The sequence below is a fragment of the Streptomyces sp. NPDC050528 genome, assembly GCF_044457795.1.
Lineage (GTDB): Bacteria > Actinomycetota > Actinomycetes > Streptomycetales > Streptomycetaceae > Streptomyces.
Map to the genome: position 1 here is coordinate 1 of NZ_JBITHH010000011.1, position 55,639 is coordinate 55,639.

Annotated in this window: 50 protein-coding genes, 2 rRNA genes and 1 pseudogene; 36 read left to right on the plus strand and 17 right to left on the minus strand. The window is 70.8% G+C overall.

Translation table 11 applies throughout. The features are described 5' to 3' along the window. From ACIBK4_RS33415 to ACIBK4_RS33430, 4 genes and pseudogenes are all read left to right on the plus strand, one after another. Positions 1-73 (plus strand): 23S ribosomal RNA (locus tag ACIBK4_RS33415); the annotation flags it as partial. A 106-nt stretch (positions 74-179) separates the two neighbouring features. Continuing rightward, positions 180-296: ribosomal RNA gene (gene rrf, locus ACIBK4_RS33420) — 5S ribosomal RNA — on the plus strand. 147 nt (positions 297-443) lie between these two features. After that, positions 444-1,499 (plus strand): annotated as a pseudogene (locus tag ACIBK4_RS33425) (hypothetical protein); the annotation flags it as partial. 480 nt (positions 1,500-1,979) lie between these two features. Further along, positions 1,980-2,834: a hypothetical protein gene (locus tag ACIBK4_RS33430; RefSeq protein WP_399001471.1), complete on the plus strand. Its 855-nt coding sequence runs from the start codon at positions 1,980-1,982 to the stop codon at positions 2,832-2,834. Between the two features lie 89 nt (positions 2,835-2,923). Here the strand turns inward: ACIBK4_RS33430 and ACIBK4_RS33435 are convergent, their stop codons facing one another. Continuing rightward, positions 2,924-4,216: a DUF1015 domain-containing protein gene (locus tag ACIBK4_RS33435; RefSeq protein WP_399000811.1), complete on the minus strand. Its 1,293-nt coding sequence runs from the start codon at positions 4,214-4,216 to the stop codon at positions 2,924-2,926. A gap of 72 nt (positions 4,217-4,288) precedes the next feature. Between ACIBK4_RS33435 and ACIBK4_RS33440 the strand changes: the two genes are divergently transcribed. The 4 genes from ACIBK4_RS33440 (at position 4,289) to ACIBK4_RS33455 (ending at position 8,487) form a co-directional block, all read left to right on the plus strand. Beyond that, positions 4,289-5,317, plus strand: a complete 1,029-nt coding sequence (locus tag ACIBK4_RS33440) for an HAD hydrolase-like protein (protein WP_399000813.1) — start codon at positions 4,289-4,291, stop codon at positions 5,315-5,317. Between the two features lie 88 nt (positions 5,318-5,405). Beyond that, the gene (locus ACIBK4_RS33445) at positions 5,406-6,449 is read left to right on the plus strand and encodes a FecCD family ABC transporter permease (protein WP_399000815.1); all 1,044 of its coding nucleotides are present in this window, start codon (positions 5,406-5,408) and stop codon (positions 6,447-6,449) included. Continuing rightward, complete coding sequence (locus ACIBK4_RS33450) at positions 6,446-7,552, plus strand: FecCD family ABC transporter permease (RefSeq protein ID WP_399000817.1); 1,107 nt, start codon at positions 6,446-6,448, stop codon at positions 7,550-7,552. Before ACIBK4_RS33445 ends, ACIBK4_RS33450 begins: the two co-directional genes overlap by 4 nt. After that, on the plus strand, positions 7,513-8,487 hold the full coding sequence (locus tag ACIBK4_RS33455; protein WP_399000819.1) for an ABC transporter ATP-binding protein: 975 nt from the start codon (positions 7,513-7,515) through the stop codon (positions 8,485-8,487). Before ACIBK4_RS33450 ends, ACIBK4_RS33455 begins: the two co-directional genes overlap by 40 nt. Here ACIBK4_RS33455 and ACIBK4_RS33460 read toward each other — a convergent pair. Then, positions 8,471-8,818, minus strand: a complete 348-nt coding sequence (locus ACIBK4_RS33460) for an SCP2 sterol-binding domain-containing protein (protein ID WP_262058278.1) — start codon at positions 8,816-8,818, stop codon at positions 8,471-8,473. The genes ACIBK4_RS33455 and ACIBK4_RS33460 overlap by 17 nt on opposite strands. A gap of 42 nt (positions 8,819-8,860) precedes the next feature. On the opposite strand from ACIBK4_RS33460, the gene ACIBK4_RS33465 reads away from it, so the two are divergent. The 5 genes from ACIBK4_RS33465 to ACIBK4_RS33485 all read left to right on the plus strand — a co-directional run bounded on the left by ACIBK4_RS33465 (position 8,861) and on the right by ACIBK4_RS33485 (position 14,245). After that, positions 8,861-9,190, plus strand: coding sequence for a hypothetical protein (locus tag ACIBK4_RS33465; protein WP_399000822.1), 330 nt, complete (start codon positions 8,861-8,863; stop codon positions 9,188-9,190). A gap of 7 nt (positions 9,191-9,197) precedes the next feature. Next, the gene (locus tag ACIBK4_RS33470; protein ID WP_399000824.1) at positions 9,198-10,013 is read left to right on the plus strand and encodes a TlyA family RNA methyltransferase; all 816 of its coding nucleotides are present in this window, start codon (positions 9,198-9,200) and stop codon (positions 10,011-10,013) included. Then, entirely contained in the window at positions 10,010-10,915 is a 906-nt protein-coding gene (locus ACIBK4_RS33475) for an NAD kinase (protein WP_026179466.1), read from the plus strand. The genes ACIBK4_RS33470 and ACIBK4_RS33475 overlap by 4 nt, the downstream gene beginning before the upstream one ends. A gap of 131 nt (positions 10,916-11,046) precedes the next feature. Next, on the plus strand, positions 11,047-12,765 hold the full coding sequence (gene recN, locus ACIBK4_RS33480; protein WP_399001473.1) for a DNA repair protein RecN: 1,719 nt from the start codon (positions 11,047-11,049) through the stop codon (positions 12,763-12,765). A gap of 340 nt (positions 12,766-13,105) precedes the next feature. Further along, the gene (locus ACIBK4_RS33485; RefSeq protein WP_399000826.1) at positions 13,106-14,245 is read left to right on the plus strand and encodes a glycosyltransferase family 4 protein; all 1,140 of its coding nucleotides are present in this window, start codon (positions 13,106-13,108) and stop codon (positions 14,243-14,245) included. Positions 14,246-14,255: 10 nt separating this feature from the next. Here the strand turns inward: ACIBK4_RS33485 and ACIBK4_RS33490 are convergent, their stop codons facing one another. The 4 genes from ACIBK4_RS33490 to ACIBK4_RS33505 form a co-directional block, all read right to left on the minus strand. Beyond that, complete coding sequence (locus ACIBK4_RS33490) at positions 14,256-15,902, minus strand: PucR family transcriptional regulator (RefSeq protein WP_399000828.1); 1,647 nt, start codon at positions 15,900-15,902, stop codon at positions 14,256-14,258. A 44-nt stretch (positions 15,903-15,946) separates the two neighbouring features. Beyond that, a complete protein-coding gene (locus ACIBK4_RS33495; protein WP_399000830.1) occupies positions 15,947-17,329 on the minus strand; it encodes an FAD-binding protein in 1,383 nt (460 codons plus the stop codon). A 118-nt stretch (positions 17,330-17,447) separates the two neighbouring features. Further along, positions 17,448-17,663 carry a DUF6243 family protein gene (locus ACIBK4_RS33500; protein WP_399000832.1) on the minus strand — a complete coding sequence of 72 codons (216 nt, stop codon included), beginning with the start codon at positions 17,661-17,663 and terminating at the stop codon, positions 17,448-17,450. Positions 17,664-17,719: 56 nt separating this feature from the next. Beyond that, complete coding sequence (locus ACIBK4_RS33505; protein WP_033286235.1) at positions 17,720-19,522, minus strand: glycoside hydrolase family 15 protein; 1,803 nt, start codon at positions 19,520-19,522, stop codon at positions 17,720-17,722. 533 nt (positions 19,523-20,055) lie between these two features. Between ACIBK4_RS33505 and ACIBK4_RS33510 the strand changes: the two genes are divergently transcribed. The 11 genes from ACIBK4_RS33510 to ACIBK4_RS33560 all read left to right on the plus strand — a co-directional run bounded on the left by ACIBK4_RS33510 (position 20,056) and on the right by ACIBK4_RS33560 (position 32,819). Continuing rightward, a complete protein-coding gene (locus ACIBK4_RS33510; protein WP_399000834.1) occupies positions 20,056-21,723 on the plus strand; it encodes a CTP synthase in 1,668 nt (555 codons plus the stop codon). A 122-nt stretch (positions 21,724-21,845) separates the two neighbouring features. Then, positions 21,846-22,472: an NUDIX domain-containing protein gene (locus ACIBK4_RS33515; protein WP_399000837.1), complete on the plus strand. Its 627-nt coding sequence runs from the start codon at positions 21,846-21,848 to the stop codon at positions 22,470-22,472. 168 nt (positions 22,473-22,640) lie between these two features. Continuing rightward, the gene (locus ACIBK4_RS33520; RefSeq protein ID WP_399000839.1) at positions 22,641-24,728 is read left to right on the plus strand and encodes a tetratricopeptide repeat protein; all 2,088 of its coding nucleotides are present in this window, start codon (positions 22,641-22,643) and stop codon (positions 24,726-24,728) included. A 142-nt stretch (positions 24,729-24,870) separates the two neighbouring features. Beyond that, positions 24,871-25,986: an alanine dehydrogenase gene (gene ald / locus ACIBK4_RS33525; RefSeq protein ID WP_399001475.1), complete on the plus strand. Its 1,116-nt coding sequence runs from the start codon at positions 24,871-24,873 to the stop codon at positions 25,984-25,986. 402 nt (positions 25,987-26,388) lie between these two features. Beyond that, complete coding sequence (locus ACIBK4_RS33530; RefSeq protein ID WP_078532803.1) at positions 26,389-27,525, plus strand: ParA family protein; 1,137 nt, start codon at positions 26,389-26,391, stop codon at positions 27,523-27,525. Then, positions 27,510-28,058, plus strand: coding sequence for a hypothetical protein (locus tag ACIBK4_RS33535; RefSeq protein ID WP_399000841.1), 549 nt, complete (start codon positions 27,510-27,512; stop codon positions 28,056-28,058). Before ACIBK4_RS33530 ends, ACIBK4_RS33535 begins: the two co-directional genes overlap by 16 nt. 18 nt (positions 28,059-28,076) lie before the next feature. Beyond that, a complete protein-coding gene (locus tag ACIBK4_RS33540; protein WP_399000844.1) occupies positions 28,077-29,081 on the plus strand; it encodes a segregation and condensation protein A in 1,005 nt (334 codons plus the stop codon). Further along, positions 29,078-29,734 carry an SMC-Scp complex subunit ScpB gene (gene scpB / locus ACIBK4_RS33545; protein ID WP_019074925.1) on the plus strand — a complete coding sequence of 219 codons (657 nt, stop codon included), beginning with the start codon at positions 29,078-29,080 and terminating at the stop codon, positions 29,732-29,734. Before ACIBK4_RS33540 ends, scpB begins: the two co-directional genes overlap by 4 nt. Next, positions 29,734-30,918 (plus strand): pseudouridine synthase, encoded by a 1,185-nt coding sequence (locus tag ACIBK4_RS33550; protein ID WP_033286241.1) that lies wholly within the window; start codon positions 29,734-29,736, stop codon positions 30,916-30,918. The genes scpB and ACIBK4_RS33550 overlap by 1 nt, the downstream gene beginning before the upstream one ends. A 153-nt stretch (positions 30,919-31,071) precedes the next feature. Continuing rightward, positions 31,072-31,800 carry an NUDIX hydrolase gene (locus ACIBK4_RS33555; protein ID WP_399000847.1) on the plus strand — a complete coding sequence of 243 codons (729 nt, stop codon included), beginning with the start codon at positions 31,072-31,074 and terminating at the stop codon, positions 31,798-31,800. Beyond that, positions 31,797-32,819: an ADP-ribosylglycohydrolase family protein gene (locus ACIBK4_RS33560; protein WP_399000849.1), complete on the plus strand. Its 1,023-nt coding sequence runs from the start codon at positions 31,797-31,799 to the stop codon at positions 32,817-32,819. The genes ACIBK4_RS33555 and ACIBK4_RS33560 overlap by 4 nt, the downstream gene beginning before the upstream one ends. Positions 32,820-32,868: 49 nt before the next feature. Here the strand turns inward: ACIBK4_RS33560 and ACIBK4_RS33565 are convergent, their stop codons facing one another. Genes ACIBK4_RS33565 through ACIBK4_RS33580 form a run of 4 tightly spaced genes read right to left on the minus strand, consistent with a single transcriptional unit; the run spans position 32,869 to position 35,322 of the window. Beyond that, the gene (locus ACIBK4_RS33565) at positions 32,869-33,561 is read right to left on the minus strand and encodes a DNA polymerase beta superfamily protein (RefSeq protein ID WP_399000851.1); all 693 of its coding nucleotides are present in this window, start codon (positions 33,559-33,561) and stop codon (positions 32,869-32,871) included. A gap of 21 nt (positions 33,562-33,582) precedes the next feature. Beyond that, positions 33,583-33,996: a Rieske (2Fe-2S) protein gene (locus ACIBK4_RS33570; RefSeq protein ID WP_399000853.1), complete on the minus strand. Its 414-nt coding sequence runs from the start codon at positions 33,994-33,996 to the stop codon at positions 33,583-33,585. Between the two features lie 45 nt (positions 33,997-34,041). After that, positions 34,042-34,626 (minus strand): DUF6529 family protein, encoded by a 585-nt coding sequence (locus ACIBK4_RS33575; protein WP_399000855.1) that lies wholly within the window; start codon positions 34,624-34,626, stop codon positions 34,042-34,044. A gap of 27 nt (positions 34,627-34,653) precedes the next feature. Then, complete coding sequence (locus tag ACIBK4_RS33580) at positions 34,654-35,322, minus strand: hypothetical protein (protein ID WP_399000858.1); 669 nt, start codon at positions 35,320-35,322, stop codon at positions 34,654-34,656. 177 nt (positions 35,323-35,499) lie between these two features. On the opposite strand from ACIBK4_RS33580, the gene ACIBK4_RS33585 reads away from it, so the two are divergent. The 6 genes from ACIBK4_RS33585 (at position 35,500) to der (ending at position 40,641) form a co-directional block, all read left to right on the plus strand. Beyond that, a complete protein-coding gene (locus ACIBK4_RS33585; protein WP_399000860.1) occupies positions 35,500-35,925 on the plus strand; it encodes a YidB family protein in 426 nt (141 codons plus the stop codon). Positions 35,926-36,016: 91 nt separating this feature from the next. Next, positions 36,017-36,385: a chorismate mutase gene (gene aroH, locus ACIBK4_RS33590; RefSeq protein WP_399000862.1), complete on the plus strand. Its 369-nt coding sequence runs from the start codon at positions 36,017-36,019 to the stop codon at positions 36,383-36,385. Further along, positions 36,382-37,467: a prephenate dehydrogenase gene (locus ACIBK4_RS33595; RefSeq protein WP_399000864.1), complete on the plus strand. Its 1,086-nt coding sequence runs from the start codon at positions 36,382-36,384 to the stop codon at positions 37,465-37,467. The genes aroH and ACIBK4_RS33595 overlap by 4 nt, the downstream gene beginning before the upstream one ends. Positions 37,468-37,753: 286 nt before the next feature. Beyond that, the gene (gene cmk, locus ACIBK4_RS33600) at positions 37,754-38,449 is read left to right on the plus strand and encodes a (d)CMP kinase (protein ID WP_399000867.1); all 696 of its coding nucleotides are present in this window, start codon (positions 37,754-37,756) and stop codon (positions 38,447-38,449) included. After that, positions 38,407-39,090 (plus strand): lysophospholipid acyltransferase family protein, encoded by a 684-nt coding sequence (locus ACIBK4_RS33605; RefSeq protein ID WP_399000869.1) that lies wholly within the window; start codon positions 38,407-38,409, stop codon positions 39,088-39,090. Before cmk ends, ACIBK4_RS33605 begins: the two co-directional genes overlap by 43 nt. Before the next feature lie 75 nt (positions 39,091-39,165). Next, positions 39,166-40,641: a ribosome biogenesis GTPase Der gene (gene der, locus ACIBK4_RS33610; RefSeq protein ID WP_399001477.1), complete on the plus strand. Its 1,476-nt coding sequence runs from the start codon at positions 39,166-39,168 to the stop codon at positions 40,639-40,641. 94 nt (positions 40,642-40,735) lie between these two features. Here der and ACIBK4_RS33615 read toward each other — a convergent pair whose 3' ends face one another. Then, positions 40,736-41,155, minus strand: a complete 420-nt coding sequence (locus tag ACIBK4_RS33615; RefSeq protein ID WP_399000871.1) for a hypothetical protein — start codon at positions 41,153-41,155, stop codon at positions 40,736-40,738. 37 nt (positions 41,156-41,192) lie between these two features. Further along, a complete protein-coding gene (locus ACIBK4_RS33620; protein WP_399000873.1) occupies positions 41,193-41,981 on the minus strand; it encodes a hypothetical protein in 789 nt (262 codons plus the stop codon). Between the two features lie 504 nt (positions 41,982-42,485). On the opposite strand from ACIBK4_RS33620, the gene ACIBK4_RS33625 reads away from it, so the two are divergent. Further along, positions 42,486-43,208, plus strand: coding sequence for a transglycosylase family protein (locus tag ACIBK4_RS33625; RefSeq protein WP_399000875.1), 723 nt, complete (start codon positions 42,486-42,488; stop codon positions 43,206-43,208). A 106-nt stretch (positions 43,209-43,314) separates the two neighbouring features. On the opposite strand, the gene ACIBK4_RS33630 is transcribed toward ACIBK4_RS33625, so the two are convergent. The 3 genes from ACIBK4_RS33630 to ACIBK4_RS33640 are packed head-to-tail and all read right to left on the minus strand — an operon-like array spanning position 43,315 to position 47,572. Further along, positions 43,315-43,950, minus strand: coding sequence for an ATP-binding cassette domain-containing protein (locus ACIBK4_RS33630; RefSeq protein ID WP_399000877.1), 636 nt, complete (start codon positions 43,948-43,950; stop codon positions 43,315-43,317). Continuing rightward, positions 43,947-47,087, minus strand: a complete 3,141-nt coding sequence (locus ACIBK4_RS33635) for a branched-chain amino acid ABC transporter permease/ATP-binding protein (protein ID WP_399000879.1) — start codon at positions 47,085-47,087, stop codon at positions 43,947-43,949. Before ACIBK4_RS33635 ends, ACIBK4_RS33630 begins: the two co-directional genes overlap by 4 nt. A gap of 8 nt (positions 47,088-47,095) precedes the next feature. After that, positions 47,096-47,572 (minus strand): hypothetical protein, encoded by a 477-nt coding sequence (locus tag ACIBK4_RS33640; protein ID WP_399000882.1) that lies wholly within the window; start codon positions 47,570-47,572, stop codon positions 47,096-47,098. A gap of 122 nt (positions 47,573-47,694) precedes the next feature. Between ACIBK4_RS33640 and ACIBK4_RS33645 the strand changes: the two genes are divergently transcribed. From ACIBK4_RS33645 to ACIBK4_RS33660, 4 genes are all read left to right on the plus strand, one after another. After that, entirely contained in the window at positions 47,695-48,252 is a 558-nt protein-coding gene (locus ACIBK4_RS33645) for a hypothetical protein (RefSeq protein ID WP_399000884.1), read from the plus strand. Beyond that, a complete protein-coding gene (locus ACIBK4_RS33650) occupies positions 48,221-49,522 on the plus strand; it encodes an ABC transporter substrate-binding protein (RefSeq protein WP_399000886.1) in 1,302 nt (433 codons plus the stop codon). Before ACIBK4_RS33645 ends, ACIBK4_RS33650 begins: the two co-directional genes overlap by 32 nt. Positions 49,523-49,571: 49 nt before the next feature. Beyond that, positions 49,572-50,573, plus strand: a complete 1,002-nt coding sequence (locus ACIBK4_RS33655; RefSeq protein ID WP_399000888.1) for a helix-turn-helix transcriptional regulator — start codon at positions 49,572-49,574, stop codon at positions 50,571-50,573. A gap of 262 nt (positions 50,574-50,835) precedes the next feature. After that, positions 50,836-51,051, plus strand: a complete 216-nt coding sequence (locus ACIBK4_RS33660; RefSeq protein WP_266767229.1) for an I78 family peptidase inhibitor — start codon at positions 50,836-50,838, stop codon at positions 51,049-51,051. A 100-nt stretch (positions 51,052-51,151) separates the two neighbouring features. Here ACIBK4_RS33660 and ACIBK4_RS33665 read toward each other — a convergent pair whose 3' ends face one another. Together ACIBK4_RS33665 and ACIBK4_RS33670 are read right to left on the minus strand one after the other, a co-directional pair. Further along, positions 51,152-52,195: a phosphatase PAP2 family protein gene (locus ACIBK4_RS33665; RefSeq protein WP_399000890.1), complete on the minus strand. Its 1,044-nt coding sequence runs from the start codon at positions 52,193-52,195 to the stop codon at positions 51,152-51,154. Between the two features lie 259 nt (positions 52,196-52,454). Continuing rightward, entirely contained in the window at positions 52,455-53,630 is a 1,176-nt protein-coding gene (locus ACIBK4_RS33670) for a hypothetical protein (RefSeq protein WP_399000892.1), read from the minus strand. Positions 53,631-53,889: 259 nt separating this feature from the next. On the opposite strand from ACIBK4_RS33670, the gene ACIBK4_RS33675 reads away from it, so the two are divergent. Beyond that, entirely contained in the window at positions 53,890-55,491 is a 1,602-nt protein-coding gene (locus ACIBK4_RS33675) for an MFS transporter (RefSeq protein WP_399000894.1), read from the plus strand. Positions 55,492-55,639 lie beyond the last annotated feature (148 nt).

Here is a 55,639-nt window from a genome sequence, read left to right on the forward strand (position 1 = left end):
GTTGATAGGCCGGATCTGGAAGCCCAGTAATGGGTGGAGGTGACCGGTACTAATAGGCCGAGGGCTTGTCCTCAGTTGCTCGCGTCCACTGTGTTAGTTCTGAGACAACGAACAGTTGTCGGCTAGAGCTTGAACCACACAAAAGAAAAGTGTGCTTGTTCGCTCGAAACCATTAGGGTTTCGGTGGTCATAGCGTGAGGGAAACGCCCGGTTACATTTCGAACCCGGAAGCTAAGCCTTACAGCGCCGATGGTACTGCAGGGGGGACCCTGTGGGAGAGTAGGACGCCGCCGAACAATATTTGGAGGACCCCTGGTCCCAGCGTTCACGCTGGGACCAGGGGTCCTTTTGTTTTTCCAGAAACTTTCAGAAACACAGTCCGGAGCGCGCCGAGTACCTGGTTGCGCGAGAATGACTTGCGGTACCGAAGACAGGAGTCACCGATGTCCACCAACTCTCCCGAGGACCGACCCGAGCGCGAGGAGCGGCGACGGGACAGTGGTGACCGCGGCGACCGTGGCGGGTACCGCGGAGGTCCGAGCCGTAGCAACGACCGCGATCGTGGAAACGACCGCGGCGGCAGCAGTGATCGCGGTGGCTACGGCCGTCGCGACGACAACCGTGGCGGCGCCCCTCGCCGCGACGACCGTGGTGGCGCCGGCAGCGGGGGCGGTGGCGATCGCGGTGGTTACCGTGGTCGTGACGACCGTTCCGCCGGCCCGCGTCGGGATGACCGTCCCGCGGGTCCGCGCCGTGACGACAGGCCGGCCGGTCCCCGTCGCGACGACCGTGGCGGCGAGCGCGGAGGGCGTCCCGGTGGTTTCCGCCGGGACGACAACCGTGGTGAGCGGCCCGCGTTCCGCCGTGACGACCGCAGCGACAACCGTGGCGGCGAGCGGCGCGACGACAACCGTGGTGATCGCGGTGGCTTCCGGCGCGATGACAGCCGGGGCGAGCGTCCGCCGTTCCGACGGGACGACAACCGCGGTGGCGGTGGTGGTTTCCGGCGTGACGACAATCGTGGTGAGCGGCCTCCGTTCCGTCGTGATGACCGCGGCGACAACCGTGGCGAGCGTCCTGCCTTCCGGCGTGACGACGACCGCGGTGACCGTGGCAGTTACCCCCGCCGTGACGACCGGCGCGATGACCGCCGTAGCGACGACCGTGGCAGTGGCGATCGCGGTGGCTACCGTGGGCGTGACGACCGTTCCGCGGCTCCTCGTCGTGATGACCGTCCGTCCGGGCCGCGTCGCGATGATCGCGGTGGGGATCGTCCGGCCTTCCGGCGTGACGACAATCGTGGTGAGCGGCCTCCGTTCCGTCGTGACGACCGCGGCGACAACCGCAGCGACAACCGGGGTGGCGAGCGTCCGCCCTTCCGTCGTGATGACCGTAGGGACGACCGCCGTGACGGTGACCGTCCTGCCTTCCGTCGTGACGACAACCGTGGCGACCGTGGCAGCTACCCCCGTCGTGATGACCGTCCGTCCGGGCCGCGTCGTGATGACCGTGGTGGGGATCGTCCGGCCTTCCGTCGGGATGACAGCCGTGGTGAGCGGCCTCCGTTCCGTCGTGACGACCGCGGCGACAACCGGGGCGAGCGTCCTGCCTTCCGGCGTGACGACGACCGCGGTGACCGTGGCAGCTACCCCCGCCGCGACGACCGTTCCGCCGGCCCGCGCCGCGATGACCGGCCCGCCGGACCGCGTCGTGACGACCGTCCTTCCGGTCCCCGTCGTGACGACCGCGGTGGCGATCGTGGAGGGTTCCGTCGGGATGACAGCCGCGGTGAGCGGCCGGCGTTCCGGCGTGACGACCGCCGCGATGACCGGCGTGACGACCGTCGGGGCGACGACCGCCGTGGTGGCGGGAGCCGTTTCCGTGACGAGCGGGACCGCGACCGTGAGCCGATCAAGCGGCTGCCGATCCCCGAGGACGTCACCGGCGAGGAGATCGACAAGGACGTACGGCAGGAGCTGATGAGCCTGCCGAAGGGGCTCGCGGAGGACGTCTCGAAGAACCTGGTGATGGTCGCCCGGCTCATCGACGAGGACCCCGAGGGCGCCTACGCCTACTCCAAGATCGCCCTGCGGCTGGCGTCGCGCGTCGCCGCCGTGCGTGAGGCGGCCGGGTTCGCCGCGTACGCGAACCAGAAGTACAGCGAGGCGCTGGCCGAGTTCCGGGCCGCGCGGCGGATGACCGGCAGCGTGGACCTGTGGCCCGTGATGGCCGACTGCGAGCGTGGGCTCGGGCGGCCCGAGAAGGCGCTGGAGATGGCCGGCGCCGCCGAGGTGCACAAGCTCGACAAGGCCGGGCAGGTCGAGATGCGGCTCGTCGCGGCCGGTGCCCGGCGTGACATGGACCAGCTCGACGCGGCCATCGTCACCTTGCAGAGCCCGGAGTTGGCCTCGAACACTGTGCAGCCGTGGACCGCGCGCCTGCGGTACGCCTATGCCGACGCCCTGCTCGCCGCCGGGCGTGAGGGTGAGGCGCGGGAGTGGTTCGCCAAGGCCGTGGAGTCCGACAAGGACGGCAGCACGGACGCGTCGGACCGGCTCGCCGAGATGGACGGGGTCGAGTTCGTCGACGCGTTCGTCGAGGACGATGACGAGGTCGACAGCGACGCCGATCCCGCGATCGACGACGAGGCCGAGCCTCAGAACGACGTCTCCGTAGTCGACGAGTTGGACGACGAGGACGAAGACGACGACATCGAGGACGAGGACGACGACAAGGTCGAAGCCGCCGTCGAGACCAAGGAGGACGTCGCCAAGGATGACGTCCTTCTTAAAGAAGAAGACGACGAAGACGACGAGAACGACGACAAGAACTGACCTGCGTCAGTGACGTGACAAGGGCGGGACCCCAGCACCAGGGGTCCCGCCCTTTCGCGTTTCCGGCTTCCGGAGTCGATGGCCGCGTCTCAGACGTCCAGTGCCCGCAGCACCAGCCCCGACGCCGGTTTCGGGCCGAAGGACGTCGACTTGCGGGGCATCGTGACGCCCTGGCGGGCCAGGTCGCGGACGACCTCCTCGCGGACGGGGTGCATCAACACGGCCGTGCCGCCGTCGCGTTCGGCCTTGCGGACGGTGGCGGCGGTGTCGTGGATGTAGGCGATACGGGCCGGGTCGTCCTCAGGGATGAGCCAGACGTGGTCCAGGAGGGTGGCGTGCAGGACCGTCGCGTCCAGGGTGCGCCAGGCAGCGGGGCGGTCGGCCGGGATCGTACAGGCCAGGAGGTCCGGGTCCGGGCGGTCGACCAGGTGGAAGGCACCGTCGCCGGCGAGGAGGAACGCGTTGCCCTCGCAGGCCGCGTCGGCGAGGACGTCCAGGGCTTCCGCGAGGGGCATCTCCAGGTGCCGTACGCGGAACAGGCCGTCCAGGGCGGCGAGCGCGTCGGCGACCGGGACGCCGTGCAGGAGGCGGTGGATCGCGCGGACGCGGAGCGGGTAGCGGGCCGTGTCGACGAGGAGGACCAGGCCGTAGTCCCAGGGGCTGGGGGAGGGATGCTCCGCGCGTAGACGTCGATAGGTCGCCCAGCGGTGGTGGCCGTCGGCGATCAGGGCCTGGTGGTGGGACAGGTCCTGCTGGATGCGGGCCAGGTCGGCGGGGTCGGTGACCGACCACAGGCGGTGGCTGTAGCCGTCCTCCGTAGTCGTCGACAGGAGTGCGGGGTCCTCGGCGATGCGCTCGACCACCGTCGTCGTGTCGGACGGCGTGCCGTTGCCCCGGTACGTCAGGAGCAGGGGTTCGAAGTTCGCCGAGGTGGCGCGCATGAGGGCCGCGCGGTCGGCGACCACGTGCGGCATGACGTCCTCGTGCGGCAGGACCACGCCCTCCGAGGGATCCGACAGACGCAGGGCGCCGATGACACCGCGTTGCAACAGGCCGTTGCCGTCGTGCTGTTCGTAGACGTACAGGCCGGGCTCGGGGTCCGTGGTGAGGACCCCCTCGGAGAGCCAGCGGTGCAGGGTGTCGGCGGCCTGTTCGTTGCGGGCGCCGGCGGTGGTGGCCTGCGGGAGGATCAGGCGGACGATGTTGTGCGGGTCGGAGTCCTGGAGATGGTGCAGGCCGTCGGGGCGTACGACCACGTCGTACGGTGGGGACGTCACGGCGGCCAGGCTGCCGACCAGGTCGGGGTCGTAGCGAAGGCCTCGGAACGGGGTGAGTTCCAGGCCTCGGCGCTCCGTTGCTTCCGAGTGACCTGCGGTGTTCATCCCGGCATCGTACGTGTGTCAGTGGCATGCGGGATGATCGGGTGAAAGCGATCGAACGAGGAGCGATGTGGAATGAGCCAGAGCGTCAGGACGAGCCCCGACGGCAGTGCCCGGGCCCTGAGCGAGGCGTACGACACGGCGCTGCTCGACCTCGACGGGGTGGTGTACGCGGGGGGCAACGCGATCGCCCACGCGGTCGACTCGCTCGCCACCGCCCGCGCGGGCGGGATGCGGCTCGCGTACGTCACGAACAACGCGCTGCGGACGCCTGACGCGGTGGCCGACCACCTCACCGAGCTGGGCATACCGACCGGCGCCGACGACGTCATCACCTCCGCGCAAGCCGTCGCCCGGCTGATCAGCGAGCAGGTGCCGGCGGGCTCCCGCGTGCTGGTCATCGGCGGCGAGGGGCTGCGGGTCGCGCTGCGCGAGCGAGGCCTTGAGCCCGTCGACTCGGCGGACGACGAGCCGGTGGCCGTCGTGCAGGGCTACGGCGGCCCCGACCTGGCCTGGGGGCGGTTCGCGGAGGCCTGTTACGCCATCGCGCGCGGGGTGCCGTGGTTCGCGTCCAACACCGACCTGACGATCCCGAGCGCGCGCGGCATCGCCCCGGGCAACGGCGCGGCGGTCGAGGTCGTACGGATCGCGACCGGGGCCGAGCCGCAGGTGGCGGGGAAGCCGTTGCCGCCCATGCACAAGGAGACGATCCTGCGGACGGGCGCCGAGCGGCCGTTGGTGGTGGGGGACCGGCTGGACACGGACATCGAGGGGGCGTTCAACGGGGAGGTCGATTCGCTGCTCGTGCTCACCGGTGTGACCGACGGCGCGCAGCTCCTCGCCGCGCCGCCGCAGCACAGGCCGACCTACGTCGACGCCGATCTGCGGGGCATGCTCACCGGGCAGCCCGAGGTCACCGGGGCGGGAGACGGCTTCCGGTGCGGCGGTTGGACGGCGACGGCGGGCCGTGACCGGCTGGAACTCGACGGTGAGGGCGAGCCGTTGGACGGGCTTCGGGCGCTTTGCGCGGCGGCCTGGACGGCGGCGGGGGACGGCTCCTGCACGCTGGACGGGGAGAAGGCGCTGGCGCGGCTGGGGTTGTGACATGAGGGGGCGGCATCAAGGGCGCTGATCGGCGGTGAGGCGGGACGCGGCCTTCGGCTCGAATGCGAGGGTAGGCTAACCTAACCTCGTGTTGGTCGACAGTCCCCCAGAACAGCGCGCGGAGACCGCCCCCGCGCCCCCAACCCGCCGGGCGATACGTGTCCTTGGGCTCTTCGCCTCCGTGGCGCTCCTGGTCCTCGTGGCCCTGGCGAGCATCGCGATCGGCGCGAAATCGCTGCCGTTGGGGGATGTGTGGCACGGCCTGTTCCATGACACGGGGACGTACGCGGACATCGTGGTCGACGACCGGATCTCCCGTACCGTCCTCGGGCTGCTCGCCGGTGCCGCGCTCGGTCTGTCCGGCGCGGTCCTCCAGGCGCTGACCCGCAATCCGCTCGCGGACCCCGGCCTGCTCGGCATCAACGCCGGCGCCTCGGCCGCGGTCGTCACCGCGATCACGTACTTCGGTGTCACCAGCCTGAACGGCTACGTCTGGTTCGCCTTCGCGGGCGCGGCCGTGGTCGGCGCGCTGGTCTGGTTCCTCGGCGGCAGCCGGGGCGCCACCCCCGTGCGCCTCGCCCTCGCCGGCACCGCGATCAGCGCCGCGCTCTACGGCTATCTCCAGGCCGTCATGATCATGGACGACGCGGCGCTCTCCAGGATGCGCTTCTGGACGGTCGGTTCACTGGCCTCGGCCACCGGCTCGACCATCACGCAGGTCGCGCCGTTTCTCGCGGTCGGCACCGTCGTCTCCCTGCTGCTCGCCCGGCCGCTGAACGCGGTCGCGATGGGCGACGACACCGCCCGCGCCCTCGGCGCCAACCTCAACCGCACCCGCGCGCTCGCCATGCTCTCCGCGACCGTGCTGTGCGGAGCGGCGACCGCCGCCTGCGGCCCGATCGTCTTCGTCGGCCTGATGGTCCCGCACGTGGTGCGCTCCTTCACCGGCCCCGACCTGCGCTGGATCCTTCCGTACGCCACGATCCTGTCGCCCGTGCTGCTGCTCGGTGCGGACGTCCTGGGCCGGTTGATCGCGCGGCCCGCGGAGCTCCAGGTGGGCATCGTCACCGCGGTCATCGGCGGGCCGGTCTTCATCTATCTCGTGCGGCGCCGAAGGACGACTCAGCTGTGAATCCCTCTTCTACGACCGCTTCTACGACCGCGCAGGACAGCCCAGTTGAGAAGGCCGCCCCGACTCGGGCGCTCCGTACGCGGGCCGTCCGGACCGGCGGCCTCTCCCTCCGCCTTGATCTCCGCGCCTTCACGGTCGTCGTCCTTCTCCTGCTCTGCGCGCTCGCCGCGAGTGTCGTGCTGATCGGTACCGGGGACTTCCCGATCCCGGCCGGTGACGTCCTCAAGACGCTGTTCGGCGGCGGGAACGCGGGACAGGAGTTCATCGTCAACGAGCTGCGGCTGCCGCGCGTCCTTGTCGGCCTCCTCGTCGGTGCCTCGCTCGGGCTCGGCGGGGCGCTGTTCCAGTCCATCTCCCGTAATCCGCTGGGCAGTCCGGACGTGCTCGGCCTCTCGCAAGGGTCGACGGCCGGGGCGCTCGTCATGATCGTGCTGTTCTCCGGCAGCGCGACCGCCGTCACCCTCGGGGCGCTCGTCGGCGGTCTGGTGACCGGGCTCGCGATCTATCTGCTGGCCTGGAAGCAGGGGGTGCACGGATACCGGCTCGTCCTCGTCGGCATCGGCGTCTCCGCCGTCGTCACCGCCGTCAACGGCTATCTGCTCACCAAGGCCGACCTCGTCGACGCGGCCCGCGCGGTCGTCTGGATGACCGGTTCCCTCAACGGCCGTGACTGGACCCAGGTTTGGCCGTTGCTCGCGCTGTGCGCCGTCCTGGTGCCGCTCGTCCTCGCCAACGGGCGCGGGCTGAGGATGATGGAGATGGGCGACGACGTGTCGTACGCCCTGGGCGTGCGCGTCGAGCGCGTACGGCTGCTGCTGATGGTGGCCGCCGTGCTGCTCACCGCGGCCGCGACCGCCGCAGCCGGACCCGTCGGCTTCGTCGCCCTCACGGCACCGCAGCTCGCCCGGCGCCTGACCCGCTCGCCCGGTCCGAACCTCGTGCCCTCGCTGTGCATGGGCGCCACCCTGCTGGTCACCGCCGACTGGGCCTCCCAACGGGCGTTCGGCGCCGACCAGTTGCCGGTGGGCGTGGTCACCGGAGTCCTCGGCGGGGTCTACCTGCTGTGGCTCCTGGTCACGGAGCGGAAGGCGGGGCGGATATGAGCGCCGCTACGAGCAACGCGACCGACCTCGCTACGCACATCCCAGTGAGCACGTCCAGCACCTCTACGAACGCCTCGGCGAGCGAGAACCACCGAAGGAGCACCGTGAACCGTCTGTCCGCCGAGAACGTCACCCTCGCCTACGACCAGCGCGTCATCGCACGCGAGTTGTCCGTGGAGATACCCGACAACTCCTTCACGGTGATCGTCGGCCCGAACGCGTGCGGCAAGTCCACGCTGCTGCGCGCCCTGTCCCGGATGCTCAAGCCGAACGAGGGCCGGGTGCTGCTCGACGGGCAGGTCATCCAGTCGATGCCGGCGAAGAAGGTCGCGCGGACGCTCGGTCTGCTCCCGCAGTCGTCCATCGCGCCCGACGGCATCACCGTCGGCGACCTCGTGGGCCGCGGCCGGTACCCGCACCAGGGCATCCTGCGCCAGTGGTCGCAGGAGGACGAGCGGGTCGTACAGGAGTCGATGGCGCAGACCGGGGTCGCCGAGCTCGCCGATCGCTATGTCGACGAATTGTCCGGCGGGCAGCGGCAGCGCGTGTGGATCGCGATGGCGCTGGCCCAGCAGACGCCCCTGTTGCTGCTCGACGAGCCGACCACCTACCTGGACATCCAGCACCAGATCGACGTCCTGGACCTGTGCGCCGAGCTGCACGAGGAGCAGGGCCGCACGCTGGTCGCGGTGCTGCACGACCTCAACCACGCCGCCCGGTATGCCACCCACCTCATCGCGCTGAAGGAGGGCGCGGTCATCGCCGAGGGCGCCCCGGGCGACATCGTCACGGCCGAACTGGTCGAGGAGGTCTTCGGGCTGCGCTGCCAGGTCATCGACGACCCGGAGACGGGGACACCGCTGGTGGTGCCGGCGGCGCGGAAGGCACGCGCGCGTGCCGAGCACCAGAAGGTGGCCGCTACAGAAGCTTCCTGAGGCGGAACAGGTCGAACACGTTGGCCTCCAGCTTCACCCGGCCCGAGCCCCAGGCCTTCGCGAAGTTCAGCCCGCCGTTGACCATGGCGACCAGGTCGTCACCGGCCATGGTCAGCCTGATCTGGGCCTTCTCCGGGGGAAGGCCCTCCACGGTCTCGTCCACCACGATCCGGCCGCCGGTCAGCCGCCCGACGAAGGTGACGTCGAGATCGGTGATCCGGCAGCTGACCGAACGGTCCATGGCCGCGGCGGCGCGGACATTCCCATCGGCCTTCTGCATGTTGTCCGAGAGCTTCTCGAGTGCGGCGCGGCACTCTTCGATCGTTGCCATCGTGATCGACGGTACCCCAGGCCTTCGGGGTAGCGTCTGGGCATGAGCGACTCATTGCCCGAGGCCGAGGTCGGGGCCGTAGCAGAGGGTGTTCCGGCGGGTGTTCCGGAAGCCGTCGTGGAGGCTGTCGTGGAGGCGGAGCCCGCGTACGATCCGGCCGCTCCCGCGCCCCTGGACGTGGACCGTGCCCCGAGCGGCAACGCCGACGTCGACGCCCAGCTCGGGCGGCTTGCCGACACCGACCACCTCGCCACGGACGGACATGTCGAGGTGTACGAGGATGTACACCGGGGGCTGCGCGACGCGCTCACCGCGCTCGATGCCCGCCCGGGACCTCCGGTGCCCCCAAGGCCGTACGACAACAGGAGCTGAACCGAACGTGGCAGGAGTGGCACGCCGACGTCTCGACGCCGAGCTGGTCCGACGGAAGCTCGCGCGCTCGCGGGAGCACGCGAGCCAGTTGATCGCCGCCGGCCGGGTCACCGTGGGCAAGACGGTCGCGACCAAGCCCGCCACCCAGGTGGAGACCGCGGCCGCCATCGTCGTCGTAGCGGACGACGACGATCCCGACTACGTGTCGCGCGGTGGCCACAAGCTCGCGGGCGCGCTGGAGGTCTTCGTACCGCAGGGGCTCGTCGTCGAGGGACGACGGGCCCTGGACGCCGGCGCGTCCACCGGAGGCTTCACCGATGTGCTGCTCCGCGCGGGTGCCACGCAGGTCGTGGCGGTCGACGTCGGGTACGGACAACTCGCGTGGTCTCTTCAGAGCGATGAACGCGTCACCGTCAAGGACCGTACGAACGTACGCGAGTTGACGCTTGAAGCGATCGATGGGGAGCCTGTGGATCTAGTCGTGGGGGATCTGTCCTTCATCCCGCTCGGGCTGGTGCTGCCCGCCCTGGCGCGGTGCACGAAGCCGGACGCGGACCTGGTGATGATGGTCAAGCCGCAGTTCGAGGTGGGGAAGGAACGGTTGGGGAGCGGCGGTGTCGTACGCAGCCCGGAACTCCGGGCCGAGGCCGTGCGCGGAGTCGCCCGGCGGGCGGCCGAGTTGGGGCTCGGGGTGCGGGGGGTCACCGCCAGCCCGCTGCCCGGGCCCTCCGGGAATGTCGAGTACTTTCTGTGGCTGCGGGCCGGCGCACCCGAACTGGACCCGGCCGATGTTGACCGTGCAGTGGCGGAGGGGCCGCGTTGACACAGAACCGAGCTCGTACTGTTTTCCTGCTCGCGCACACGGGTCGCCCTGCGGCCATCCGGAGCGCGGAGCTGGTCGTCAAGGGGCTGCTCCAGTCCGGCATCGGGGTGCGCGTCCTGGAGTACGAGGCACGCGACCTGCCGCTCCCGGACGAGGTGGAGACGGTCACCGAGGCGACCCCGCAGTGCCTTGAGGGGTGCGAGTTGCTCATCGTCCTCGGGGGTGACGGCACGCTGCTCCGGGGTGCGGAGTTCGCGCGGGCGTCCGGGGTGCCGATGCTCGGCGTCAACCTCGGGAGCGTGGGGTTCCTCGCGGAGGCGGAGCGGGACGATCTCGACAAGGTCGTGGACCGGGTGGTCACGCGGGCGTACGAGGTCGAGGAGCGGATGACCGTCGATGTCGTCGTGCACAAGAACGGCAACATCGTGCATACGGACTGGGCGCTGAACGAGGCGGCGGTGCAGAAGGCCGGCGCCGAGAAGCTGCTTGAGGTCGTCCTTGAGATTGACGGGCGCCCGGTGACTGGGTTCGGGTGTGACGGGATCGTTTGTGCGACTCCTACGGGGTCTACGGCGTATGCGTTCTCGGCTGGTGGGCCTGTGGTGTGGCCCGAGGTTGAGGCGTTGCTGATGGTGCCTATCAGTGCGCATGCGTTGTTCGCGAAGCCGTTGGTTACTTCGCCGGATTCTGTGCTGGCCGTTGAGGTGTTGCCGCACATCCCTCCGGGGGTTTTGTGGTGTGACGGGCGGCGGACTGTTGAGTTGCCTGCCGGGGCTCGGGTTGAGGTGCGTCGGGGCGCTGTGCCTGTGCGGCTGGCTCGGCTGCATCATGCGTCGTTTACCGATCGGCTTGTTGCTAAGTTCGCTCTGCCTGTTTCGGGGTGGCGTGGGGCTCCTCATTAGAGTGCGGGCCGGTGGGGGCTTGTCGCGCAGTTCCCCGCGCCCCTAAAAGCAGGGGGTCCACTCCCCTGGGTGACAGGGTGCCTCGCGCTTCTCCCGCCCTACCTCGTAAGGTCTTCACCGTGCTGGAAGAGATGCGGATACGGTCGCTCGGAGTCATCGACGATGCTGTCGTCGAACTGTCGCCGGGGTTCACCGCTGTCACGGGTGAGACCGGTGCGGGTAAGACCATGGTCGTCACCAGTCTTGGGTTGTTGCTGGGTGGGCGGGCTGACCCGGCGTTGGTGCGGATCGGGGCGAAGAACGCGGTCGTGGAGGGGCGGATCTCCGTGCCTCCGGCCTCCTCGGCCGTCCTGCGCGCCGAGGAGGCGGGCGCGGAGCTAGAGGACGGGACGCTGCTCATCAGCCGTACCGTTTCCGCCGAAGGGCGGTCCCGGGCGCATCTGGGCGGGCGTTCCGTCCCGGTGGGGGTGCTCGCCGAGTTGGCCGACGAGCTGGTCGCCGTGCACGGGCAGACCGATCAGCAGGGGCTGCTGAAGCAGTCCCGGCAGCGGCAGGCCCTCGACCGGTACGCCGGGGACGCCGTCACCGGGCCGCTCACCAAGTACGCGGAGGCTTATCGGCGGCTGCGTGCCGTCGCCGTCGAACTGGACGAGATCACCACGCGCGCGCGTGAACGGGCCCAGGAAGCCGACATGTTGCGCTACGGCCTCGACGAGATCGCCGGCGTCGAGCCGCGCGCCGGGGAGGATGTCGAACTCGCCGCCGAGGCCGAACGGCTCGGTCACGCCGAGGCGTTGGCGTCCGCCGCCACGGCCGCTCATGCCGCGCTCGCCGGTAATCCCGAGGACCCCGAGGGCATCGACGCGGCGACCCTCGTCGCGGGCGCGCAGCGGGCCCTGGAGGCCGTACGGTCGCACGACTCCGAACTGGCCTCGCTCACCGACCGGATCGGTGAGATCGGCATCCTTCTGGGCGATGTGGCGGGGGAGTTGGCGGGCTACGCCGACGACCTGGACGCCGATCCGCTGCGACTGGCCGCCGTCGAGGAACGCCGGGCCGCCCTCAACGCGCTCACCCGGAAGTACGGCGAGGACATCACCGCCGTGCTCGCGTACGCCGAGCGGGGTGCCTCGCGGCTGACCGAACTCGACGGCGACGACGAACGCATCGACGAGTTGACCGCCGAGCGGGACGCGCTACGGGGTGAACTGGGCGGCCTGGCCCAGGCGTTGACCGACGCGCGCACGGAGGCCGCCGAGCGGTTCGCCGCGGCGGTGACCGCGGAGTTGGCTTCCCTCGCGATGCCGCACGCGCGTGTGTCGTTCGAGATCCGGCAGACCGAGGATCCGGAGGGCGTCGAGGTCGGGGGCCGTACGGTCGCCTACGGCCCGTCGGGCGTCGACGAGGTCGAACTGCTCCTCGCCCCGCACCCGGGCGCTCCGCCGCGTCCCATCGCCAAGGGCGCGTCCGGCGGTGAGTTGTCGCGCGTGATGCTCGCCGTGGAGGTCGTGTTCGCGGGGACCGACCCCGTGCCGACGTACCTCTTCGACGAGGTCGACGCCGGCGTCGGCGGCAAGGCGGCGGTCGAGATCGGGCGACGGCTCGCGAAGCTCGCGAAGACCGCCCAGGTCGTCGTCGTGACCCACCTGCCTCAGGTGGCGGCCTTCGCCGATCGCCAGTTGCTGGTCGAGAAGACCAACGACGGGTCCGTCACCCGCTCCGGCGTGAAGGTCCTCGAAGGGGAGGACCGGGTACGGGAGTTGTCCCGGATGCTGGCCGGCCAGGAGGACTCGGAGACGGCTCGGGCGCATGCGGAGGAGTTGCTGGCGACGGCGCGGGCGGACGGTTAGCGGGGGTCGGGCGGACGGTTGGCGGGCGTTCGGCGAATGGCCGGCGCCGGCCACGCACGGCTGGTGCGAGCCTCGCGTACGGCCGGCGGGCCTCCGCGCGCGGTGGCCGGATGATCGTGCGCACGCCTCGCACACCCCCCACCCCTCACTCGTACGGGTGATCCCCGCCCCCCTGTTGCCCTTCCACACAGCCCCCACACCCTTCGGCGTTGCCGGAACACCCGTACGTGCTGGCATCCTTGAGACGGAACGCGTAGGAAGCGTGCGGTACACCCCCTCCGCCCGATCCTTCTGTACTTTCTTCGTGACCGCCCGTCGCCGAACCAGGAGCCCCGGCCACGTGACCCCCGTGAGCAGCCACTCACCGCACGGCCAGTCGCCGCTGCGCACCGTGCAGGTGCTCGGCGGAGGCAATGCCGCCAGTAGCGCGCATGTGCGCTCCCTGGCCTCCGGGCTCGTCGCGCGGGGCGTGCGGGTCACGGTGTGCGCCCCCGTCGAGGCCGATCACACCTACGACTTCACGGGCGTCGGCGCCGAACACGTGCACGTGCCCCGCAGCAGTGACCCCGCCTCCGTGGCCGCCCTCCGGGCCGCCTGCGCCGACGCCGACCTGGTGCACGCGCACGGGCTGCACGCCTCCTTCCGCGCGGTCCTCGCCCTCAGCGGACGCCGCACCCCGCTCGTCGTCACGTGGCACAACCGCGCCCATGCCGAGGGAGCGCGGGCGCACCTGCTGCGGCTGCTGGAGCGGCGGGTCGTGAAGGCCGCAGTCGTGGTGCTGGGGACCACCTCCGATCTTGTCGACCGGGCCCGGCGAACCGGCGCCCGGGACGCCCGCCTCGCCGCCGTCGCGCTGCCCGGGCCGCGTCGAGCCGCCGTGGACCACGACGATCCCGACCGGCTCAGCCCCAAGCTCCGGGCCGAACTCGGCGCCACCGACCGCCCGTTGCTCGTCGCCGTCGGCTCCCTCGACCGGCAGCGGGGCTACGACACGCTCCTGGACGCCTCGCGCGGCTGGTGCCGTCTCGATCCGACGCCGTTGCTCGTGATCGCGGGGGAGGGGCCGCTGCGGGGTGAGTTGCAGCGGCGGATCGAGGACGAAGAGCTGCCGGTGCGGCTCATCGGGCGGCGCGACGACGTGGGCGAACTGCTCGCCGCCGCCGATGTCGCACTCCTGCCCAGCAGTTGGGAGTCCCGCTCGGTGATCGCCCAGGAAGCCCTGCACGCCCGCGTACCGCTCGTCGCGACCGCCGTCGGAGGCGTCCCCGAACTCGTCGGCGACGCCGCCGAACTCGTCCCCTACGGCGACGCGAAGGCCCTCGCCGACGCCGTCACCGGACTGCTGCGCGACCCCGAACGCCGGGAACTGCTCCGGGAGAAGGGCGCCCGACAGGCGGCCACTTGGCCCACCGAGGACGAGACCGTCGCCCAAGTGCTGAGCGTCTACGACGAGTTGACCCAGCCGCTGCCGTTCACCTGAGAGCGGCTCCTCAGGGGACGAGCCTGCGTGCCCGTAGCGCCAGGCTCAACGCCAGTACCGTCTGCGGGTCTTCGAGGTCCGTGCCGAGCAACTCACCGATCCTGGCAAGCCTGTTGTAGAGCGTCTGCCGGTTGAGGTGCAGCTCGCGGGCCGTCTCCGCCTTCCGGCCCGCGTGGGCCAAGTACGTTTCCAGGGTGGGGAGTAGGGGCGGCTTGGAGCGGTTGTCGTGGTCGCGGAGCGGGCCGATCGCCCGGTCCACGAAGGCCGCCAGGTCGGGATGGTCGCGCAGTCGCCACAACAGCAGCTCGATGTCCAGGCGCCGTGCGTCGTACCAAGGCTGGTCGGTCAGGCCCTGGGCCGCCGTCGCCGTCTCGGCCGCGTGGCGCAGGCCCGCCGATGCCGCCGCCCAGCCGCCGGCCACCCCGACGACCACGATCGGCGGCTGCGCGCCCGGGCGTTGCATCCCGGCGCGCTCAACGCCCGCCCGCAGCGCGGCCGCCACCCGGTCCGCGACCGCCGAGCGCTCCGACTCCGAGCGCAGGCCGAGGAGGAGGGGGACGCGGCCCTCGACCGGTCGTACGCCCAGCAGGACCGGGACGCCCACCGAGGCCAGTTCCTCGGCGACCGCGCGGGCCAGGACCGCCCAGCCGCCGCCCGGTGCGGCCAGCGCGTCGCCCAGGCGCATCACCACGGGCAGCAGCGGGCTGGTGCCGGGCTTGAAGCCCAGGACCCGGGCCTGCGCCGGGGCGTCCTCCGCGGCGATGCGGCCCTCGGCGAGGTCGGTGAGGAAGTCGCCGCGTCCGCGTGCCGCCAACTCCTCCTCCTGGCGGGCCTGCATCAGGACCACGGCGAGGATGTCGGCGGCCCGTTCGGCGGCGATGCGGTGCACGGGGGCCAGGGGAGCGCGGACCGGGAGGAGGACGATCCGCGCCCGCACCGACCCCGTACCGGGACCACCGCCCGGCACGTCCACCACCACCGAACCGGCAAGTGGCGAGGCGTCCTTGTGCTGGCCACGCAGGCCCTCCCACACCTGGAGCGGGTCGGCGCCCTCGGGGCCTGACCCTGCCGCGTAAAGGAGTTGGCCGTCCGGGGTCTCCAGGAAGACCGGGTTGCCGCTGAAGTCGGCCAGGATGCCCAGGACTTGGGGGATTCCGCCGCCGCCGAGCAGGGCCTCCGTGCAGCGGCGGTGGACCTCCTCGGCCTGCTGGAGCAGCGTGTAGTGGCCGTTGACGATCTCGGTGTGGATCTCCTCGGTGACCGCGACGAACGGCACCTCGCGGTGCAGCTGGACGAGGGGGAGGCCGGTCGCCCTGGCCGTCTCGACGAGCGTGGCGGGGAGGCGGGTGAAGCGGGGGCCCAGTTCGACGACCAGGGCCGCGATGCCGCGTTCGGCGAGCGTGCGGACGAAGGCGCGTTGTTCCGCCGGGCGTGTGCCCAGGCCGTAGCCCGTGGTCAGGAGGAGTTCGCCGCCCTTGAGGAGGGAGGCGATGTTCGGGACCTCGCCCGCGTGGACCCAGCGCACGGTCCGCTGAAGGCGGTCGGCGCCCGCCAGGATCTCCGGCAGCCCGCTGCGCAGCCCGGGCAGCTCCAGCGCCCGCTGAACGGTGATGCCGGCGCCCTGGCTGTCGAATGTGCTGTCCGTGCGGCTGTCCATGCAGCGGACGGTACCTGCGCGGATGCCCTCAGCACACCTCGAGGCTAGGCAGGCGCGATGTTGTGGTTGAAGCGGAAGACGTTGTCGGGGTCGTACTCCCGCTTCACCGCCGCGAGCCGTCGGGTGTTCTCGGCGCCCAGGCCCGCCGTCACGCGGTCGGTGCCCTCGTCGCCGATGAAGTTGAGGTAGGCCGCGCCCGTGCTCCAGGGCCGGACCCGGGCCTGGACGTCCCTGACCCATGCGACGCAGCGCTCGTCGTCGGCCGGGTCCTCCCACATGCCGAAGGGGTGCACGGCCCAGGGCGCGGTCCGGAACGGCTGCGGGTACTCGGTCGGCCCGGACGCGATGGCGCCGCCCTGCGGGAACAGCACGTGCTGGGTGCCCGTGGGGACCGGCATGCTCTCGCCGAGGGCGCAGAAGACGTCCGTGAACTCGTCGGGCGCGCCCGTCAGATACTCGGCCGACCAGTAGTTCCGCATACCTGGGGGATCGTCGAACATCGTCTGGAACATGGCGTAGGGCAGCGCGGTGACGATCTCTATCTCGTGCGGCAGGGCCAGCAGTGGCTGGGCGAGTTTGCGCATGTCCTCCTCGGCGCCGGCGTAGGTGATCAGCGCGCCGCACAGCCGCTTGCCGACCAGGTGCTCGGGGACGAACTCCTCGGGCGGGGCGGTCAGATAGATGACTCCGCCGCTCGCCTCATTCGGGCCGGTCTCGATGATCTCGCGGTAGGTGCGGACGACGTCGGGTCCGTGCTCGGGCTCGTACATCACCATGGCGACGGAGAACTCGGGGAGCTCGTGCAGTCGCAGGGTGAGCGCGGTGGCGATGCCGAAGTTTCCGCCGCCGCCGTGCAGCGCCCAGAACAGCTCGGGGTTCTCCTCGGCGCTCGCGTGGACCACGGTCGCGTCGGCGGTCACCAGGTCGACGGCGAGCAGGTTGTCGACGGCGAGACCGAAGGCGCGGTCCAGCCAGCCGGTGCCGCCGCCGAGGACGAAGCCGCCGACGCCGGTTGTGGAGACCCGGCCGCCGGTGGTGGCGAGGCCGTGTTCCTGGGTCGCGCCGTCCAGTTCGCTCATGGTGGCGCCGCCGGCGATCCGTACCGCCCGGGCCGCGGGATGGACCGTGACCTCGCGCATATGGCGCAGGTCCACGACGAGCGCCCCGTCGCCCAGCGCCATGCCGGCGACGCTGTGTCCGCCGCCGCGCACCGCGATCGGCAGATCCAGTTCGCGCCCGAAGCGCACGGCCCGTACGACATCGGCCTCGTCCACGCACTGGGCGATCACGGCCGGTCGCCGGTCGATCATCGCGTTGAAGACGACACGGGCGTCGTCGTAACCCTGATCCCCCGGGGCGAACACGTCGCCGACCAGATCCTCGCGCAACGCGGTGAGAGCCGCGCTCGCCGTCGAGAGGGAAGCCATGGCCGCCCCCCTTTCAGAAAAGGGGCTTTTGTCGGCTTCCAGCCTGGCGGGTGACGTGCGGCGGTCGCGCCGGGCCGCCGCACGTCACCAAGCCGTAAGGCCCTGCCGCTGAGGCCTGTCAGCTCTTCGCGGTGTCGTCGCCGGCCTGCCCGGCGGCCTCGGCCGCGGCTGCCCTCTCGCGCATCTTGCGCACGAGCTCCGCCTTCTGGTCGGCCGCACCCTGGCGGTCGAGGTTGCGGTGCGGGCCGTGGTTCTGCCGTTCGGCGCGGGACAGCTTCTTGCGTTGGCCGCCGCCCGTGCCCACGGGGTTGTTGATGTTCTTGCTCACGGTCACGGTTCTCCCGGTAGTGATGTCAGGTGGTCCACGGGTGCATCACCCCGGCACCGGTGTCAGCCGCCGTAGGCCCCCGAAGCCGTCAGGCGCAGGGCCGTGTCGATCAGGGGGACGTGGCTGAAGGCCTGCGGGAAGTTGCCGACCTGGCGTTGCAGGCGCGGGTCCCACTCCTCGGCGAGGAGGCCCAGGTCGTTGCGGAGGGAGAGGAGCTTCTCGAAGAGCTTGCGGGCCTCGTCGACCCGGCCGATCATCGCGAGGTCGTCCGCCATCCAGAACGAGCACGCGAGGAACGCGCCCTCGTCGCCGGGGAGGCCGTCGACGCCCTCGTCCGTGCCCGAGGTCGGGTAGCGCAGGATGAAGCCGTCCGGGGTGGACAGCTCGCGCTGGATCGCCTCGATCGTGCCGATCACGCGCTTGTCGTCCGGGGGCAGGAAGCCCATCTGCGGGATCAGGAGCAGCGAGGCGTCCAGCTCCTTCGAGCCGTACGACTGTGTGAAGGTGTTGCGCTCCTTGTCGTAGCCGCGCTCGCACACGTCCCGGTGGATGTCGTCGCGCAGTTCGCGCCACTTCTCCAGCGGGCCGTCCGCGTCGCCCGACTCGATCAGCTTGATCGTGCGGTCGACCGCGACCCAGGCCATCACCTTCGAGTGCACGAAGTGGCGGCGCGGGCCGCGCACCTCCCAGATGCCCTCGTCGGGCTCGTCCCAGTGCTTCTCCAGGTAGCGGATCAGCTTCAGCTGGAGCAGGGAGGCGTAGTCGTTGCGGGCCAGGCCCGTCATGTGGGCCAGGTGCAGGGCCTCGGTGACCTCGCCGTAGACGTCGAGCTGGAGCTGGTGCGCGGCGCCGTTGCCGACCCGGACCGGGCCGGAGTTCTCGTAGCCCGGCAGCCAGTCCAGCTCCGCCTCGCCGAGTTCGCGCTCGCCGGCGATGCCGTACATGATCTGCAGGTTCTCCGGGTCGCCGGCGACCGCCCGCAGGAGCCACTCGCGCCAGGCGCGGGCCTCCTCGCGGTAGCCGGTGCGCAGGAGCGAGGAGAGGGTGATGGCCGCGTCGCGGAGCCAGGTGTAGCGGTAGTCCCAGTTGCGGACGCCGCCGATCTCCTCCGGGAGGGAGGTGGTCGGCGCGGCGACGATGCCACCCGTGGGGGCGTACGTGAGGGCCTTGAGCGTGATCAGGGAGCGGACCACCGCCTCGCGGTACGGGCCGTGGTACGTGCACTGGTCGACCCAGTCGCGCCAGAAGTCCTCCGTGGCCTCCAGCGACTGCTCCGGCTCGGGGAGCGGCGGCGGCTGCTTGTGCGAGGGCTCCCACGAGATGGTGAACGCGATGCGGTCACCCGGCGCGACGGTGAAGTCGGCGTACGTCGTGAGCTGCTTGCCGTAGGTCTCCGCCGATGTGTCGAACCACACGGAGTCGGGGCCCGCGACGGCGACCGTGCGGCCCTCGTGCTTGTGCACCCAGGGGACGACCCGGCCGTAGGAGAAACGCATGCGGAGGGCCGAGCGCATCGGGACGCGGCCCGAGATGCCCTCCACGATGCGGATCAGCTGGGGGGCGCCGTCGCGAGGGGGCATGAAATCGGTCACGCGGACCGTGCCTCGCGGGGTGTCCCACTCCGACTCCAGGATCAGCGAGTCACCGCGGTAGCCGCGCCGGGCCGCGGTGGGCGGCGGCGCGTCGGCGGCGTGGGCCGGGCCCAGCCGCCAGAAGCCGTGTTCCTCGGTGCCCAACAGACCGGCGAAGATGGCATGGGAATCGAATCGGGGCAGGCACAGCCAGTCCACCGTGCCGTCCCGGCAGACCAGGGCAGCGGTCTGCATGTCTCCGATGAGTGCGTAATCTTCGATGCGCCCGGCCACGTGCAACTCCAGTCGAACGGCCACGTCGCCCCACGAAAAAGGGGCGGTCGCTGTGTGCGGTCAAGGGATCGTTTGTAGTGCGTCGTTGAGCCATGAAGCAAATGGGGGTCGTTGCCCAACGGACTGACGAGCTCTCGTTGTTCCGGGATATACGGGCGGGGGTGGTGCCGTGTTCCGGACCGGCTCGGCAGCGAGTGTCCGAGCAGGATACGACGCACGTAGATGATCTGTGTGCCGCTCTCGCCAACGGACCTGGGCCGAACGGGTGAGCACCCGGTGAGAAGCAGGTAACCGGGGCGCGTCTGTGTCGACGGGAGGCGTGTTCATGTCGATGCAGGTCGCGTCCGTGTCGGGGCGGGCGCGGAGCGTGGCCGGAAGCCATCTCCTCCGGGCGCTGATACCCTGGTAGCCCGTGGACCGGTGGGCAAGAAACCCCCGAACCGCAGCGACGGCGCCTCCAGAAAAACCCGGGATCTCCGGGCGGGCAGCCGCACCGCACCCCAGACCGCGACCACGGGAGCCCCCTCTTGGCCATGCCGCCCGCTGCTTTCCGAAACAGCAACACCACGACGACCAAGCACATCTTCGTCACCGGGGGTGTCGCCTCCTCACTCGGCAAGGGCCTCACCGCCTCCAGCCTCGGCATGCTCCTCAAGGCGCGGGGCCTGCGCGTCGTGATGCAGAAGCTCGACCCGTATCTGAACGTCGACCCCGGCACGATGAACCCCTTCCAGCACGGTGAGGTGTTCGTCACCAACGACGGCGCCGAGACCGACCTGGACATCGGCCACTACGAGCGGTTCCTCGACCGCGACCTGGACGGCAGCGCCAACGTCACCACCGGCCAGGTCTACTCGACGGTGATCGCCAAGGAGCGGCGCGGCGAGTACCTGGGCGACACCGTGCAGGTCATCCCGCACATCACCAACGAGATCAAGCACCGCATCCGGCGCATGGCGACCGACGAGGTCGACGTCGTCATCACCGAGGTCGGCGGCACGGTCGGCGACATCGAGTCGCTGCCCTTCCTGGAGACGGTCCGCCAGGTCCGTCACGAGGTCGGCCGTGACAACGTGTTCGTCGTCCACATTTCCCTCCTGCCGTACATCGGCCCGTCGGGAGAGCTGAAGACGAAGCCGACCCAGCACTCGGTTGCGGCCCTGCGGAACATCGGTATCCAGCCGGACGCGATCGTGCTGCGCTCGGACCGTGAGGTGCCGACCGCGATCAAGCGCAAGATCTCGCTGATGTGCGACGTCGACGAGGCCGCCGTGGTGGCCTGCCCCGACGCCCGCTCGATCTACGACATCCCCAAGACCGTGCACAGCGAGGGCCTGGACGCCTATGTCGTCCGCAAGCTGGACCTGCCGTTCCGTGATGTGGACTGGCGGACCTGGGACGACCTGCTCGACCGCGTCCACAACCCGCTGCACGAGATCAACCTCGCGCTGGTCGGCAAGTACATCGACCTGCCCGACGCCTACCTCTCGGTCACCGAGGCGCTGCGCGCCGGCGGGTTCGCCAACAAGGCCCGCGTGAAGATCAAGTGGGTCACCTCGGACGACTGCAAGACCCCGGCCGGCGCCGCCAAGCAGCTCGGTGACGTGGACGCGATCTGCATCCCCGGCGGCTTCGGCGACCGCGGTGTCTCCGGCAAGGTCGGCGCCATCCAGTACGCCCGTGAGCACAAGATCCCGCTGCTCGGCCTGTGCCTCGGCCTCCAGTGCATCGTGATCGAGGCCGCGCGCAACCTGGCCGGCATCGCGGACGCCAACTCCACCGAGTTCGACGCGGCCACCGGCCACCCGGTCATCTCCACCATGGCCGAGCAGCTCGACATCGTCGCGGGCGAGGGCGACATGGGCGGCACCATGCGCCTGGGCATGTACCCGGCCAAGCTCGCCGAGGGCTCCATCGTCCGCGAGGTCTACGACGGCAAGGAGTACGTCGAGGAGCGCCACCGCCACCGCTACGAGGTGAACAACGCCTACCGCGCCGAGCTGGAGAAGAAGGCCGGCCTTCAGTTCTCCGGCACGTCCCCGGACGGCAAGCTCGTGGAGTACGTGGAGTACCCGCGCGAGGCCCACCCTTACCTCGTCGCGACCCAGGCCCACCCCGAGCTGCGCTCCCGCCCGACCCGGCCGCACCCGCTCTTCGCGGGCCTGGTCAAGGCCGCCGTGGAACGCAAGACGGGCAAGTAGTACGAGGGTTGTACGGTGACCGGGGTGCGCGCCTTCAAGAGGTGTGCACCCCGGCCGTATGTGGACGTCCGGTTCGTGAAATTCCTGTACGTGTGTTTCGGGTACGTGTGGAGGGACAGCGCATGACGATCAAGGACACCCCGGAGGAGTGGGAGATCCGGGCGACCGTGACCCCCTTCGTCGGCAACAAGACCTCCGTGCGCACCGACGACGTGGTCATGCCCGGTGGCGCGGTCGTGCACCGCGACTACCAGGTCCACCCCGGCTCGGTGGCGATCCTCGCCCTGGACGAGCAGGACCGGGTCCTGGTCATCAAGCAGTACCGCCACCCCGTACGGCAGAAGCTGTGGGAGATCCCGGCCGGACTGCTCGACATCCCCGGCGAGAACCCGCTGCACGCCGCCCAGCGTGAGCTCTACGAGGAGGCGCACGTCAAGGCCGAGGACTGGCGGGTGCTGACCGACGTCTACACCACGCCCGGCGGCTGCGACGAGGCCGTCCGCGTCTTCCTGGCCCGCGATCTGTCCGAGGCCGAGGGACAGCGCTTCGAGGTCGAGGACGAGGAGGCCGACATGGAGCACGCGCGTGTGCCCGTCGACGAGCTGGTCCGCGGGGTCCTCGCCGGCGAGCTGCACAACAACTGCCTCGTCGTCGGTGTCCTCGCCCTGGTCGCCGCCCGGCACGGCGACGGCGTCGACGCGCTGCGCCCCGCCGAGGCGCCGTGGCCCGCGCGTCCCTTCGAGTCCTGAACCCACCCCCTTGTCATCGATCGCCGGTGTGACGATCGGCTGATCCGATCGAGGGACGTGCCCGCCGCGCTCCGCACGGTTCGTCGCAGAGCGTGAACTAGGCTCTGGAATCACCCGATCCGGAGTCCCGGCGGGCTTTGCGCGTGCAGTGGGACGGGAGTGTGGCCCGTGACGGATCAGGCGGTGGACACCGGCGGCGTGAGGCTGTCCGAGGACACTTCTCCCGAGGGCCAATTCCTGGGCCGCGCAAGAGAGTTGAAGGAGCTCCGCGCCGACATCGAGCGCGCGGGCCTGGACACCATCGCCGGCCGCAAGGCCCCCCGCGCCCGCGTCCTCCTCATCGCGGGCAGGCCCGGCTCCGGCCGTACCGCGCTGGCCGAGGAACTCGTCCGACAGGTCGCTGACCGTTACGACGCCGGTGTGTTCCGCGCCCGGCTGAGCGAGCCCGACGGCACCCCCGTCCCCACCGAGCGCACCGCCCGCGAACTCCTCACCGCCCTGGAGCTGCCGACCCCGGCCGGCGCCTCCGAGGACGACCTCTCGGACATCCTGCGCGAAGCCCTCACCGACCGCCGGGCGCTGCTCCTGCTCGACGACGCGGCCGACGCCGAGCAGGTCGACGCGCTGCTGCCGGACTCCCCGGACTGCCTGGTCGTCGCCGTCTCCACCGGCCCGCTCACCGGCATCGCCGACGTCCGCCCCTGCACCCTGGGCGGCCTCGACACCAAGTCCGCGCTGGAACTCCTCACCCGCTACACCGGCGCGGTCCGCATCACCGTCGACCCGGTCGCCGCCGAGGGCCTCGTCGAGGTGTGCCAGTCCCAGCCCGCCGCGCTGACCCTGGCCGGCGGCTGGCTCGCCGCGCGCCCGCAGGCCGCCGTAGCCGACCTCGCCAAGCACCTGCACGCCGAGAGCGACGAGGGCACGCCCCTCAGCCGCGTCTTCCGGCTCGTCTACGGCTCCCTGCCCAGCCCCGCCGCCCGGATACTGCGACTGCTCTCCCTCGCCCCGGCCGGCCTGGTCGACCCGCAGACCGCCTCCGCGCTCGCCGGCTGCTCCGTCAACGGCGCCCGCACCACCCTGGACGACTTCGCCACCGCCGGCCTGCTGCGGGCCCTGCACTCGCCGCTCCCGCAGTACGAGGTCCCCGGCTGCCTCCAGCCCCTCCTGCACGCCCTCGCCGAGACCCAGGACCGCCCGGCCGAACTCCAGCTGGCCCGCGCCCGCATGCTGGAGCGCACGGTACGGCTGCTGCAGTCCTGCCGCGCCATCACCGAGACTGACAGCCCCCAGGCCCGCGAGAAGCTCCTCGGCACGCCCCGCGCGCTGCGCTTCCCGACCCCCCGGGCCGCCGCCGACTGGCTGAGCGTCCGCCAGCCCGCCCTGCTCGCCTCCGCCCGCCTCGCGGTCGCCGACGGCGAACTCGACACGCTGGCCCGCCGGTTGATGTCCCAGCTGGTGCGGGCGATGGTCGCCCACTTCGGCACCCGGGCCGCCGCCCCCGAGCTCTACGGCATCCACCGCCTCGTCCTGGACGTGGCCGAGCGGCGGAACCTGCCCCGCGAGCAGGCCGCCGCGCTGCTCAACCTCGCCGATCTGGACGCGCAGACCGGCCGCACGACCGAGGCACTGGCCCGCTACCGGGCCGCGCTGGACGCCGGACGCGAGGCGAACGACCCGTATGCGACCGGCCGCGCGATGGAATCCGTAGGCGGCGCGCACCAGGAGCTCGGTGACTACGACCGGGCCGCCGACTGGTTCGGCCGCGCGCTCGCCCAGCGGCAGGCCCGGGACGAGCGCGTGGACGCCGCCCGGCTCTACGGCCGGATCGGCGCCGCGCACACCTACGCGGGCCGCTACGGCGAGGCGCTGCGGAACTGGCGGGCCGCTGTCGCCGGGCACCGCAAGAACGGCGATGTGGCCGCCCAGGCAAGGGCGTTGAGCGAGCTGGCGCGGGTCCAGGAGTACGCGGGCCGCCCCGAGGAATCGCTCGCGACCTGCCACGAGGCCGTCGAGTGGGCGCGCCGCGCCGAGGACGTACGACTGCAGGCGGCGCTCCAGCTGCGGCTGGCCGACACCCTCGACCGGCTCGGCGATCCGGCGTCCGCGGCGCTGCACCGGGGGACGGCCGAGCGGATGCTGGGCGAGGAGCTTCTGGAGGCCGATTCCGCCCCCGAAACCCCGGAATCCGCCTCCGAACCCCTGGAACAAGACGCTAACGCCTGCGAAATCCGTAGTACATCCGCAGAAGATTGATGCATTGAAAGGCTAGACACGGAGAACACCTTCATTAGACTGGCTCTGCCGCACCTTCTCCTGCGGTCTCCCGGTGCGCTCATGCATGTCCGGGTATGAGATGTATTGCCCCACACCCTCTGAGCCAAGGACCGTGATCGACGTGAAGGTCGGCATCCCCCGCGAGGTCAAGAACAACGAGTTCCGGGTGGCCATCACCCCCGCCGGCGTGCACGAGCTGGTGCGCCACGGCCACCAGGTCTTCATCGAGCAGAACGCCGGCGTCGGCTCCTCGATCACGGACGACGAGTACGTCTCCGCAGGTGCGCAGATCCTGGCCACCGCCGACGAGGTCTGGGCCACCACCGACCTGCTGCTCAAGGTCAAGGAGCCCATCGCCGAGGAGTACCACCGCCTCCGCAAGGACCAGACGCTCTTCACCTACCTGCACCTCGCCGCCTCCAAGGAGTGCACCGACGCGCTCGTCGAGTCCGGCACCACGGCGATCGCCTACGAGACCGTCGAACTCCCGGGCCGCGCCCTGCCGTTGCTCGCCCCGATGTCCGAGGTCGCGGGCCGGCTGGCCCCGCAGGTCGGCGCCTACCACCTGATGCGCTCGGTCGGCGGCCGCGGTGTCCTGCCCGGCGGTGTGCCCGGCACCCAGCCCGCGCGCGCCGTCGTCATCGGCGGCGGGGTCTCCGGCTGGAACGCCACGCAGATCGCCGTCGGCATGGGCTTCCACGTCACGCTGCTCGACCGCGACATCAACAAGCTCCGCGAGGCCGACAAGGTCTTCGGCACCAAGGTCCGGGCGATCATGTCCAACTCCTTCGAGCTGGAGAAGGCCGTCCTGGACGCCGATCTCGTCATCGGCGCGGTGCTCATCCCGGGTGCGAAGGCACCGAAGTTGGTCACCAACGAACTCGTGTCGCGGATGAAGCCCGGAAGTGTTCTTGTCGACATCGCGATCGACCAGGGCGGCTGCTTCGAGGACTCGCGTCCGACGACCCACGCCGAGCCGACCTTCCCGGTCCACAACTCGGTCTTCTACTGTGTCGCCAACATGCCCGGCGCGGTGCCCAACACGTCGACCTACGCGCTCACCAACGCGACGCTCCCGTACATCGTGGAGCTCGCGAACCGCGGCTGGGTCGAGGCGCTGCGACGTGATCCTGCTCTCGCCAAGGGCCTCAACACCCATGACGGCAAGGTGATTTACCGCGAGGTCGCCGAGGCGCACGGACTGGAGCACGTCGAGCTGGAAACGCTGCTCGGCTGACTCTGTCGACTAAGTCACCGTTCAGCAAAAGGCGATACGTCAACACAGGTCGTCAACTCGGCGCACCCGGCCGGACCTTGCTCGACAGGTCCGGCCGGAAGTGTGTGTATGGTCACTTTGCGGCACTCGGTCAACTCGCGCCGAACGTAACCCTTGAACCGATTCGTGCACCGGTGAAACCTGCCGTGCGACTGCCGTACGCCCTTGACAGAGGGATGTTTCATTGCCGACACATCGGGCCGGGTCCGGCGGATTGTGTTGCTGCGAACACCCGACACGCCATAGAGTCGCCAACCGTCGGCATGGTGCCACGCTGACCTATCGAGAAGTTCCCTGGTCACCAAGGAGGTAAGACGACTTGTGAATGAGTCGACATTTTCTCCCGGGGGTGGTCAACCAGGAATGCCTGCAAGGGGCCAGGAGCCCGCGGGGTTCGAGGCTGTCGGCTCCGTTGCGGTGCGAACCTTCGCAGCCCACCAGGGTCACCACAAGCCAGGGGTGACTCAGCCAGCACACCAGAGCATGGATGGCCATCACGTGAACGCCATGGCCGGCGACGGAAGGGGCGCGCCCCACAACCATTTCGCCGACTACGACGAACTGCCCGACGGGCACTTCTACGACCCCGACGCCGAGTACGAGCCCGATCCCGAGTACGCGGCCACACTCGCGCCCGACGCTGCCCGTCAGCGCCGCGAGCGCGTGGGCCCGACCGGACGCCCGCTGCCCTACTTCCCGATCCCGGGTCCGCTGACCAGTCACGGCCCCGCCACGATCATCGCGATGTGCAACCAGAAGGGCGGCGTCGGCAAGACCACGTCGACCATCAACCTGGGTGCCGCGCTCGCGGAGTACGGCCGACGCGTACTGCTCGTCGACTTCGACCCGCAGGGCGCGCTGTCGGTCGGACTGGGCGTCAATCCCATGGAGTTGGACCTCACCGTCTACAACCTGCTCATGGAGCGGGGCATGTCGGCCGACGAGGTACTGCTCAAGACAGCTGTCCCGAACATGGACTTGCTGCCCAGCAACATCGACTTGTCGGCCGCCGAAGTGCAGTTGGTGAGCGAGGTCGCGCGCGAGTCCACACTGCAGCGGGCGTTGAAGCCGCTGATGGCCGACTACGACTACATCGTGATCGACTGTCAGCCCTCCCTCGGCCTGCTCACCGTGAACGCCCTGACGGCGGCTCACAAGGTGATCGTGCCGCTGGAATGCGAGTTCTTCGCGCTGCGCGGTGTCGCGCTGCTGACGGAGACCATCGAGAAGGTCCAGGAGCGCCTCAACCCCGAGTTGGAGCTCGACGGGATCCTCGCCACGATGTACGACTCCCGCACCGTGCACAGCCGTGAGGTCCTCGCCCGCGTGGTCGAGGCGTTCGACGATCACGTCTACCACACGGTCATCGGGCGCACGGTGCGCTTCCCGGAGACCACGGTCGCCGGTGAGCCGATCACCACGTACGCCTCCAACTCCGTCGGTGCCGCCGCCTATCGCCAGCTCGCCAGGGAGGTGCTCGCCCGGTGTCACGCCGAGTGAGTCTGCCGGGGGCCGACGAACTGTTCCGTACGACAGGGGGGATGGCGCTTCAGTCGTCCACCCCCAGGAGCCGGGCCAACGGCGAGGCCCGGGTACCGGCTCCGGCGGGGGAGAGCGATCCCGCCGCCGGGGAGGACGCCCCGCAGTCCGTACCCGCCCAGGGCGGTGACGGAGAGGGCGCCGAGCACGTCGCGGCGGACTCGGACGGCGGCGAGTCCCGCAGCCGGTCCGCGGACGGCTCAGGACGCCGTCAGGAGGCGCAGGAAGGTTCTGCCCAGCCTCGGAAGCAGCGTCAGCGGGCGCAGGCCCAGCGGCGCCCCAGCGGGCGCGAGCGGCACGACGAGAAGATCACCGTGTACGTCTCCGCCGAGGAACTCATCGACCTGGAGCACGCGCGTCTGATGCTCCGGGGCGAGCACGGCCTCGCGGTCGACCGCGGCCGGATCGTGCGCGAGGCGGTCGCCGTCGTCCTGGCCGATCTGGAGTCCCGCGGGGACGCGAGCATTCTCGTCCGCCGGCTTCGCGGGCGGTAGCGGTAGCCTGCGGGGGCCATGACCTCGAACGACGCTCCCGCATCCGGCGCCCCTGCCGGCCGTCGGCGTGCGCTGGGCAAGGGGCCGGGTGCGGCTCCCGAGCCCGAGGCGCAGGTCGCCGTGGCGGAGCCGGTGCCGGTGCCCGAGGCGGTCGTAGAAGAGCCCGTGGCGGTTGTCGCGGAGCCTGAAGCGGCTGAAGAAGCCGATGACGGGGTTTTCAAGGTCCGGCTCGCCAACTTCGAGGGGCCGTTCGATCTCCTCCTCCAGCTGATCTCGAAGCACAAGCTCGATGTGACCGAGGTGGCGCTGTCCAAGGTCACCGATGAGTTCATGGCGCACATCAGGGCGATGGGGCCCGACTGGGATCTGGATCAGACGACTGAGTTCCTGGTCGTCGCGGCGACCCTGCTGGATCTGAAGGCGGCGCGGTTGCTGCCCTCCGCGGAGGTCGAGGACGAGGCCGATCTGGCGTTGCTGGAGGCCCGGGACCTGTTGTTCGCGCGGTTGTTGCAGTACCGGGCGTACAAGCAGATCGCCGACATCTTCAACCGGCGGCTCGACGAAGAAGCCCGGCGCTACCCCCGGACCGTCGGGCTCGAACCGCATCACGCCGAGCTGCTGCCCGAGGTGGTCATCCGGATCGGGCCCGAAGGCTTCGCCAAGCTCGCCGTCAAGGCGATGCAGGCCAAGCCCAAGCCGCAGGTGTACGTCGATCACATCCACGCGCCGCTCGTCAGCGTGCAGGAGCAGGCCGGGATCGTGGTCGCGCGGCTGCGGGAGCTCGGCGAGGCCAGCTTCAGCGTGCTCGTGGAGGACACCGACGACACCCTCACCGTCGTAGCGCGGTTCCTGGCGCTGCTGGAGCTGTATCGCGAGAAGGCCGTCGCGCTGGACCAGGAGACCGCGCTCGGTGATCTGATCGTGCGCTGGACCGGTGGGGAGGGGGAAGGCGAGCCGGTGGTGACGGACGAGTTCGACCGGCCGCCCGAGCCGCCCAAGGAGACCAAGGAGGAGTCGGCGTGAGCGAGGAGACCACGGGCGTACCGGCGAGCCCGTCCGGCGTCGCGGAGCTCGACCTCAAGCCCGCCCTGGAGGCCGTTCTGATGGTCGTGGACGAGCCCGCGACCGTGGAACACCTCGCGAAAATACTCCAGCGGCCCAAACGGCGGATCGCGGACGCGTTGCGCGAGCTGGCCGACGAGTACACCGTCCAGGGGCGTGGTTTCGAGCTGCGGCTGATCGCGGGCGGGTGGCGGTTCTACTCCCGGCCCGAGTACGCGCCGGCCGTCGAGGGCTTCGTCCTGGACGGGCAGCAGGCCCGGCTCACCCAGGCGGCGCTGGAGACCCTGGCGGTCGTCGCGTACCGCCAGCCGGTCAGCCGCAGCAGGGTCTCGATGGTCCGCGGAGTCAACTGCGACGGTGTGATGCGCACCCTCCTGCAGCGGGGTCTGGTCGAGGAGGCGGGCACGGAACCCGAAACAGGTGCGATCCTGTACGTGACGACGAACTACTTTCTGGAGCGGATGGGCCTGCGAGGCCTGGACGAGCTCCCGGAGCTCGCGCCCTTCCTCCCTGAGGCCGAGGCGATCGAGGCGGAGACGCTGGAAGGGGTCCCGTCGTTCGATCCGGATGCACCGGATGCAGATGCAGACGACACGACGACGACGGAACTTTGATGCGAAGCAGTGGCAGTGGCAGCAGTGGTGGCGGCGGTAGGAGCGGCGGGCGAGGCAACCCCCGCGGGACCGGCGGGGGCGGCAACCCCCGGGGTTCCGGCGGGGGCGGCGGCGGCCGTGGTTCCGGCGCGGGCAACTCCCGGGGAGCCGGTGGGGGCGGCTCCCAGCCGAGGGGCGCGGGAGGCCGCGACGACAAGCCGAAGCGCGCCGGAAAGCCGCGTCCCGAAGAGCGGCGCTACGACGTAGGCCCCACGGGGTCCCACGAAGGTCCCAAGTCAGGGCGCGGTGCCGCCGCGCGCGGTGGTGCCAAGGGCGGCCCCAAGCAGGGCCAGGGCACCGGGCGCGGACGCTGGGCGCCGGCGACCTCGCGGGAGTACGACGCGCGGGCCGAGGAGCGCAACCGGGAGCGGTACGCGGGCAAGAAGGACGTGAAGCTGCCCAAGACCTTCCCGGGCGCCGAGCAGGAGGGCGAGCGGCTCCAGAAGGTCCTCGCGCGCGCGGGCTACGGCTCCCGGCGCTCCTGCGAGGAGCTGATCGAGCAGTCCCGCGTCGAGGTCAACGGCGAGATCGTCGTCGAGCAGGGGCTGCGGGTCGACCCCGAGCACGACGAGATCAAGGTCGACGGGCTGACGGTCGCGACGCAGTCGTACCAGTTCTTCTCGCTGAACAAGCCGGCCGGTGTCGTCGCGACGATGGAGGACCCCGAGGGCCGGCAGTGCCTCGGCGACTACGTCACCAACCGCGAGACGCGTCTTTTCCACGTCGGGCGGCTCGACACCGAGACCGAGGGTGTGATCCTGCTCACCAACCACGGCGAGCTGGCGCACCGGCTGACCCACCCCAAGTACGGCGTGAAGAAGACCTACCTCGCGCACATCGTGGGCCCGATCCCGCGCGACCTGGGCAAGCAGCTCAAGGACGGCATCCAGCTGGAGGACGGGTACGCGCGAGCGGACCACTTCCGTGTCGTCGAGCAGACCGGCAAGAACTACCTGGTCGAGGTGACCCTCCACGAGGGCCGCAAGCACATCGTCCGCCGCATGCTCGCGGAGGCCGGCTTCCCGGTCGACAAGCTCGTGCGGGTCTCCTTCGGCCCGATCACCCTGGGCGACCAGAAGTCGGGCTGGCTGCGACGGCTGTCGAACACCGAGGTCGGCATGCTGATGCAGGAAGTCGATCTGTAAGTCGGTCTTCAGAAGCGTGAGTTGAGTGCGGCCGGTTCCGGATTCTCCGGGGCCGGCCGTTTCGTTTTCGTCGTTTTCCTCGGGTGCCGGGGGTTGTGCCGGACCGCGACCCCTCTTTATAGTCGCACTGACTATTAAGGGGGATGGTTGCTCATGACCACAACACCGGGCTACGACAAGTACGCCTTCGAACCTTTCGCCGTCACCGCCGACCTGGCCGTCCTCACGATCCGCGCCGGCGCCCTGCATGTGCTGCTCGTCGAGCGCGGGCAGGAGCCGTACGCCGGGCACTGGGCGTTGCCCGGCGGTTTCGTGGCGCCGGACGAGTCCGCGGAGACGGCCGCCCGGCGTGAACTCGCCGAGGAGACCGGCCTGTTGGACGTCTCCGGGCTGCATCTGGAGCAACTGCGCACCTACAGCGAGCCCGACCGTGACCCCCGTATGCGGGTGGTCACCGTCGCCTTCGCCGCGCTGCTGCCCGATCCGCCCGAGCCGCACGCGGGCAGCGACGCGGCACAGGCCCGCTGGCTGCCGTACGACGCGCTCGGGCCGCTCGCCTTCGACCACGACCGGATCCTGGCCGACGCGCACGAACGGGTGGGCGCCAAGCTGGAGTACAGCTCCCTCGCCACCGCGTTCTGTGCGCCCGAGTTCACGCTCGGGGAGCTGCAACAGGTCTACGAGACCGTGTGGGGCGCGGAGTTGGACCGCCCCAACTTCCGGCGCAAGGTGCTCGCGACGCCGGGGTTCGTCGAACCGGTGCCGGGTGGCGCCAAGTTGACGGGTGGGCGCGGGAAGCCGGCCGCGCTGTATCGCGCCGGGAGCGCAACCACCCTGTATCCACCGCTGCTTCGGCCGACCTGGGAAGGAAGCCCCGCATGACCTCGAACACCGTCAACAAGGGTGCTGCCACTGGGGCGTTGATCGGCCTCGCGCTCGGGGACGCGCTGGGCTTTCCGACCGAGTTCAACGACGTGCCCAGCATCCTTGCCAAGTGCGGTCCCTGGCGGGAGATGGAGTTGCCGAAGCCCGCGATCGTCACCGACGACACGCAGATGACGCTGGCGTTGGGGCGCGGGCTGCGAACTGCCATGGAACGAGGGCTGCTTGGGCCCAAGCGGATGGAACGACCGGTGCGTGAGGAGTTCGTGGACTGGTACCAGTCGCCGGACAACAACCGTGCCCCCGGCCGGACGTGCCTCGTCGCCTGCAACCTGCTGAAGGACGAGGGGCGGGTGTGGCAGGACGCCAGCCAGATCGGCTCGAAGGGCTGTGGGGCCAACATGCGGGTCGCGCCGATCGGACTCGTCCCTGGGTTGGACGACGAACAGCGTTCCGGCGCCGCCCAGTTGCAGTCCGCGCTGACCCACGGCCACCCCACGGCCCTCGCCGCGTCCGACCTCACCGCGCATGCCGTACGACTGCTCGCGCAGGGCGCCGAACCGACCGGGCTGGTCGGGCTGTTGCGGTCGTACGCCGTCGAGAACCGGACCCGGTACCACCACCGTTGGCTCGGCGACCTGTGGACGCGGAGTCAGGACCCGACGCCCGAGCACTTCATCGAGCGGGGCTGGGACGAGTGCCTGGAAGTGCTGGGACGACTTGAGGACGCGGTACGGACCGTCTCCCCGGAGACCGACCCGTGCCTGGCCACCGGCGCGGGCTGGATCGCCGAAGAGGCCCTGGCCACCGGGCTGTTGTGCTTCCTGCTCTTCGTGGAGGAGCCGGTGACCGCGTTGCGGCGCGCGGCCTGTACGTCCGGTGACTCGGACTCGATCGCCTGTCTTGCGGGGGCGTTCGCGGGGGCGCATCTGGGGGTGGACGCGTGGCCGGGGGAGTGGGCGGGGCGGATCGAGTATCGGGGGGAGCTGTTGGAGCTCGGGGGGCTTTGGGATGCTTGACGTGCGGCGGTGGCGTATCTCGCGTCTCGACGCGGGGCTTCCGGTGGCGTCACCCCGTTAGGACGTCGGTGGACGCGCGGCGGACCCGGATCAGGAAGTCCTCCACGCGGCGCCGGTCCGGTTCCGTCGGGAGTGGGGTGCGGGTCGCCGCCTCGTCCGTCTCCGTGGCCAGACGGGTCATCCACAACTCGACCTCGGGCCAGGGGACTTCGCCGCGTTTCACCGCGAGGAGCGGGGCGCGCTGGTCTCCGACGTCGATGGTCAGGGTGCCCGTGCGGAGCAGGTCGCGGGCGCTGGTGAGGAGGCGGAGGAGGTGCATCGCGTGTTTCCAGCGGGGGGCGCCGTGCGTGCGGATGTCGACTTCCAGCTTCTTGCGCTGGCCCAACGCGTAGCGCGTGAACGTCTCGTGGACCTGGCGGGAGAGGAACGCGTCGCGCAGGGCGAGGAGTTCACGGCCCGTGGCGTCGACGTGCTCGACGAGGGGCGAGTGGAGGCACTCCAGGATGTTGGGGTTGGCGCGCAGGGCCAGTTCGCAGAAGCGCTCCAGTTCCCAGCTGAACTGCTCCTCCGCCGGGCCCTCGACGTGCGTCGGCGGCTTCTCGAAGCGCCAGAAGAGGGGAGTGGGGGCCACGAACACGCCCCGGCGGTCCGTGTCGCTGCCGTCCGTCGCCAGGCCGAAGGCGCGTGAACCCATCACGCAGGCGTAGATCGTGTGGTCGCGGACCAGGAACTCGGGCTGCATTCCGGGAGCGTACGTGGCAACTCACGCCAGGCGGATCGAATTTCCCTCCACCTTGATCTGCTCGGCGGGCAGCGGCTTCGGTGCCGGTCCCGCTTCCACGGAACCGTCCGCGACGCGGTACTTGCTGCCGTGGCACGGGCAGTCGATGGTGCCGTTCGCGACGGTGCCCACCGTGCAGCCCTGGTGGGTGCAGATCGCCGAGAAGGCCTTGAACTCGTCCTTCTTCGGCTGGGTCACCACGATCTTCTGGTCCTTGAAGATCTTGCCGCCGCCGACGGGGATCTCGGACGTCTTCGCCAGTTCCTGGCCGCCGGTGGCCTTCACGGACGACGAGCCCGAGGAGTTGTTGCTGTCGCCGTACTTGCTGCAGCCGGCGGTGAGCGCGGCGGCCGCACCCGTCGCGAGGACCGTGCGGCGCGTCGAGCTGTCGGTCATGTGGTCACTCCGAAGGTGGTCGTCATGTGGTCACTGCGACGGTGGTCATGTCGTCACTCCGACGGTGCGGAAGAACCAGAGGGCGGATGTCAGCCAGATCAGCGTGAGGAGGGTGAAGACCAGTCCGCCGACGAGCGGCAGCAGCCAGCCGGGCAGGCGTTCCGAGCGGAGCAGCAGCATCTTGGCACTGAAGGCCCCGAAGAACGCGCACCCCAGGAGGGAATGCCACATCACGCGTGTCGAGTACGTCTGGTACCCGAACGCGTAGAGGCAGTGCACGGCGACCGGCACCGCCACCAGGAACGCGATCCGCCCCGACCAGCGGTGCAGCGTCGCCGACCAACTCGGGCCGGGCAGTTTGCCGTAGACCATGAAGGCCGAGACGACCTGGACGAGGGCGAAGAAGAACGCCGTGGTCGCGAGCCAGGTCTTCACCGCGCCCGTGCTGCTGAAGCCGGCGAGGTTGAAGGCGGTGCCCGCCGGGTCGTGGACCTTGCCGTAGACACCGAGGCCGACGGCCACGGCGGCGGCCACCAGGGCCGGGACCAGGTAGCGGGCGGGGCTGTCGTGGGGGCGTGCGGGTGGGCGCGGGGGGTAGGCCTGGGTGGCGGCGTTCGGGTCGACGGTCATGATCGGCTCCCTGAGGCGGACGGTGGGTCAGGGGGTGACGGGCTGGGCCGTGAGCTGCTGTCCGTCGACCGTGACCGCGCCGGTCTCCGGGTCGATGCGGGGTGCGGAGGTGGCCTTGCCGTCGCGGGTGACGATGCCGGTCTGGCGGCCGTTCGGCAGCACGATCCAGCCGCCGTCGATCTTGGCGCCGCGCACCTTGGCGGTCGCGCGCCACAGCCCGGACGGCTTGACGGCCTTGGCGGCGGTGAACGTGTACGGCCGGCCCTCGTCCTTGACGGTGCCGGTGATCTTCTTGCCCTGCTCGATCCTGCCGTCGAGTACGGCGCCGTTCGGGGCGGTGAGCTTCATACCGCCGTTGTTGTTGACGCGGCCCCTGAGCCAGGCCTCCTTGTAGCGGCCGTCGCAGAAGTAGGCGACCGCCTTGCCGTTCCGGACGGACACGGCGACCGAGGCGGCGTCGTCGTCGGTGCGGCCCGCGTAGTTGGCGTTCGCCACGGGGGGCTTCGACGGGGTCGGGCTGGGGGTGGGTGTGGGGGTGGGGGTGACGGTCGGTTTCGGTTTGGTGGAGACCGACGGCGATGCCTCGCTGTACGAGGACGACGCGGACTTCGTCCCGGACGTCGCGTTGAGCGTCAGCATGAACAGGCCCAACACCAGACCCGCCAGAAGTGTGAGCAATGGTCCAGGACGCTTCACTGTGGCCCTCCCCCGAGGCGTGCTTCCAGCCCATGAGAGCGGACTCGGGGCTGTGGGTAAAGAGGCATACCGGGATGATCTCACCCCAAGTAGCGGAATGGGGCGATTCGGGTGACATTGGCAGGGTTCGAGGCCGGGCCCCGACCAGTGGCCGGCCGCTCTCGAAAGGTGCGAGCCATGGCGGGCAACGATCTCGGCAGTCTGCTCGGCGGTCTTCTGGGGGCAGGGGGCAAGAGCGGTTCCGGGGGCGGCAACGTCCTGGGCGCGCTGCTCTCCGCTCTCGGCGGGAGTCAGGGCGGCACCGGCAACGGGAGCAATCCGCTGGGCGGTCTTCTCGACATGCTCACCAAGTCCGGGCTGGCCGCGCAGAAGGACTCCTGGGTCGGCACCGGGCAGAACCAGTCCGTCACCGGGGCCCAGATCCAGCAGGCGCTGCCCGACGAGACCCTGCAGAAGGTCGCCGACCAGGCCGGCGTCACCCCGGAGCAGGCCGCGAGCGACCTCGCGCGGACGCTGCCCCAGGCGGTCGACAAGCTCACCCCGGAGGGGCAGGTACCGCAGGCCGCCTCGCTGGAGGAACTGGTCCGGCAACAGTCCCTGTGAGCGTCTCGCTGGGCGGGCGCCGCGCACCCGTACCGGACGGGCTGACTAGGCTGGATGTACCAAGAGCCGTACATCAGCGAGGAGCAGAGCCGTGGCGGTACGAGCGGTCCGGGGCGCCGTCCAACTGGACAGGGACGAGGCCGGCCACATGGACGAGCAGGTCGGAGCGCTGCTCACCGCCGTCCTGGAGCGGAACGGCCTCACCGCCGACGATCTGATCAGCGTCTGGTTCACGGCGACGCCCGATCTGCACAGCGACTTCCCGGCGGCCGCGGCGCGCAAGCTCGGCAGCGACTTCGCGGACGTGCCGTTGATCTGCGCGCAGGAACTCGACATCGCGGGTGCGATGCCCCGCGTGGTCCGCGTCCTGGCGCACATCGAGTCCGACAGGTCCCGGGCCGAGATCACGCACGTGTACCTCGGTGCGGCGGCCGCCCTGCGCAAGGACATCGCGCAGTGAGGACCGCGCTCGTCATCGGCACCGGGCTCATCGGTACGTCCGCCGCGCTCGCGCTCGCCTCGCGTGGCGTCGTCGTGCACCTCGCCGACCACGATCCCGAGCAGGCCCGTACGGCGGCCGCGCTCGGCGCCGGTACGGACGAGGCGCCGGACGGGCCCGTCGACCTCGCGATCGTTGCGGCGCCGCCCGCGTTGGTGGCCGGGGTGCTGGCCGATGCGATGCGGCGGGGGGTGGCCCGGGGGTACCTCGACGTAGCCAGCGTGAAGGGCGGTCCGCGGCGGGAGTTGGAGGCGCTGGGCCTTGACCTGTCGTCGTACATCGGGTCGCATCCCATGTCCGGGCGTGAGAAGTCCGGGCCGTTGGCTGCGACGGGTGATCTTTTCGAGGGGCGTCCCTGGGTACTGACGCCTACGCGTGACACGGACACCGAGGTGCTGAACCTCGCCCTTGAGCTGGTCTCGCACTGCCGTGCGGTGCCGGTCGTCATGGATGCCGATGCGCACGACCGGGCTGTGGCGCTGGTCTCCCATATGCCTCATCTGGTGTCCAGCATGGTGGCCGCGCGGTTGGAGAACGCCGAGGAAGCCGCCGTACGGCTGTGTGGGCAGGGGATTCGGGATGTGACCCGGATCGCCGCGTCCGATCCCCGGATGTGGATCGACATTCTTTCCGCGAACCCGGGGCCCGTTGCCGATCTGCTCAGCGATGTCGCCGGGGATCTGGAGGAGACGGTGCGGGCGTTGCGGGCGTTGCAGTCCGCGGACGACGGCAAGCGGCACGAGGGCGCCGCCGGTATCGAGGATGTGTTGCGGCGGGGGAACGCCGGGCAGGTCCGGGTACCCGGCAAGCATGGGTCCGCGCCTCGGGCCTACGAGGCTGTGGCTGTGCTCATTGACGACCAGCCGGGGCAGTTGGCTCGGATCTTCGCGGACGCGGGGATGGCGGGGGTCAATATCGAGGACGTTCGCATCGAGCACGCGACCGGGCAGCAGGCGGGGCTCATTCAGTTGTGGGTGGAGCCGAAGGCTGCGCCGGTGCTGACTGCGGCGTTGCGGGAACGGGGCTGGGCGATCCGGCAGTAGGTGGTGCGGTGTGTGGGGGCGGGCGTCTTCTGGGGGCTCCGCCCCCAGACCCCCGATCGGCCCTGAAGGGGCCTCGTCCTCAAACGCCGGACGGGCTGAATAGTGTGGGCCTGTATTGAGAGGCGCCGGAGCGGGCTGAAGGCGCCCCTCCGAACCGCCACGCCGATCTCCCCGGACCGTTGTCCACAGGCGCGGCCGGACGAGTGACGTGAACCCAGTAACCTTGTCCGGGGTGCACTCGTACCCCCACCCCGCTCACCACCCCGCACCAGGAAGGTGTCCTCCCGTGGAAAACGGCGCCGCCCGGACCGCCCCGGCAGTGATTGTCGCCATTGACGGCCCCTCCGGCACGGGCAAGTCGAGCACGTCGAAGGCGGTGGCCGCGCAGCTCGGGCTGAGCTACCTGGACACCGGTGCGCAGTACCGGGCGATCACCTGGTGGATGGTGAACAACGGGATCGACCTCACCGACCCGACCGCCATCGCCGCCGTGGCCGACAAGGCGGAGATCGTCTCCGGCACCGACCCCGCGAACCCGACGATCAGCGTCGACGGCGTGGACGTGGCCGGGCCGATCCGGACCCAGGAGGTCACCTCCAAGGTCAGTGCGGTGAGCGCAGTGCCCGAGGTGCGGGCGAAGATCACCGCGTTGCAGCGGTCGTTGGCCGCCGGCGCGGAGCACGGCATTGTCGTCGAGGGGCGGGACATCGGTACGACCGTGCTGCCCGACGCCGATCTGAAGGTCTTTCTCACCGCTTCCCCGGAGGCGCGTGCCGCCCGGCGCAGCGGTGAGCTGAAGGGCGCCGACGTACAGGCCACCCGCGAGGCGCTGCTGAAGCGCGACGCGGCCGACTCCTCGCGCAAGACCTCGCCGCTCGCGAAGGCGGACGACGCGGTCGAGGTGGACACCTCCGACCTCACGCTCCAGCAGGTCATCGAGTGCGTCGTCACCCTCGTCGAGGAGAAGCGGGCCGCCAAGTGACCGCACCTTCACAGCGCGGCGCCGAGATCGGGCGGCGCATCGGCGTCGGCCTGATGTACGGGCTGTGGAAGCCGCGTGTGCTGGGTTCCTGGAAGGTTCCCGCCACCGGTCCGGTGATCCTCGCCGTCAATCATTCGCACAACATCGACGGGCCTATGGTCATCGGTGTGGCGCCCCGCGCTTCGCACTTCCTTGTTAAGAAGGAAGCGTTTGTTGGTCCGCTCGGGCCCTTCATGCGTGCCGTCGGCCAGGTGGAAGTGGACCGGTCCACCGCCGACCGTACCGCCGTCACCAGCGCGCTCGGTGTGCTGAAGGACGGCGGAGTTCTCGGGATCTTTCCCGAGGGCAGTCGCGGGGAGGGCGACTTCGCCGCGCTGCGCGCCGGGCTCGCCTACTTCGCCGTCCGCAGCGGCGCCCCGATCGTGCCGGTCGCCGTGCTGGGCAGCGCCGAGAAGAGCGGACGGCTGATAAAGGCGCTGCCCCCGCTGCGCTCCCGCGTCGACGTCGTCTTCGGCGACCCGTTCGACGCGGGCGACGGTTCCGGCCGCCGTACGCGCAAGGCACTGGACGAGGCGACCGAGCGCATTCAGAAGCAGTTGGCCGCCCACCTGGACGACGCCAGGCGCCTCACCGGGCGCTAAGAGACACTTGAGTAGTGGATCACCCGAAATCCGGGGGCTCCACCGATCACCACGATGAACGAGGTACCGATCTTCATGAACGACCAGATCCAGCCCGACGGCTCCGGCGCGGAGCACGAGCACGGGGCTCTCGGCGACGCCGAGTACGCGGAGTTCATGGAGCTCGCCGCCGTAGAGGGCTTCGACATCGAGGACGTCGAGGGCGCCATCGACGAGGCGGGACACGGGCCGCTGCCCGTCCTCGCCGTCGTCGGCCGGCCGAATGTCGGCAAGTCGACTCTCGTCAACCGCATCATCGGGCGGCGCGAAGCCGTCGTAGAAGACAAGCCCGGTGTCACGCGTGACCGTGTGACCTATGAGGCCGAGTGGGCCGGGCGGCGGTTCAAGGTCGTCGACACCGGTGGGTGGGAGCAGGACGTCCTCGGGATCGACGCCTCTGTGGCCGCGCAGGCCGAGTACGCGATCGAGGCCGCCGACGCCGTCGTCTTCGTCGTCGACGCCAAGGTCGGCGCCACCGACACCGACGAGGCGGTCGTACGGCTGCTGCGCAAGGCCGGCAAGCCCGTCGTGCTGGCCGCCAACAAGGTCGACGGTCTCAGCGGTGAGTCCGACGCCTCCTATCTGTGGTCCCTGGGGCTCGGTGAGCCGCACCCCGTCTCCGCGCTGCACGGGCGCGGTACCGGCGACATGCTGGACGCCGTCCTGGAGGCGCTCCCGGAGGCGCCCGAGCAGACCTTCGGCACCGCCGTCGGCGGGCCCCGCCGGATCGCGCTCATCGGGCGGCCGAACGTCGGCAAGTCCTCGCTGCTGAACCGGGTGGCCGGCGAGGAGCGCGTCGTCGTCAACGAGATCGCGGGGACGACCCGTGACCCGGTCGACGAACTGATCGAACTCGGCGGTATCACCTGGAAGTTCGTCGACACGGCGGGCATCCGCAAGCGCGTCCACCTCCAGCAGGGCGCCGACTACTACGCCTCGCTGCGCACCGCCGCCGCCGTCGAGAAGGCGGAGGTCGCGGTCATCCTGATCGACGCCTCCGAGTCCATCTCGGTGCAGGACCAGCGCATCGTCACGATGGCCGTCGAGGCGGGCCGCGCGATCGTCCTGGCCTTCAACAAGTGGGACACCCTCGACGAGGAGCGCCGTTACTACCTGGAGCGCGAGATCGAGACCGAGCTCGCCCAGGTCGCGTGGGCGCCCCGGGTGAACGTCTCGGCGCGCACCGGCCGTCACATGGAGAAGCTGGTCCCGGGCATCGAGACCGCGCTGGCCGGCTGGGAGACCCGCGTCCCGACGGGCCGACTGAACGCGTTCCTGGGCGAGTTGGTCGCCGCCCACCCGCACCCGGTCCGCGGCGGCAAGCAGCCCCGTATCCTCTTCGGCACCCAGGCCGGCACCAAGCCCCCGCGCTTCGTCCTCTTCGCCTCCGGCTTCATCGAGGCCGGCTACCGCCGCTTCATCGAGCGCCGCCTCCGCGAGGAGTTCAGCTTCGACGGCACCCCGATCCACATCTCGGTCCGCGTCCGCGAGAAGCGCGGCAAGAAGAAGTAGCCGCAGCCGTACGGCTGTTCATGGTTGTTCTACGACGAAGAGGGCGGCCCCTGTCTCCACAGGGGCCGCCCTCTTCGTGTGCGTGCGTGCCGCGTCAGATGCCTCGGCGTGGGCCGGGGGGCAGGGCCGCCGGGATGTGGTGCATCCCGGTGTGGCCGTGCTGTTGCTGCTGGCCGAGTTGGCCGAGCTGCCCGACGCGCTGCCACTGCGACTGCTGCCGGGCGCTGTAGGCCCCCGCGCTGTACGCGCTGTACGAACCCCCGCCGAGTGAACCCCCGCCGAACGAACCGCCGCTGAACGAGCCCGTGCTGTGCGGGCTGTGCCCGAAGGCGGTGAAGCCCAGCTCCTCCTCGCCGCTGCGGTCACCCGGCAGCGAGCGGAAGGTCTTGACCCACTCCGAGTAGAGCCGGTCGTAGATCGGCGTGGCCGAGGGACCGCCGGGGCTGTCCTGTGCCGATCGCGAGGACGGGATCGGCGGGTAGGGCCGGCTGCGGGGTACGTCGTATGCGTGCACGTATGTCCAAACGACGCGTGACCTGAAGGGATGCGGTTCAGGTGCCCGCGAGCGGGAGCGCGGAGCCGACCAGCTTGCCGTTGGCCGCGGCCTTGTCGAGCGCGCTGCGCAGCAGGTCCTCGCGGGGCTGGCGGCCGATCGAGCCGACCGGTGCCGCGAACATCAGCACCTGCTGGTGCTTGTTGGCGGCGGCCCGCCAGCTGTCGGTGACCTGGAGCGGCTGGTGCGCCTGCCACCAGGCCACCGGGGAACCGCCGTTGCTGTTCGGCTGCAGCACCGCGTGCAGCTGGCCCGCGGCGAGCAGCACCGACCAGCCGTGCAGCACGGGCGGCACGGTGGTGATCTCGCTGAGCGGCATGAAGCCCTGCTCGATCAGCAGCGGCAGGAAGTCGTCCCCGGTGTCGGTCGAGCCGGGCCGCACGATGGGCGCGGTCGGCTCGACGACCAGGGCGGGGTGCAACTCCCCTGAGATCAGCACGAGTCCGCTGGTCACCCCGAGCACGGCCTGCTCGGGTACGGACTTCTCCGGTGCGCCGACCGGGGCGTGCGTGTTGCCGCTGATGGAGCGGACGGCGCCCTGCAGCTGTTCCTCGGTGACCTGGACGATCTGGGAGGGCAGGCAGGTGGCGTGGGCGAAGGCGAGGACGGCGGTCTCGTCGCCGATGAACAGGACGGTGCTGGTGCGCTCCTGATCGGAGTCGCCCTGGGTGCGGCACGACGTGCAGTCGTAACTGCCCGGGGCGTTGTCTCCGGCGAGCAGCCGGTCGGCTTCTTCGTCGCCGATCTCGGCGCGTACGTCGTCGCTGACGTCGAGCATGCGCGGCACGGGTGGCTCCCTCGGAATGCGGTGCCCGGTGGGTCCCGGGCTCATGAAGAAGACAACGGAGGATCTGTGGCGGGAGTCACGCTCCAGGGCGAACCGAATCGAACCAACCGACGCGGACGGTCACGGTCGGTACGGAATCGGACACTCCTTGTCAACTCTGCGAAAGGTCAAGGGAGTTGGTCGCGTGAACCGGGTCACAGCGTTTGTCGGCAACTGGTCGAGAAATCATGAAATAGATGAATTTAACGAGTGGCCGAAAAATGCCGATACCCGCGGTAACAGTGAACTGGCCTGCGGAGACGGGGAGTTGGTCGACATGGGCTCGCCCGCCTCCGTACATTCCTCGGCTGTGTGCAGCGAGCACCGCTCGGGACACGTCCGTCGGCCGAACAAGCCAGCAAACAGCACGACTTCCGACGGACGGGGAGGAGCGCGAGGACCACGTCGATGCGTGGGAGCCGCGAACCGCCTTGGGGGACCCCGGGTTGTTGGAGAGGGAACTACATGTCCGAATGTGCCGATACCACTCGCGAGAACGCTCCTAAGACCCAGCACAAGGGTCAAGCGCGTACGACGGCGGTCCTCGCCGGGGCGGCCCTGCTCGCCCCCCTCGGACTGCTGGCCGCAAGCGGCAACGCCGCGGCGGCCGACAGCGGGGTATGGGACCGCATCGCCCAGTGCGAGAGCGGCGGCAACTGGCACATCAACACCGGCAACGGCTACTACGGAGGACTCCAGTTCTCCGCCGGAACCTGGCGCGCCTACGGCGGTTCGGCCTACGCGGCCACCGCGGACCAGGCCTCCAGGTCCGCGCAGATCGCCGTGGCCACCAAGGTCCAGCACGCCCAGGGCTGGGGTGCCTGGCCGGTCTGCTCGGCACGGGCCGGAGCGAGCGGCAGCGCACCCGGGACCTCCTCCGGCACGGTGAGCGAGAAGTCGACGAAGAAGTCGTCCACCGGATCCAAGTCCGAGTCGGCGACCGGGTCGACGAAGAAGCAGTCGACCAAGAAGGCGACCCCGTCGAAGCCCGCGGAGACGCCGGCTCGCGGGACGAACAACGCCTCGCGCGGCACGTCCCGCGGCGACTACACCGTCCGCCAGGGCGACACACTGAGCGCCATCGCCGCCCAGCACGGCACCACTTGGCGGAAGGTCTACGCCGCCAACAAGTCCGTCATCGGCGCCGACCCCGATCTGATCGTCCCCGGCCAGCAGCTCGACCTCTGAGCCGAACGGCCTTTGAGGTGGCCGGTCTTTGAGACGAACGACCTCCGAGCCGAGCCGCCATCGCTCCGCCCCCGCCCCGTCCTCCGACCGGGCGGGGGCGTGCCCGTTACGTCAGTTCGGCCGCCTCGCCGCTGAACTCGACGGTCCCGCGCCGCAGTTCGTACACGATCGCCGCCCGGCCGCGCAGCACGGACGGCAGTCGCTGCTCGGCGACGACCACGCACGCGTCCAGCCCGCCCAGCAGTTCGTACGTGTGCGCCGCGACCGCGGGTGACATGCCCTGCGCCGGTTCGTCCACGAGCACCACACGCGCGCGTGCCAGCAGGGCCCGGGAGAGCGCGAGCATCCGCTGCTCGCCGCCGGAGAGGGTGCCGGCCCGGCGGGGGAGCAGCGGGCCCAGCTGCGGGTACGCGTCGAGGGCAACGGAGTAGTCCCGCGAGGCGAGTTCGAGGTTCTCGTGCACGGTGAGCGACCCGAACACGGCCCGCCGCTCCGGCACCAGACACAGTCCCCGGCGGGCCCGTTCGTACGCGGGCATACGGGTCACCTCGGCGCCGTCCCACACCACCGCGCCGCCCGACAGCGCGACCGTACCGGCGAGGGCGCGCAGCACGGTCGTACGGCCCGAGCCGTTGCGGCCCAGCAGGACGGTGAGCCCACGGGGCGGGGCGGCGAGGGTGACGCCGTGCAGGGCTTCGAGGGGGCCGTAGCGGACGCGGGCGTCGCGCAGGGCGATGGTCATGCGGGTGCCTCGCGGGTGACGGGGCCGACGGGGGTGTCGAGGACGTGGCCGGGCGGCCCGGAGGAGATGATGCGGCCCGCGGCCATCACATGGACCAGGTCGGCGAGGTCGGCGACCAGATCGAGGTCGTGCTCGACGACGAGCAGGGCGATGCCTTCAGCGGCCAGCGCCCTCAACACCAGGGTCAGGGCGGCCACTTCGGCGGTGTCGAGTCCGGCGGCGGGCTCGTCGAGCAGCAGTACGCGCGGACTCCCGGCGAACGCCCGCGCCAGCTCCACCCGGCGCAGGGTCCCGGTGGGCAGGTCGGCGGCGGGCAGCGACCGTACGTCCCCGTCGAGCCCGAACAGCCGCAACGCCCGCTCCACGGAGCCGGGTTCGACGACCCGGCCCTGCTCGGCGCCGACGCGGACGTTCTCGGCGACGGTCAACGAGGGGAACACGGCGAGCTGTTGAAAGGTCCGGGCGATCCCGAGCCGGGTGCGCGCGTGCGCGGCCAGCCTGGTGATGTTCCTTCCACCGAGCCTGACCTGCCCTCGCGCAGGCCGCACGGTCCCGGCCAGACAGTGGAACAGGGTACTTTTTCCGGCCCCGTTGGGCCCGACCACAGCGGTGACCTGCCCGGCCCGCACGACGAGATCGACCCCGCCGAGCGCGGCGAAGCCGCCGTAACGGGCGTGCAGGGCATGGGCGGTGAGGAGGGGTGGGGTGGTGCGTGGGCGGGGGAGGAGCGGGGTCGGCGGGGGTGTTGGCGTTGGCTTCGGTGGGGCTTCGGGCTCGGGCGGGGGCGCGATTTCGGTGGGTGGTGTGGTGGGCGCGGGGTCCCGGGCTGGTGGTTCCGCCGGGTCGCGCTGCTGCCCGGGATCGGTGGCGTGTTTCGGCTCGATGTCGTGCTGGGGTGGGCGTGCAACGTCTGTGTGATCGGCGGGTGTTGTGCTCGTGTCGCTCCGTTGCCGGGGATTGGCGGCGTCTTCCCGCCCGGCAGCGTGCTCGGCCGCTTGCGCAACATCCTTGTGGTTGGGTGCTGTTGTGCTCGCTTGGCCCCGCTTCCCGGGTTCGGTGGCGTGCCCCGGTCCGGCATCGGACTTGGCTGAGCGCGCAACGTCCTTGTGGGCAGGTGCAATTGCTCCGGATTCGCCCCGCTGCCCCGATCCGGGGAAGCGTCCCCGCAGACCCCGGGCCCCAGACGCTCGCCCGCCGTCGTACCCCGCCTGGCGCACAACCCCCGCCCGCACAGCCACCGTTGAGCCCACCGGTACCGCACGTACCGCCGGCACCGGCACACCCCCCACCCGCAGCTTCCGCCGTACCCCCACCCCCAACGCCGTGAGCCGCACCCTCCGTTGAGGCCGCAGCCGCCCCACCGCCGCCCGCAGCGCCTCGTACGGCCCGCCAGGGAAACGCCCCACGCACACCGCCAACACCCCGACCAGCGCCGCCGCCACCCCGCCCCGCGCCCCCGCGTCCAGCCCGACCAACAAGGCCGCGGCAGCCAGCGCGCCCAGTGTGCTGTCGGCGCCCAGGACGACGACCGCGGCGAACCACAGCAGCCCACGGACGGGGTCGTAGGCCGAGGGGTCGAAGGCGCGGACGCCCATGCCGAGCATGCCGCCGCCCAGGGCGGCCAGGGCGGCGCCCGCGACGAAGGCCAGGAGTTTCAGGGTCGGGACCTGGACGCCCGATGCCGACGCGCCCTGTTCGTGGTCGCGCAGGGCGGCGAGGGCGCGGCCCGTGCGGCCCCGGCGCAGGGCGTGGACCGCCAGCAACGCGCCTGCCAGGAGGGCGAGTTCGAGGACGTAGTAGGCGCGGTCGCCGTCGAAGCCGGACGGGCGGGCCAGCGACAGTCCCGACGTGGCGTACGGCTGGGCGAAGACGAAGCGGCTGACCCCGACGCCGACCGCGAAGGTCGCGAGGGCGAGGGCAAGGCCGTGGCGGCCGATCGCGGGCCAGCCGGTCACCAGGCCCAGGGGAGCGACCAGGACCATCGCCGTTGCCAGCGCGGCCAGTTCGGGGAGGCGGGGGAGGAGCGGGAAGCGGCCCGCCGCCAGCAGCGCCGTGAACAGGGCACCCAGGCCCGCGTACGCCGCCTGCCCCAGGGAGAGTTGGCCGCCGCGTCCGGTGACCACCACCAGCGACAGCAACACCACGCCCAGCGCCGGGACTTGGACCGAGGTGTGCAGGTCCGAGCCCGCGAAGCCGAGGGGGAGGAGAAACAGCACCCCGGCCACGATCCAGGCGCCGGGAGGCGTCGCGACGCGTGCCGTCGCCGTACGCGGGAGGGCGTCCCCGGAGCCGACACCGGGCAGGACCAGCGCCGCGACCAGCAGGGCGACCACGAACAGGTTCGCTCCGGCCGCCTGCGACAACTCGCCCTCCCAGCCCGGCAGATGGAGCCGCGTCAACTGGCTCTGCCCGATGCCGATCCCCAGTGCCACCACCACGGCGACCGGCAGACTCCGCATCCGTGCGGCCACCGCGACCGCCACCACCTCCATGACGAGCAGCGGCAGACCGTACGGGTCCAGGCGCACGGACGGCGCGAGGAGCACGCCTGTCAGGCCCGCCGTGAAAGACCCGAAGGCCCAGCCCGCCGAAGCCACCCGGTCCGCGTCCACCCCACCCAGCACCGCGAGTTGGCGGTCGTCCACGACGGCCCGCAGCTCCCGTCCGAACCGCGTCCACCGAATCACCGCCCCAACTCCGGTGGCCAGTACGAGCACCACCGCCAACTGCCCCCAGGGATCGGCCGATACAAGCTCCGGCGCGTCGTCCCGCACCCCCTGGCCCCACACCAACGCGGCCCCGCCGACCAGCAGCACGAACACCCCGATGGACGCGACCAGCGTCTGCGCCGGATCGCCGCCGAGGACCGCCAACGGCCGGAAGACGAACCGTTCCAGGGCCACCCCGATGCCCGGCGCCAGGAAGAGCAGGGTCACCACCGCGCCCAGCCACAGCGGCCAGCCCCACCCGACCACGCACTGCCGCAGCACGTACGCGCACACCATCGCGATCGCGCCGTGCGCGAAGTTGAGGACGCCGGTCGCGCGGTACGTCACGATCAGGCCGATTCCGGTGAGCGCGGCGGCGCTGCCGACGGAGAGGCCGGCGAGGGTGAGGTCGTAGGTGAAGGTGGACATCAGGGGCTTCAGTCGTCGGCTTCGGCGGGCTCGCAGATCGGGCAGGGACTCAACTCGCCGTTCGCCACGAGCTTCGCGTCCACCGGCACCGCTTCCGGCTTCCCGGCGACCAACGGGCAGTCCGCGCGATGCCAGAGCGTGCCGCCCGGCACCATCAGCAGGTCCCCGCTGACCGCCACGGGCGCCGCGGCGGCCCGTGCGGACTCCTCGGCGTCGGCGGGTTCGGCGGCCACGAGAAGGCCGTACAGCTCCTCCACGCGGGCGGTGGCGAGGGCGGAGCGGCCGTGGGTGAGCAGGACGGCGGCGGCGACGATCAGCGCGGCGCCGGGGATCGTGCAGGAGGCCAGGTAGGGGAGTTGGCGTTCCGCGTAGCGCTCGCCGGAGATGCCGTACCAGCCGAGTACGCACAGGACCGCGCCCGCGGCGAGCGCGGCCCAGCCGGCCCACAGGGCGGGGTGCACGGTCCGCAGTCGGGCTGTCCGCATTTCCGGCTCCCACATGTCATGTGTCTGTCCATGCCAGCCAATGGCTTGCACTATGCCTTCTGACACCTGACCTGAAAACACCGGGCGAGCACGGCCCGGAACGACACCCGGCGGTGAGCCACATGGTTCTCGGGAGCGACCTCAGGCGAAGGAACACAAGGCGGTTGCGGGGCACGGTAGTTACGGCGGCCATGGTCCTTGTGCTCGGCCCGGCGCTCGCGGCCTGCAGCGACGACAGCGGCGGCGGGAGCGACAGCGCCTCGCCGCCCACACCGTCCGTCGAGCAGTCGACGAGCGCACCGGCGACCGCGCCCGCCGACCCGGCCGCCGCGACGACCCAGATCAAGGCCAACTGGAAGAAGTTCTTCGACCCGGCCAGCTCCAGCGCGGACAAACAGGCCGTCCTGGAGAACGGCGACAAGATGGGCCCGGTCCTCAAGGCCTTCAGCGGCGACAAACGCGGCGGCCAGGTCCAAGCAGTCGTCCAGAAGGTCGAGTTCACCTCGGCGACCCAGGCGACCGTGACCTACAGCCTCACCCTGAACGGCGCCACCGCCCTCCCGAACGCCTCCGGGACGACCGTCCAACAGGGCGGCACCTGGAAGGTGTCCGTCAACACCCTGTGCGCGCTGGTGGCGTTGAGCGGCGATGCCTCGCAGTCGCCCGGGGCGGGCTGCTGAGGCGGTTGCCGCGGTGCTGCTGCTCCTGGGGAGCGCGGCCTGCGGCAGCCGCCTCCCGGAGAGCGACTTCGAGCACGGCAACTCCCGTACGCCCGCGCCGAGTAGCGGCACGCCGATCCGGGTCGGCATCATCACCAGCGCGACCAGCCCGGTCGGCGGCGACACCTTCACCGGCCCCCGCGACGGCGCCAAGGCGTACTTCGACCGCCTCGACGCGCGCGGGGGCATCGACGGGCACCCGGTCGAGGTGCGCCTGTGCGACGACGGCGGCAGCGGGGTCGGCAACAACGCGTGCGTGCACCAACTGATCGACGAGGACAAGGTCGTGGCCCTCGTCGCCACCACCGCCCTCGACTATGCGGGCGCCTCCCGCGTCTCCCACGCGCGCGTGCCCGACATCGGCGGCCAGCCCATCGGGTCCGCCTACGACACGTACCCGCACCTGTACGGCATCTACGGCAGCCTCGCGCCCCGCACCGGGACACCGGGCTGGGGCGGGCAGTTGTACGGCGGCACGGAGGTCTACCGGTACTTCAAGCGCGAGCAGGGCGCCCGTACCGCTGCCGTCGTGTCGTACAACCAGGCCGCGTCCGCCGCCTACGCCCGGCTCGTCGAGCGGGGTTTGAAGGCCGAGGGGTACAAGGTCGTCGCCGAGCAGGTCGACTTCGCGCTGCCCAACTTCCGTGCCGTGGCGGCGGACTTGAAGCAGCAGGGCGCCGACCTCGTCTTCGACGCCATCGACACACACGGGAACGCCCAGCTGTGCGAGGCGATGGACCAGGTCGGCGCGAAGGTCATCGCCAAGGTGACGAACGTACAGAACTGGACGTCGACCGTCCCCGAGGACTACAAGAACGCCCCGCGCTGCCGCAACGCCCTGTGGGCGACCGGGTCCAGCCGCGACTTCGACGACACCTCGCAGGCGGCCGTACGGGACTTCAGGGACGCGACGAAGGGGCTGAAGACGCACTCCCAGTGGCAGTTGGAGGGGTGGGCGGCGGCGATGTGGTTCACGGACGCGGCGAGGTCGTGTGCGAGGACGAAGACGGGCGTCACGCGCGCGTGCGTCGACGGGGTCATGAACCGGAGCGAGAACTACACCGCCGACGGGCTGTTGGTTCCCGTCTCTTTCGAGCGGCTTGCCGAACCGCCGAAGACGCGCAGGACGTGTCTGTCGGTGGCCCGCTGGCGGGACGGCAAGGGGTGGGTCCCGCAGGGGGACATGAACCGCACGTGTTTCGAGGTGCCGCAGCTGCCGTACAGCCCTTGACGCGGGCCGCCGCCTCTGACCCGGACCGTCCTTGATGGACACTTCGACCATGTTGGAGACCTCGGCACGACTCCTGCGTCTGCTCTCGCTGCTTCAGGCTCACCGCGAGTGGTCCGGCGCCGACCTGGCCGACCGGCTCGGGGTCACCGCGCGGACCGTGCGCCGGGATGTGGACCGGCTGCGGGAGTTGGGGTACCCGGTCAACGCGAGCCCCGGTACAGGGGGCGGCTATCAGCTGGGCGCGGGCGCCGAGTTGCCGCCGTTGCTGCTGGACGACGACGAGGCGGTCGCCGTGGCGGTCGGGCTGCGTACCGCCGCCGGGCAGGGCATCGAGGGCATCGGCGAGACCTCCGTACGCGCGCTCACCAAGCTCGAACAGGTGCTGCCGAGCCGGTTGCGCCGCCGGGTGGGTGCCCTGAACGCGTTCACCGTGCCGATGCTGCACAACACGCTGCCGTCCGCCGTCGACCCGGCCGTGCTGACCGAACTGGCCGCCCTGTGCCGGGACGCCGAGCGGCTGCGCTTCGACTACGAGAGTCACGACGGCACGCCCACCCGGCGCAGCGTCGAACCGCACCGCCTGGTGTGCACCGAGCGGCGCTGGTACCTGGTCGCCTGGGACCTGGACCGCGAGGACTGGCGCACCTTCCGGGTCGACCGCATCACGCCCAGGCCGCCGCACGGGCCGCGCTTCACCCCGCGCGAGCCACCGGCCGAGGACCTCGCCGCGCACGTGTCGAAAGGGGTCTCCACGCGCGCGTACGCCTCGCACGCCGTCGTACGGCTGCTCGTGCCCCTCCAGGAGGCCGCCGAGCGGATCTCACCGTCCGGCGGGACGCTGGAGGCCGACGGACCGGACGCGTGCCTGTTGCGGACCGGGGCCCCGAACCTCGACCTGATGGTGATCCACGTGATGATGATGGGCTTCGACTTCGAGGTCCTGGAGCCCGTCGAGCTGACCGAGCGGATCAGGACGGCCCGGGACCGGCTGTCCCGCGCGCTGGACCGGCAGGGCCCGGGTGCCGACGACGAATCTGTGCTGAAACGGTGAAACTCTTATGCGGCGTCAGCTCCCGCCGTAGCGCGCGGAATCGGAATGGAATGGGGTGCCCGGCCGGTTCTCGCGGCACTTTCCGCGGGGCTATTCGGGGAGCCGGACCGACATGCGGGAATTACGTTCGAATGCCTGCGTAAGACGTACGGAACCGCTCATACGTGTGAGGGATGCAGAACAAAACACACGTCCTGATCCTGTGACAGAAGTGTGACCGGAGAGGGACGGAGAGAGCGCAAGAGGGGCTAGCGTGGCGGGCATGGCATCCATTCCGACTCCACCGGCAGAGCCCCAGGACAGTCCGAACAGCTATGTGGGCCTCGACGCCACGGAGGCCGAGCGGCTCGCGCGGGAACGCGGGTGGCCGACCGTGCGGTCGCTGCCGCCGGGGGCGATCATCACCATGGAGTTCCGCGTGGGACGGCTCAACTTCGAGGTCAAGGACGGCACGGTGGCGCGCGCCTGGAAGGGCTGAGCGCAGACGTGACGAAGGCCCCTGTTCCGCTGGCGGAACCGGGGCCTTCTTGATGCGCGGGGAAGGTTGTGCGTACCGGCCCCGCGGTCTGGGGCGGGGGTCAGCCGCCCGCCGCCGGACGGGCCGTGGCCGTGGCCGGGGTGGTGCCGCGGGCCACGCGGTCCGGGTGCGGCGGGCGGCGGCTGCCGATCGGGGTGACCGGGGTGCGCTCCGAGCGGATCGTGTGCGGGCCCGGGGCGAGATGGGCCGGTGTCCGGGCCGAACGGCTCGCGGTGACCGTCTCGCGGGCCGCGGGGACCTCGTCGCCCGAGGAGGAGGCGCGCGGCTTGAGCAGCACCGGTGCGGTGACCGGGGCGGCGGGCGCGGGTGCGGGCGCCGTACCGCCGCGACGGGCACGCCAGCGGTCGCGGTAGTCGAAGATGCGGGTCTCGGCCAGCGCGATCAGCGGCTCGCACCACGGGAGGGCGAGCAGGACCAGCAGACCGGCGGCCCAGCCGAGCAGGACATCGCTCAGCCAGTGCGTACCCAGGTAGACCGTGGCGAGACCGACGCCGAGCGAGGTCACCGCGGAGGCGGCGGACAGCCAGCGGCGGGCGGCCGGCGTGGAGGCCAGATACGCCAGGATTCCCCAGGTCACGACCGCGTTGGCGGTGTGGCCGCTGGGAAATATATCGCCGCCGAGACCCATCTCGTTCGAGCCGATGACGGTGGCGTAGTGCGGGCCGAGACGGCCCATGCCGAGCTTGGCCGCGCCGACCGTGATGTTCAGCAGCAGCAGCAAGGTGCCCAGGGTCAGCAGCGGGCGCAGCGTGTGCTGCCGCCAGGAGCGCCAGCCCAGCCAGGCCGCGACCATCACCGCGGTGGGGCCGCGCTGGCCCAGGACCACGTAGTAGTCGACGAACCAGTGGATGCCGGCCCACTGCTGGTACGGCCGGAAGAACATGACCTGCCAGTCGAACCGGACCAGCCAGGACGTGGTCACGACGAGCCACACGATCGCCAGATAGAAGGCCAGGGTCGCCGCGAAGAGCACGACCCTGTGCCGGCTCATCTTCGGCACATCGATGTTGGCCGGCCGTTCAGGTTCACGGTCCAGCCTCGCGAACACCCGGTCCAGACGGGTGAGGTTTCGTTCGGTACGCACTCAATCGACGTTACAGCGAGTGAGTGTGGATCCCCGTCGAATCAGCGGCTTTGTGATGACGATGTGATGTGGGAAAGCTCTCAGGCGCAGGTTTATTTCCGAGGATTCCGCAATCCCGGACACCTCCGTCCTTCAATTCCTTTGATCATGCCGGGGTCGAGTTTTGTGGCCCTTATGAATTAGTTCACCAAATGATGGGGGGGAATTGGCCCGGCGCTCATGGAGCGTGACGAGTGGATCATGGGATGGGATGAGTGGATCATGGCGGGCCGGAGCCGTTCAGCCAGAACGCCCCGTACACGGCCGACGCCACCGCGACACCGCCCACCACCCACGCTGACCTGGACGTACGCAGCCGCGCCAGGGCGAGCGCGAGGGGGAGCAGCAGGGGGAAGGCGGGCATCAGCAGGCGCGGTTTCGAGCCGAAGTAGCTGGACGCGCACAGCGCGAGCGCGGTGACCACGCCCGTGTACACCAGGAGCGGCAGCGGTTGACCCTGGCGGACGCCCACGACGTACAGCCAGAGCACCAGCGCGACTCCGACGATCAGCCCCACCCCGGCCAGGGCCGAGGGGAACGACGTGAACTTCTCGCCGACGAAACGGGCGAAGGCCGCGCCCCCGTCGAAACCGTTCCGCCACCCCGCCTGCACGTCGAGATAGCCCAGCGTGCCCTTGCCGGTGCGATGGCCCACCCACAGGACGTACCCGGCGGCGCCCAGGGGCGCGAGCGCCATGCCGAGGGCGCGCGGCCACGCTCGTGCGCCGGGCGCGGGCGCCGTGCTGCGATCCCGCACGAAAGAGGCCTCCGCGCGCGGGGCGAATCCGGTGAACGAGATGATGCCCGCGACCCACACCGCCGCGACGACCGCGAGCCCGACCGGCCGCGTCAGCCCGGCCAGCAGGGCGAGCGTGCCCGCCGTGAGCCAGCGGCCCGTCAGCACGGCGTACAGGGACCAGGCCGCGAGTGCGGTGAAGAGCGACTCGCTGTACGCCATCGACTGCACGATCCCGACCGGGAGTACGGCCCACAGCAGGACGGCGCACACGCCCACGCGGCGGCCGTAGACATGCTCGACGACCGCGAAGATTCCCCAGGCCGCCGCGAGCGAGGCGAGGAGGCTCACCGCGAGGCCGCCGTCCGCGTACGACAGCGGGGTCACCGCGTGCAGGAGTCTTTCCAGCCAGGGCAGCAGCGGGAAGAAGGCGAGGTTCGAGTGGACGTCGCCGTCCGGGAGGCGGACCTCGTAGCCGTATCCGAGGTCGGCGACCCGGGTGTACCAGAGGGCGTCCCAGCGGGCCGTCAGCAAGGTGTGGGCGCTCTTGCCGCGCGCCGCGCTCCACACCGCGAGCACCACCAGGCCCAGGGCGCGGACGGCGGCGTACCCGAGGAGGGCCGGGGCCGCCCGGCGCAGAGGTGCTGCGAGATCGTTCACGGACCGATTATCGAGGGGGCGCGGAACCGGCAGGCCCGGCGGGGGCGTGGTCCACAGAAGGGCGAGTGGTGTACGCCACACGTGTTCTCCGGGGAGTGTGAGAGGTCCGCCACGTGGCATTGGCGTGAACTCGCGTACGCTGACGGCTCACTCGCCTTCGTTGCGCGGGTCGGAGACACCGCTCCTCTCCGGCCGCAGTCACGGGGAGTCCCCACCCCGTGAGCCCGCCGAACGCGAGGGATCATCTGGGAGGTAGTTCATGTCCGGGACGACCACGGCCGCCGCAGCGCTGCGCCGTCGGGCGGCCGGGGCCGGTGCCAACCGCTGGGTCGTCCTCGTCGTCCTCTGTGTCAGCCTGCTGCTCGTCGCGCTCGACGCCACCGTCCTCCATGTCGCGGTGCCCGCCGTCACCGAGGACCTCAAGCCCGGCGCGATAGAGCTGCTCTGGATCGTCGACGTCTATCCGCTGGTCTGCGCCTCGCTCCTCATCCTCTTCGGCACGCTCGGCGACCGCGTGGGCCGCAGGCGCATCCTGCTCCTCGGCTACGGCCTCTTCGGCGTCGCCTCCGGCCTTGCCGCGCTCGCCCAGGACGCCCAGGTCCTGATCCTCGCGCGCGCCCTGCTCGGTGTCGGCGGCGCGATGATCATGCCGGCCACGCTGTCGATCCTCCGCCAGGTCTTCCCCGACCGGCGTGAGCGGGCGGTGGCGATCGGTGTGTGGAGCGCGGTGGCGGCGGTGGGCGCGGCGGTGGGACCCCTGCTCGGCGGTTTCCTGCTCGAACACTTCTGGTGGGGCTCGGTCTTCCTCGTCAACATCCCCCTGATGCTGATCAGCCTCCCGATCGGCCGCCTCCTGCTCCCCGAGTCCCGGGGCGACCGCAACGGCCCGTGGGACGTCGTCGGCGCGCTCATGGCCGCAGGCGGTCTCTTCGGTGTCGTCTTCGGCGTGAAGCGGCTCGGCGGCGGGGAGCCGGTGGAGAGCGGGTGGACCGTGGCCCCGCTGCTCGTGGGCGCGGTGCTGCTGGTTCTTTTCGTACGACGGCAACGGCGCCGGACGCATCCGCTGGTGGACCTGAAGATGTTCCGCAGGCCGGCGTTCAGCACGTCGGTCGGCTGCATCGTGCTGGCGATGCTGGCACTGGTGGGCCTGGAGCTGATCGCGGCGCAGTACCTGCAACTGGTGCTGGGGTTGTCGCCTCTCCAGACAGGTCTACGACTCCTTCCGCTGACGTTCGCGGCGATGGCGGCGGGCTTGTTCGGGGCGCGGATGCTGCGGCGGTTCGGCCCGCGCCGGATGGTGTGCTTCGGGTTCTGCCTCACCGCGTTCTCGGTTCTGACGCTGACCGCGATGGGTGGGCAGGACAACACGGGGCTGTTGCTCTTCGGGTTCCTGTTGCTGGGGTTCGGGCTGGAGATGACGCTCTTCGGGGCGTACGAGTCGATGCTCAGCGAGGCACCACCGGCCCAGGCGGGCGGCGCGGCGGCGATCGGCGAGACCTCGTACCAACTCGGCGCGGGGATCGGCATCGCGCTTCTCGGCAGCGTGATGAACGCGGCGTATGCGCCCGGGCTGTCGTCCGTTCCCGGTGTACCGGCGTCCGCGTCGGCGTCCGCGGGGCATTCGCTGGGGGAGGCGTACGACGTTGCCGGGCGTCTCGGCGGGGAACGTGGAGCGGCCCTGCGCCACGCGGCTCGGCACGCCTTCGTCCACGGCCTGCATGTCACGTTGCTCGTCAGCGCGGGGTTGCTGCTGCTGGGCGCGGTGATGGCATTGCGGTTGCCCCGCGTGATGCAGTGCGAGGCGCCACTGGCCACGGTCCCTGCCCCGAGGGAAGTAGCAGAGTCCCGCGTCTCCGCCTGACGCAACGGCGCTCTCCCACCCACGCACCACCCGTTTACGGGCAATCGAGGGGTGAACGTGTCCTGTGGGGGCCGCCCACCGTTGGCGGGTGCGGGTGCGGGTGCGGGTGCGGGTGCGGGTGCGGGTGCGGGTGCGGGTGCGGGTGCGG

Bases quoted from the DNA above. Each gene is read 5' to 3' on its own strand.
- ACIBK4_RS33515 (WP_399000837.1), top strand. From the start codon at position 21,846: ATGACGATCAAGGACACCCCGGAGGAGTGGGAGATCCGGGCGACCGTG.
- ACIBK4_RS33430 (WP_399001471.1), top strand. From the start codon at position 1,980: ATGAGCCTGCCGAAGGGGCTCGCGGAGGACGTCTCGAAGAACCTGGTG.
- ACIBK4_RS33550 (WP_033286241.1), top strand. From the start codon at position 29,734: ATGCGAAGCAGTGGCAGTGGCAGCAGTGGTGGCGGCGGTAGGAGCGGC.
- ACIBK4_RS33490 (WP_399000828.1), bottom strand. From the start codon at position 15,902: ATGGACAGCCGCACGGACAGCACATTCGACAGCCAGGGCGCCGGCATC.
- ACIBK4_RS33650 (WP_399000886.1), top strand. From the start codon at position 48,221: ATGCCTCGCAGTCGCCCGGGGCGGGCTGCTGAGGCGGTTGCCGCGGTG.
- der (WP_399001477.1), top strand. From the start codon at position 39,166: ATGAACGACCAGATCCAGCCCGACGGCTCCGGCGCGGAGCACGAGCAC.
- ACIBK4_RS33435 (WP_399000811.1), bottom strand. From the start codon at position 4,216: ATGAACACCGCAGGTCACTCGGAAGCAACGGAGCGCCGAGGCCTGGAA.
- ACIBK4_RS33465 (WP_399000822.1), top strand. From the start codon at position 8,861: ATGAGCGACTCATTGCCCGAGGCCGAGGTCGGGGCCGTAGCAGAGGGT.
- ACIBK4_RS33460 (WP_262058278.1), bottom strand. From the start codon at position 8,818: ATGGCAACGATCGAAGAGTGCCGCGCCGCACTCGAGAAGCTCTCGGAC.
- ACIBK4_RS33660 (WP_266767229.1), top strand. From the start codon at position 50,836: ATGGCATCCATTCCGACTCCACCGGCAGAGCCCCAGGACAGTCCGAAC.
- recN (WP_399001473.1), top strand. From the start codon at position 11,047: ATGCGGATACGGTCGCTCGGAGTCATCGACGATGCTGTCGTCGAACTG.
- ACIBK4_RS33585 (WP_399000860.1), top strand. From the start codon at position 35,500: ATGGCGGGCAACGATCTCGGCAGTCTGCTCGGCGGTCTTCTGGGGGCA.
- ACIBK4_RS33495 (WP_399000830.1), bottom strand. From the start codon at position 17,329: ATGGCTTCCCTCTCGACGGCGAGCGCGGCTCTCACCGCGTTGCGCGAG.
- ACIBK4_RS33530 (WP_078532803.1), top strand. From the start codon at position 26,389: ATGCCTGCAAGGGGCCAGGAGCCCGCGGGGTTCGAGGCTGTCGGCTCC.
- ACIBK4_RS33635 (WP_399000879.1), bottom strand. From the start codon at position 47,087: ATGTCCACCTTCACCTACGACCTCACCCTCGCCGGCCTCTCCGTCGGC.
- ACIBK4_RS33655 (WP_399000888.1), top strand. From the start codon at position 49,572: ATGTTGGAGACCTCGGCACGACTCCTGCGTCTGCTCTCGCTGCTTCAG.
- ACIBK4_RS33675 (WP_399000894.1), top strand. From the start codon at position 53,890: ATGTCCGGGACGACCACGGCCGCCGCAGCGCTGCGCCGTCGGGCGGCC.
- ACIBK4_RS33570 (WP_399000853.1), bottom strand. From the start codon at position 33,996: ATGACCGACAGCTCGACGCGCCGCACGGTCCTCGCGACGGGTGCGGCC.
- ACIBK4_RS33565 (WP_399000851.1), bottom strand. From the start codon at position 33,561: ATGCAGCCCGAGTTCCTGGTCCGCGACCACACGATCTACGCCTGCGTG.
- ACIBK4_RS33625 (WP_399000875.1), top strand. From the start codon at position 42,486: ATGTCCGAATGTGCCGATACCACTCGCGAGAACGCTCCTAAGACCCAG.
- ACIBK4_RS33440 (WP_399000813.1), top strand. From the start codon at position 4,289: ATGAGCCAGAGCGTCAGGACGAGCCCCGACGGCAGTGCCCGGGCCCTG.
- ACIBK4_RS33560 (WP_399000849.1), top strand. From the start codon at position 31,797: ATGACCTCGAACACCGTCAACAAGGGTGCTGCCACTGGGGCGTTGATC.
- ACIBK4_RS33645 (WP_399000884.1), top strand. From the start codon at position 47,695: ATGGTTCTCGGGAGCGACCTCAGGCGAAGGAACACAAGGCGGTTGCGG.
- ACIBK4_RS33540 (WP_399000844.1), top strand. From the start codon at position 28,077: ATGACCTCGAACGACGCTCCCGCATCCGGCGCCCCTGCCGGCCGTCGG.
- ACIBK4_RS33640 (WP_399000882.1), bottom strand. From the start codon at position 47,572: ATGCGGACAGCCCGACTGCGGACCGTGCACCCCGCCCTGTGGGCCGGC.
- ACIBK4_RS33555 (WP_399000847.1), top strand. From the start codon at position 31,072: ATGACCACAACACCGGGCTACGACAAGTACGCCTTCGAACCTTTCGCC.
- ACIBK4_RS33510 (WP_399000834.1), top strand. From the start codon at position 20,056: ATGCCGCCCGCTGCTTTCCGAAACAGCAACACCACGACGACCAAGCAC.
- ACIBK4_RS33630 (WP_399000877.1), bottom strand. From the start codon at position 43,950: ATGACCATCGCCCTGCGCGACGCCCGCGTCCGCTACGGCCCCCTCGAA.
- ACIBK4_RS33575 (WP_399000855.1), bottom strand. From the start codon at position 34,626: ATGACCGTCGACCCGAACGCCGCCACCCAGGCCTACCCCCCGCGCCCA.